The 57671-nt window shown below is 47.0% G+C and carries 48 protein-coding genes and 1 pseudogene (1 of these 49 running past the window's edge); 22 read left to right on the plus strand and 27 right to left on the minus strand.

Features of this window, described 5'->3' with window-relative positions; genetic code table 11:
• Together OA57_RS12275 and OA57_RS08770 are read right to left on the minus strand one after the other, a co-directional pair.
• Positions 1–745 (minus strand): annotated as a pseudogene (locus OA57_RS12275) (hypothetical protein); the annotation flags it as partial.
• Between the two features lie 798 nt (positions 746–1543).
• A complete protein-coding gene (locus OA57_RS08770; RefSeq protein ID WP_161788345.1) occupies positions 1544–4657 on the minus strand; it encodes a UDP-N-acetylmuramoyl-tripeptide--D-alanyl-D-alanine ligase in 3114 nt (1037 codons plus the stop codon).
• Positions 4658–4967: 310 nt separating this feature from the next.
• Here OA57_RS08770 and OA57_RS12925 point away from each other — a divergent pair, with 310 nt between their 5' ends.
• Complete coding sequence (locus tag OA57_RS12925; RefSeq protein WP_034616512.1) at positions 4968–5714, plus strand: CatB-related O-acetyltransferase; 747 nt, start codon at positions 4968–4970, stop codon at positions 5712–5714.
• Positions 5715–5886: 172 nt separating this feature from the next.
• Here OA57_RS12925 and purU read toward each other — a convergent pair whose 3' ends face one another.
• Together purU and OA57_RS08785 are read right to left on the minus strand one after the other, a co-directional pair.
• Positions 5887–6723 carry a formyltetrahydrofolate deformylase gene (gene purU / locus OA57_RS08780; protein ID WP_034616516.1) on the minus strand — a complete coding sequence of 279 codons (837 nt, stop codon included), beginning with the start codon at positions 6721–6723 and terminating at the stop codon, positions 5887–5889.
• Positions 6724–6796: 73 nt separating this feature from the next.
• The gene (locus tag OA57_RS08785; protein ID WP_034616519.1) at positions 6797–7201 is read right to left on the minus strand and encodes an H-NS family histone-like protein; all 405 of its coding nucleotides are present in this window, start codon (positions 7199–7201) and stop codon (positions 6797–6799) included.
• Between the two features lie 411 nt (positions 7202–7612).
• On the opposite strand from OA57_RS08785, the gene OA57_RS08790 reads away from it, so the two are divergent.
• The 6 genes from OA57_RS08790 (at position 7613) to OA57_RS08815 (ending at position 14871) form a co-directional block, all read left to right on the plus strand.
• Complete coding sequence (locus tag OA57_RS08790; RefSeq protein ID WP_034616521.1) at positions 7613–9145, plus strand: Na+/H+ antiporter NhaC family protein; 1533 nt, start codon at positions 7613–7615, stop codon at positions 9143–9145.
• 248 nt (positions 9146–9393) lie between these two features.
• Positions 9394–11112: an acetolactate synthase 3 large subunit gene (locus tag OA57_RS08795; RefSeq protein ID WP_034616522.1), complete on the plus strand. Its 1719-nt coding sequence runs from the start codon at positions 9394–9396 to the stop codon at positions 11110–11112.
• Positions 11112–11603: an acetolactate synthase small subunit gene (ilvN, locus tag OA57_RS08800; RefSeq protein WP_034616524.1), complete on the plus strand. Its 492-nt coding sequence runs from the start codon at positions 11112–11114 to the stop codon at positions 11601–11603. Before OA57_RS08795 ends, ilvN begins: the two co-directional genes overlap by 1 nt.
• A 237-nt stretch (positions 11604–11840) precedes the next feature.
• The gene (gene fumC / locus OA57_RS08805) at positions 11841–13238 is read left to right on the plus strand and encodes a class II fumarate hydratase (RefSeq protein ID WP_034616527.1); all 1398 of its coding nucleotides are present in this window, start codon (positions 11841–11843) and stop codon (positions 13236–13238) included.
• A gap of 133 nt (positions 13239–13371) precedes the next feature.
• A complete protein-coding gene (locus OA57_RS08810) occupies positions 13372–14016 on the plus strand; it encodes a chalcone isomerase family protein (protein WP_152596742.1) in 645 nt (214 codons plus the stop codon).
• A gap of 30 nt (positions 14017–14046) precedes the next feature.
• Positions 14047–14871, plus strand: coding sequence for a CsiV family protein (locus tag OA57_RS08815; RefSeq protein ID WP_034616530.1), 825 nt, complete (start codon positions 14047–14049; stop codon positions 14869–14871).
• 74 nt (positions 14872–14945) lie between these two features.
• Here OA57_RS08815 and secF read toward each other — a convergent pair whose 3' ends face one another.
• The 12 genes from secF to OA57_RS08875 form a co-directional block, all read right to left on the minus strand.
• A complete protein-coding gene (gene secF, locus OA57_RS08820) occupies positions 14946–15914 on the minus strand; it encodes a protein translocase subunit SecF (RefSeq protein ID WP_034617129.1) in 969 nt (322 codons plus the stop codon).
• A 19-nt stretch (positions 15915–15933) separates the two neighbouring features.
• Complete coding sequence (secD, locus tag OA57_RS08825) at positions 15934–17781, minus strand: protein translocase subunit SecD (protein ID WP_084589908.1); 1848 nt, start codon at positions 17779–17781, stop codon at positions 15934–15936.
• A 35-nt stretch (positions 17782–17816) separates the two neighbouring features.
• A complete protein-coding gene (gene yajC / locus OA57_RS08830; RefSeq protein ID WP_034616536.1) occupies positions 17817–18122 on the minus strand; it encodes a preprotein translocase subunit YajC in 306 nt (101 codons plus the stop codon).
• Between the two features lie 128 nt (positions 18123–18250).
• Positions 18251–19411, minus strand: coding sequence for a tRNA guanosine(34) transglycosylase Tgt (gene tgt, locus OA57_RS08835; RefSeq protein WP_034616539.1), 1161 nt, complete (start codon positions 19409–19411; stop codon positions 18251–18253).
• A 76-nt stretch (positions 19412–19487) separates the two neighbouring features.
• On the minus strand, positions 19488–20576 hold the full coding sequence (gene queA, locus OA57_RS08840) for a tRNA preQ1(34) S-adenosylmethionine ribosyltransferase-isomerase QueA (protein ID WP_034616542.1): 1089 nt from the start codon (positions 20574–20576) through the stop codon (positions 19488–19490).
• A 66-nt stretch (positions 20577–20642) separates the two neighbouring features.
• Positions 20643–24014 (minus strand): exodeoxyribonuclease V subunit gamma, encoded by a 3372-nt coding sequence (gene recC, locus OA57_RS08845; protein ID WP_034616545.1) that lies wholly within the window; start codon positions 24012–24014, stop codon positions 20643–20645.
• A 61-nt stretch (positions 24015–24075) separates the two neighbouring features.
• Positions 24076–24405: a DUF5374 domain-containing protein gene (locus tag OA57_RS08850; protein ID WP_034616548.1), complete on the minus strand. Its 330-nt coding sequence runs from the start codon at positions 24403–24405 to the stop codon at positions 24076–24078.
• The gene (locus OA57_RS08855) at positions 24386–25045 is read right to left on the minus strand and encodes a DUF2572 family protein (RefSeq protein ID WP_161788346.1); all 660 of its coding nucleotides are present in this window, start codon (positions 25043–25045) and stop codon (positions 24386–24388) included. Before OA57_RS08855 ends, OA57_RS08850 begins: the two co-directional genes overlap by 20 nt.
• Before the next feature lie 8 nt (positions 25046–25053).
• Complete coding sequence (locus tag OA57_RS08860) at positions 25054–25830, minus strand: hypothetical protein (protein WP_052122454.1); 777 nt, start codon at positions 25828–25830, stop codon at positions 25054–25056.
• Complete coding sequence (locus tag OA57_RS08865) at positions 25820–26341, minus strand: prepilin-type N-terminal cleavage/methylation domain-containing protein (protein ID WP_034616552.1); 522 nt, start codon at positions 26339–26341, stop codon at positions 25820–25822. Before OA57_RS08865 ends, OA57_RS08860 begins: the two co-directional genes overlap by 11 nt.
• Positions 26342–26494: 153 nt before the next feature.
• On the minus strand, positions 26495–27406 hold the full coding sequence (gene murQ / locus OA57_RS08870; protein ID WP_034616556.1) for an N-acetylmuramic acid 6-phosphate etherase: 912 nt from the start codon (positions 27404–27406) through the stop codon (positions 26495–26497).
• A gap of 211 nt (positions 27407–27617) precedes the next feature.
• The gene (locus OA57_RS08875) at positions 27618–28460 is read right to left on the minus strand and encodes a cysteine hydrolase (RefSeq protein WP_034616559.1); all 843 of its coding nucleotides are present in this window, start codon (positions 28458–28460) and stop codon (positions 27618–27620) included.
• Positions 28461–28618: 158 nt separating this feature from the next.
• On the opposite strand from OA57_RS08875, the gene OA57_RS08880 reads away from it, so the two are divergent.
• The 3 genes from OA57_RS08880 (at position 28619) to OA57_RS08890 (ending at position 31456) form a co-directional block, all read left to right on the plus strand.
• Entirely contained in the window at positions 28619–29443 is an 825-nt protein-coding gene (locus OA57_RS08880) for a helix-turn-helix domain-containing protein (RefSeq protein ID WP_034616562.1), read from the plus strand.
• 9 nt (positions 29444–29452) lie between these two features.
• Positions 29453–29959 (plus strand): protein disulfide oxidoreductase, encoded by a 507-nt coding sequence (locus OA57_RS08885; protein ID WP_034616564.1) that lies wholly within the window; start codon positions 29453–29455, stop codon positions 29957–29959.
• A gap of 147 nt (positions 29960–30106) precedes the next feature.
• Positions 30107–31456, plus strand: a complete 1350-nt coding sequence (locus OA57_RS08890; protein WP_034616567.1) for a GntP family permease — start codon at positions 30107–30109, stop codon at positions 31454–31456.
• Positions 31457–31503: 47 nt separating this feature from the next.
• On the opposite strand, the gene OA57_RS08895 is transcribed toward OA57_RS08890, so the two are convergent.
• Positions 31504–32055: a DUF924 family protein gene (locus OA57_RS08895; RefSeq protein WP_034616569.1), complete on the minus strand. Its 552-nt coding sequence runs from the start codon at positions 32053–32055 to the stop codon at positions 31504–31506.
• A 115-nt stretch (positions 32056–32170) separates the two neighbouring features.
• Here OA57_RS08895 and OA57_RS08900 point away from each other — a divergent pair, with 115 nt between their 5' ends.
• Positions 32171–33949 carry a monovalent cation:proton antiporter-2 (CPA2) family protein gene (locus OA57_RS08900; protein ID WP_052122455.1) on the plus strand — a complete coding sequence of 593 codons (1779 nt, stop codon included), beginning with the start codon at positions 32171–32173 and terminating at the stop codon, positions 33947–33949.
• Positions 33950–34001: 52 nt separating this feature from the next.
• On the opposite strand, the gene mepM is transcribed toward OA57_RS08900, so the two are convergent.
• Entirely contained in the window at positions 34002–35525 is a 1524-nt protein-coding gene (gene mepM / locus OA57_RS08905) for a murein DD-endopeptidase MepM (RefSeq protein ID WP_034616571.1), read from the minus strand.
• Between the two features lie 387 nt (positions 35526–35912).
• Between mepM and znuC the strand changes: the two genes are divergently transcribed.
• The 7 genes from znuC to OA57_RS08940 all read left to right on the plus strand — a co-directional run bounded on the left by znuC (position 35913) and on the right by OA57_RS08940 (position 42943).
• Complete coding sequence (gene znuC, locus OA57_RS08910) at positions 35913–36719, plus strand: zinc ABC transporter ATP-binding protein ZnuC (protein WP_034617139.1); 807 nt, start codon at positions 35913–35915, stop codon at positions 36717–36719.
• A gap of 11 nt (positions 36720–36730) precedes the next feature.
• Complete coding sequence (gene znuB, locus OA57_RS08915; protein WP_034616574.1) at positions 36731–37516, plus strand: zinc ABC transporter permease subunit ZnuB; 786 nt, start codon at positions 36731–36733, stop codon at positions 37514–37516.
• Between the two features lie 266 nt (positions 37517–37782).
• Positions 37783–38535, plus strand: coding sequence for an SDR family NAD(P)-dependent oxidoreductase (locus tag OA57_RS08920; protein WP_034616577.1), 753 nt, complete (start codon positions 37783–37785; stop codon positions 38533–38535).
• Positions 38536–38561: 26 nt separating this feature from the next.
• Positions 38562–39395 (plus strand): transketolase, encoded by an 834-nt coding sequence (locus tag OA57_RS08925; protein WP_034616580.1) that lies wholly within the window; start codon positions 38562–38564, stop codon positions 39393–39395.
• Positions 39396–39406: 11 nt separating this feature from the next.
• Positions 39407–40402: a transketolase family protein gene (locus tag OA57_RS08930; RefSeq protein WP_200883618.1), complete on the plus strand. Its 996-nt coding sequence runs from the start codon at positions 39407–39409 to the stop codon at positions 40400–40402.
• A 160-nt stretch (positions 40403–40562) separates the two neighbouring features.
• A complete protein-coding gene (locus OA57_RS08935) occupies positions 40563–41912 on the plus strand; it encodes an MFS transporter (RefSeq protein ID WP_034616584.1) in 1350 nt (449 codons plus the stop codon).
• Positions 41913–42034: 122 nt separating this feature from the next.
• On the plus strand, positions 42035–42943 hold the full coding sequence (locus tag OA57_RS08940; RefSeq protein ID WP_200883619.1) for a LysR substrate-binding domain-containing protein: 909 nt from the start codon (positions 42035–42037) through the stop codon (positions 42941–42943).
• 38 nt (positions 42944–42981) lie between these two features.
• On the opposite strand, the gene OA57_RS08945 is transcribed toward OA57_RS08940, so the two are convergent.
• From OA57_RS08945 to proQ, 3 genes are all read right to left on the minus strand, one after another.
• Positions 42982–43338 (minus strand): MmcQ/YjbR family DNA-binding protein, encoded by a 357-nt coding sequence (locus OA57_RS08945; protein ID WP_034616589.1) that lies wholly within the window; start codon positions 43336–43338, stop codon positions 42982–42984.
• Between the two features lie 50 nt (positions 43339–43388).
• Positions 43389–45419, minus strand: a complete 2031-nt coding sequence (gene prc / locus OA57_RS08950) for a carboxy terminal-processing peptidase (protein WP_034616594.1) — start codon at positions 45417–45419, stop codon at positions 43389–43391.
• Between the two features lie 108 nt (positions 45420–45527).
• Positions 45528–46214: an RNA chaperone ProQ gene (gene proQ, locus OA57_RS08955; protein ID WP_034616597.1), complete on the minus strand. Its 687-nt coding sequence runs from the start codon at positions 46212–46214 to the stop codon at positions 45528–45530.
• A 259-nt stretch (positions 46215–46473) separates the two neighbouring features.
• On the opposite strand from proQ, the gene OA57_RS08960 reads away from it, so the two are divergent.
• Together OA57_RS08960 and OA57_RS08965 are read left to right on the plus strand one after the other, a co-directional pair.
• Positions 46474–47730: a paraquat-inducible protein A gene (locus OA57_RS08960; protein WP_034617145.1), complete on the plus strand. Its 1257-nt coding sequence runs from the start codon at positions 46474–46476 to the stop codon at positions 47728–47730.
• Positions 47711–50374 carry an MlaD family protein gene (locus OA57_RS08965; protein ID WP_052122456.1) on the plus strand — a complete coding sequence of 888 codons (2664 nt, stop codon included), beginning with the start codon at positions 47711–47713 and terminating at the stop codon, positions 50372–50374. Before OA57_RS08960 ends, OA57_RS08965 begins: the two co-directional genes overlap by 20 nt.
• 31 nt (positions 50375–50405) lie before the next feature.
• On the opposite strand, the gene OA57_RS08970 is transcribed toward OA57_RS08965, so the two are convergent.
• Both OA57_RS08970 and pepT read right to left on the minus strand, forming a co-directional pair.
• Entirely contained in the window at positions 50406–51539 is a 1134-nt protein-coding gene (locus OA57_RS08970; RefSeq protein ID WP_034616600.1) for an anhydro-N-acetylmuramic acid kinase, read from the minus strand.
• Positions 51540–51566: 27 nt separating this feature from the next.
• Entirely contained in the window at positions 51567–52820 is a 1254-nt protein-coding gene (gene pepT / locus OA57_RS08975) for a peptidase T (protein ID WP_052122457.1), read from the minus strand.
• Positions 52821–53057: 237 nt separating this feature from the next.
• Here pepT and adk point away from each other — a divergent pair, with 237 nt between their 5' ends.
• Positions 53058–53702, plus strand: coding sequence for an adenylate kinase (gene adk, locus OA57_RS08980; protein ID WP_034616603.1), 645 nt, complete (start codon positions 53058–53060; stop codon positions 53700–53702).
• A 67-nt stretch (positions 53703–53769) separates the two neighbouring features.
• Here adk and OA57_RS08985 read toward each other — a convergent pair whose 3' ends face one another.
• From OA57_RS08985 to OA57_RS09000, 4 genes are read right to left on the minus strand one after another with little or no spacing between them, the layout of a single operon-like run.
• Positions 53770–54678 (minus strand): siderophore ABC transporter substrate-binding protein, encoded by a 909-nt coding sequence (locus OA57_RS08985; RefSeq protein ID WP_034616605.1) that lies wholly within the window; start codon positions 54676–54678, stop codon positions 53770–53772.
• 40 nt (positions 54679–54718) lie between these two features.
• The gene (locus tag OA57_RS08990) at positions 54719–55483 is read right to left on the minus strand and encodes an iron ABC transporter ATP-binding protein (RefSeq protein ID WP_034616607.1); all 765 of its coding nucleotides are present in this window, start codon (positions 55481–55483) and stop codon (positions 54719–54721) included.
• A 37-nt stretch (positions 55484–55520) separates the two neighbouring features.
• Positions 55521–56465 (minus strand): iron chelate uptake ABC transporter family permease subunit, encoded by a 945-nt coding sequence (locus OA57_RS08995; RefSeq protein WP_034616610.1) that lies wholly within the window; start codon positions 56463–56465, stop codon positions 55521–55523.
• Positions 56458–57411 carry an ABC transporter permease gene (locus OA57_RS09000; protein ID WP_034616613.1) on the minus strand — a complete coding sequence of 318 codons (954 nt, stop codon included), beginning with the start codon at positions 57409–57411 and terminating at the stop codon, positions 56458–56460. The genes OA57_RS08995 and OA57_RS09000 overlap by 8 nt, the downstream gene beginning before the upstream one ends.
• Positions 57412–57575: 164 nt before the next feature.
• Here OA57_RS09000 and rarD point away from each other — a divergent pair, with 164 nt between their 5' ends.
• On the plus strand, positions 57576–57671 hold the 5' portion of the coding sequence (gene rarD, locus OA57_RS09005) for an EamA family transporter RarD (RefSeq protein ID WP_034616616.1). Its footprint extends 771 nt past the window's final position; only the first 96 of its 867 coding nucleotides appear in the window; the start codon lies at positions 57576–57578; the stop codon falls past the right edge of the window.

Below are 57671 nucleotides of genomic sequence, written 5' to 3' on the forward strand. Positions count from 1 at the left end.
CCGTCATCGTCTTTTTCCGCAGCAATCGTGCCTTGACTTCCACTTGTTCGGTGTCTTCGTCTGCCGGTGGGGTGATGGTGACCGAGCCGTCCTCTTGCGCCACGACATCCGGTGGATTCGGTGCAGTCACATCTTTGGCGGTATCGCTGTCCGGTTTGCTTTCGTTACCCGCTTCATCGGTGGCGGTCGCCGTTACTTCACTGCCGTCTTTGACTTGATCTGCCGGAATGGTAATGACGCCGGTATCCGGATCGATAGTCACATCCGGATTGGTCGTTGTCCATTTACCGTCATCGTCTTTTTCCGCAACAATCGTGCCTTGAGTACCGTCCGGTTTGGTGTAAACCACTTCCACTTGTTCGGTGTCTTCGTCTGCCGGTGGGGTAATAATAACGGATCCGTTGTCTTGAGCTTCAACCGTTGGTGAGTTTGGGGCTATTGTATCCACTTCGGCAGGATTTGCATTTTTGCCGTCACTATTGCCGGCGGCAATGGCTACGGCTGCTAATGGAACCAACGCTAACAACCACCACGGACTAAATACCCACAATCCACTGATTTCGTCTCCTCCCAGTGCTTGTGGAGCAGACATTTGCTCTGCAAGCATACTAACCGCATCAGGAGTTTGCCCGGACTCCGGTACATAGGCATAAATATTGCCATTTTCATGTTGACCAACAACTAAATTGGTTGTACCTGCCGCATCTTCACCATAATAATCTTCAATGGTAATATCTGTCGCCATATCACCATTTTCTAACAAAATATGTAGATCATTACCCATACGTTTAGCAATGATATTTTGTGGTCCAAACCCGGTTGAATCATCAATTAATTGATAATTTACTTGATCTTGTGCTTTGATGATCAATGTTTCGGTATCAGTAATTTTGTAATTTGCAATTTCAGTTTTTGCATTCAAAACTTTTAAAGTTGTTGGCATATTTTTTATCCTAAATTAAAAATTAACAGTAATAAATTTAGAGAATTCGCCAAAATACGATTACGCGGCAAACACTCTTTTATGTCAGTTATGTAAGTTTATTGTTTGTAGTTTGTAGTTTGTAGTTTGTAAATATAATTCAGCGTGCGTTTATATCACAAACTTTGTGCGAGCTCAAGATAAAAATTTAAATTAATTGACAATTAAAGGTAAAATGATAACAAATGTCAAGCCGCCGACACTAACTGTCATAATTCACAACTAAACTTTCAATTTTTTGTTGGTCTTGTGTTTGATGTTCAGATTGCAGATAGCAATTAACCGAGGTGGGAGAAATAGTTCATGAAACGGTGCGTGTCATTTCGCTTGTTAGCGTTGACAAGCCGCGCGTTATTTGTAACTCAATTTTCAAAAAATTTTGTGGTTCTTGCGCTTGATGCTCAGATGGTTGGTACTGAGTGGCAGTACGCTTTAATACCCGCCAAATATCACGGTCGAATTGAGGATCTTTTTGCTTTACTTCCGCCCAAACATCCTCAGCCCATCCTTGTCTATTAATGAATGAATTATATCTTTAAAATATTGCAAAATTTGGAGTCACTACAGACGTAAATAACTTACAACACGGTGCAATCCGGTACCATTTGACGATTTCAATAACACCCGACTCGAGTCATTCAATATAATCGTGTTATTTTCAAACAGCTTGATGACGGCTTCAGCATCCGGTACCCAATACAAGTGCGGTATACGCTTTAACGGTTGTAATGCTTGATACAATGACCGCATCTCCGCACCACACAAAATCACCATACTTGCTTGCGTTTGCAGCACCTCATCCTGTAATTCCAAATGGTGTTTCTGACTTTCCGCCCCTAATTCCAACATATCGCCCAATATCAATATCCGCTGTTCAGGCAGGCTTGTATCATCTGCAAATGCCTGTAAAGCCGCTTTCATAGAAAACGGGTTGGCATTGTAGGCTTCATTAATCACCGTAATCGTTTTGTTTGCATAAACACGTTGAGACACATCACCACGCCCTTCCACCGGTTGAAATTGCTCAAGTGCGGTCAGAATAGCGGGCAAATCCAAATCTTGCTGAGATGCGATGGTGATAACCGCTAAGGCATTCAGCATGAGATGCTTACCTTGCGCAGCTAATTTCACCGTCATTTCTTGACCGAACAACGATACTTTTGCGATGCCCTGCCGATAACTCAACAAGCGAACATCCGCATGCGGATGTTCGCCATAGCTTACCAGAACGAGCTGTTGCCGCTGTGCAGCAACAGCAATTAATTCAAACTGAGCAATATCACGACATACTACCGCCAAACTTTTTGGCGGCATAGCATCAAAAATACGTGATTTTTTGAGTGCTACGGTATCTAAATCATTATGATATTCCAAGTGCGCTGCCGCAATATTGGTGATCACGGCAACATCAGGTTTCACCAATTGGCTGTTAAGCGCCATATTGCCAATCGCCATTTCCAATACCCAATGTGCAGCAGTTTGCGACATACAGGCTATATTCCATGCAATACCAATCGGCAAATTCGCACTGCCTTGCGTTTGAGCAGTCGGCGCAATGGCGGATAGTGCTTGGCTCAACATGGCAACCGTGGTGGTTTTACCGGCACTGCCTGTAATGCCGTAGGTTTTACCGCGATAAGTCGAACGTGCCAAATACGCTAAATCCAATGTTGCCTTCCGCACATCATTCACTATTAACAACGGCACACCAAGCCCGGCATAAGCTTCAGGATCATCGCAGATAACCGCCGATGCTCCTTTGAGTACAAAGGATTTCACCGCAGGAAGCGGCAAATAACCTGTTTGCATATTTTTCCCACGAGCAACGATGATATGCCCCTTTTGGAAACTTTTGGGAAAAATGCTCACCCCCGTCGGTTGCCAGTTTTCAGGCGCAGGCGTATGCCATTTTCCTTTGGTTGCCACTTCCACATTAACCGCATTAAAGGCGGTATTTTGTTTGTTTTTTTGTTGCTGCAAACTCTTCGGATAATTGCCGTTTTTTAACAATTCATAGTAATGCACAAAGCCTGACAAATAGTGTTCCACATCATCAATCCGCACACGGAAAGCGTGATGACGGATAAAAAAACCGTGTAGAATTTTATTCGGGTTGGCAAAGTGCATGGCATTCTCAGGAAAGAAGAAGCCGTTGACCAAATAATTTGCACGGGTATGCAGAGCGGTATAAAACGCTGCCACATCAAAACCATCGAGTACATCTTGATATTCAGGAAATTCGTCTAATTTAAGCAGCATTTTATGAAATGCCATACACAATTCCAATAATGTTGGAAACGTGGTCAATCGGTTCTGAATAAAATTCAGATAGCCTTTCACGTTATCAACCGCAAATTGGAAATAACGCCGCTCAGGCTTGTAACGCACCAATTCGTTTGAGCAGTAAGACAACCAATGGTCGTGCGCTTTTTCATGGTGATTAGCAATAAAAAAATCAAATGCCCGTTCCACACAAGCCAGCCATCGGGGATCCTGCGTCACCCCATATAAACGCATTAAACCAAATGCCGCTTCACCATCATAATAAATGGTACGGGTTTTCTCCATAACCGCCAATGTTTGCCCGTCTAAAATATGCACGAAACCGCCATTTTCTTCCTGCATGGCAACAATGCCGACAGCCAGGTTTTCACATATCTTCAGCAACTGCCAAGCGCGGTCATTTTCGGGGAACATTTGTGCGTATTTTACAAACGCCAAAATCGCCACCGCATTGGCACCAAGCTTGATTTCATTGTTCACCTCCAACACATACGCTTTGCCATCAGCATAACGGCAGATATTATGCGTAACAAAATAATCAATTGCCGCTTCTATGCGTGTTCGTACTGTTTGTAATTCATCTGTCTTAAGAATATGCGGGCTGATTTCGGTCGCCACGTTAGCTTTAGTCGCCACTAATTGCCCGCACAATTCTAACCCCTCCAGCAAGGCATAAGTGCTGGAGGCATGGCGCAGCGTGTTATAAGTTGGAATGGGCTTGTCAAAACAGGGGAAATTTCCATACTGAAACAAACCGCTCTCTTCAATTTGGCGACTTAAATATTGAGTGCTTAAATGCACTAATTCGCTCGTTGTTTCAGGATCTAAGGCAAAAAACGTCCGGCGCCCGTGTTGGCGTGGCAAGGCTGAAAGAATGTGTAGTTGTTGCGTATCGGCATCTAAAAATACGCCCGCCGTCACAAAGGTAATCACAGGCATATCCGCTTTAAAATCAGGCATTTGTTTGGAAGAAAAACGTCCTTTCAGATAGCGTTCCAAGTTTGCCTGATTGATGCCGGCTAAGGGTTTATCCGCCCCTAAATAAAGCGCAGCATGGGCATTGAGTTCCATTTCTGTTGCCATCAGCCAAGGGGAAGTCATCCCTTTGAATGCAATACCTGAACGGAAATAATTCCGTTTGTATTTCTGCAATTCCTGCTGTAATGCCGCCCAGCTCATTGCCGATTCAGCAATCACCCATTCCACCTTCAACCATTTAACAGGCTGCGCAAAATGCTTAGCAAGCGCATTGATTTTATCCTCGATTTTGGCTTGCACGCACGCCCAGTCGCTATTTGCCAATTCATATTTATTAAAAAACAGGCTGGCACACTTGGCACGTTTTTCACCACTACTGAGTGAAATGATTAAAGTATCTGCCAACTCACCCATGCTATGCTGTTGTTTATAACATGAATAGATTTGTGGCAGCCGGTTGGTGAATAAAGTCAATAATGAAGTCATAATAGCGCAGTAATCAGTAAATTAATGGTAAAATAGTAATTATTAATTATAACTAATCGGCTAGTAAAAATCCGCAAAATCAAGAAAAAGAAAGGTTTTTTATTTTAAACGCAAACTTAAGTAAATTCCGAAAATAAATCGTTTTAAGCATCAGATAATATGGCAGGCAACAGCGCACAAAAGAGAATACAATCCGCAGCCGATTCAATTGAAATCATTCAGATAGGAGGTACATCTCATGGTAAACAGCACACCATTTGGTGAACTAAAAGAAAAATTTAAAGCCCATAATATCTTTTTTCGCTTCCGCACCGATGAACCGCGACATAAAGATACCGATTTGATTCGTTATGAGTCCGGCAGAATAATTGAACCCTATACCGCTTTTGTGGAAGGAAGCAATGTTTTTACCATGGGCAGCTTCTCTTATTCTTGCACCGCAGGCTTACCGGTAAACACCGAAGTCGGGCGTTACTGTTCGATTGCCGGTGGTTTAAAAGTACTCGGGGTCAGACACCCTTATGAATGGCTAACAACCAGCAGCAGCACTTACGACCGCTTTTCGCTATTTTTCAAACAATATTGTTTAGACAATAATATAGAAGCCAAATATTATCGTCGCCCGACCAATGAAAGTATCAGCGGGCGTAAAGACGGCATTATCATCGACCATGATGTGTGGATTGGTGCCAATGTCGTATTAAAAAGCAACATTCATATTGGAACTGGCGCCGTCATTGCTGCAAATGCCGTGGTCACAAAAGATGTACCGCCTTACGCCATAGTAGGCGGTAATCCGGCCAAATTAATTAAATACAGATTTAACAATGTACAGATTGAACGGCTGTTGGAAAGCCAGTGGTGGCGTTACGCCTTTCCGGATATACAGCAGCTGGATATTACCGATATAGAACGGTTTTTAAGTGAATTTGGCGATAAACAACATGAGTTAGCCGCATTTGAGCCGAAACCACTGATTTTATAAATCACGTCTTAATCTTGCAAAAGCCGTCTGAAATATGATCTTTCCGACGGCTTTTATTCTGCCGATAGGATAATATGTATGCCGGCGAAGATTTCAGTCGAAAAAAACAAAAATCCCCGTAATGGCTGACATTAGGGGACTAAGAGAATGTAATACTTAAGTCAGTCTTGCCTTACAACACAATCGTTTTATTTTCATAAACAAAAATACGGTCATTCAACGCTAAATCCAATGCTCGGGTCAGTACGCTTTTCTCAACATCACGTCCGGCGCGCATCATGGCGTACGCATCATAAGTGTGATCGACATTAATCACATCTTGCATGATAATCGGGCCTTGATCCAATTCATTATTAATGAAATGGGCGGTTGCGCCGATAATTTTCACGCCGCGCTCATAAGCCTGCTGATAAGGTTTTGCGCCGATGAAGGCAGGCAAAAACGAATGATGAATATTGATCACCCGGTTCGGGTAGCGTTCGACAAATTTAGGGTTCAGCACCCGCATGTATTTTGCCAGCACGATCAAGTCGGGGCGATAAATATCAATTTGCTCCGCCAATAAGTGATCATGTTGATCGCGGGTTAGATTTTCATGACAGACATAGTGAAACGGAATATCAAACCGATCGACAAGGCTGCGTAAAGTATCGTGATTGCCGATGACGGCGGCAATTTCAACATCCAAACCGCCATAATAATTTTTCATTAAAATATCGCCCAGGCAATGCGCTTCTTTAGTCACCAAAATAACGATGCGCTTTTTCTGACGCGTGATAATACTGTGCTTTGCGCCGGTCGGTAATGCCAGATCTAATTCGGTAGACAATATCTCGTCATTAAAGATACCTTGTAATTCGGTACGCATAAAAAAACGTTTACTACTGTTATCGACAAATTCACTATTATGGGTAATATTCAGTTGGTGCTTGTAACAAATATTCGTTATTTTGGCAACCAGCCCTTTATCATCCGGACATTCCGTCAGTAAAATTTTATTTTCAATCATATAATTTATTTTAAATATGAAAAAAATAAACCCTTACGGGTTTATTTTAACAGGTTGAAATTGAAGCGTGGATTTAGATTGTAAAATCGTCCAACGACTTTCCGCTGTCTAATGCATCTTGAATAACTTTCGGCGTTCTGCCTTGTCCTGTCCAGGTTTTTAGCCGACCATTATCGGCATATTGGTATTTTGCAGGGCGAGGAGCACGTTTCTTACGCTCTGTTGCAGCCGGATTATCCAATAATAATGTCGCCAGTTCTTCTTTGCTCAGACCGCTCTTTTCCAATTGCGCCTTTAATGCCGCCACTTTTTCTTTGCGTTCTGCTTCCTGCTGTTCAATTTTCAGCAGTTCTTCTTTTTTTTCATCAATAACGATAACAAACTTTGCCGCAATATCTTCCAGTTGTTCCAAAGACAGATCTTTGGCCAATCCGCGAACACTGCGTAAATTAGATAACTTCTTAATCAAATCATTCATAATCAATCCTATAAAAATTTCATGAGTAAAAATCGGTGAATATTTAGCTAGAAATATAAAGGAAAAAAAACGGATAATCAAACGATTTATAATATGTCTTATTATATTTTCGTGAAATTTTATTAAAATCGGAGCCATTGATTTAATTTAACTTGGTTTTTTTGGGTTCTTATTGTAGTCTTTTGTCTGCCGTTATCCTGAACACCGTGGGTCTGCACCGCACTTCAGGAAACCAATCCTTTCATTCCAATATAGTAGAACCTGCGTTAATCGAATTTTGTAATGGATATGGTGTACGTAATACAAGAAGATTACGTGTTAAATTTTAGCTTGCATGGTCTGACGGGCGATCATGTTTTATTGATAAAATCACTTATTGCAGTGATTTGTCTTCTGTGATGGAACTTTTTTATGGATTTTGTTGATTTTTCTCATTCATTTTGGTCAGTTATTCCGCCGCTATTGGCGCTCTCATTGGCAATGATTACGCGTAAAGTTCTGCTTTCGTTAAGTGCGGGTATTATCATTGGCGCCTTAATGCTGAGCGGCGGCAATGTGCTAAACGCCGCCCGATATGTCTTTTCCAGTGTTTTATCGCTGGTTTATACCGATGGCGGGCTGAATGCCGATTACACCAATATTATTATTTTTCTGCTTTTATTAGGCATATTGACCTCGTTACTGACGATTTCCGGCAGCAATAGGGCATTTGTCAATTGGGCGCAAAAACATATCAAACAAAAACGCGGCGCAAAATTATTAACCGTTTTTCTCGGGGTGTTTATTTTTATCGATGACTACTTCAACAGTCTGGCGGTCGGCGCCATTGCCCGTCCGGTCACCGATAAATATAAAATTTCCCGTGCCAAATTGGCTTATCTGCTGGATTCAACCGCAGCGCCGATGTGTGTCATTATGCCGATTTCCAGCTGGGGCGCCTATATTATTACCTTGGTCGGCGGTTTACTGGCAACACATGCCATAACCGAATACTCACCGATAGGCGCATTTGTGGCGATGATCGGCATGAATTTCTATGCGATTTTCGCCTTGGTGCTTGTGTTTATCGTGGCTATTTTCTCCTTTGATATCGGCCCTATGGCGCATTTTGAACGCAATGCAGAAAATGCCGCGGCAATCGAAGAAGATGCGCAAGACGGCAAATTGGGACGTGTGCGCGATCTGGTCTTTCCTATTTTGGCACTGATTGCGGCAACCGTAAGCATGATGATCTACACCGGTGCGCAAGCGCTGGCCGCTGATCAACTGCCGTTTTCCGTTCTCGGCGCATTTGAAAATACCACGGTAGGCACATCATTGGTGGTCGGCGGCGGCGTTTCGTTAATCATCGCCACTCTCTGTGCATTAAGCTCAAAACAAATTTCATTAAAAGAATATGCTATTGCATACGGCTTAGGGGCAAAATCGATGATCGGTGCGATTTTAGTCCTGTTCTTTGCTTGGACGATTAATACGATTGTCAGCGATATGCAAACCGGAAAATACCTATCGAGTTTAATCGGTGATTCCGTATCCATTGGTTTCTTGCCGGTATTACTGTTCATCTTGTCGGCAGTTATGGCATTTTCAACCGGTACCAGCTGGGGCACATTCGGCATTATGCTGCCGATAGCCGCATCAATTGCCGTGCACGCCGAACCTTCATTATTGTTGCCTTGCCTTTCTGCCGTCATGGCGGGGGCGGTATGCGGCGATCACTGTTCACCGATTTCCGATACGACAATCCTCTCCTCTACCGGCGCAAGCTGTAACCATATCGACCATGTAACAACCCAATTACCTTACGCCTTGCTGGTTGCCGCTGCGTCTGCCGCCGGTTATGTGGTATTGGGCTTTACACTCTCCGGCGGGCTGGGATTTTTGACAACGGCTGTCGTCATGATAGGGTTGATTTTGCTGTTAAAAAAACGTACTACTGGTTAAACCGCACTTTCGGCAATAAGCAGATAATTTTTTGAATTTTATAAAATGCGATACATTATCGCATTTTTTTATTTTTTGATGCCTTTATTTTTATAAAATATCGAAAATAAATTAATTAAAGCATTTTATACTTTAAAAATCCCGAAACAAACCTATTTTTACATAAAAAAAGAGTAGACAAAGCCAAGAACTTATCGTAAAAATAATCCATCTTTGAACATACCAAGAGATTAATTCAGGAGTGATTGATGAAAAAACTATCGGGCGCTGAAATTATTGTACAGGCTATCCGTGACCAAGGCGTAAAATTTGTCTTCGGCTATCCTGGCGGATCCGTACTGGATATTTACGATGCCATTCAAACACACGGCGGAATCGAACATGTCTTGGTACGCCATGAACAGGCGGCGGTTCACATGGCGGACGGCTATGCCAGATCAACCGGTGAAGTCGGCTGCGTACTGGTAACCTCCGGCCCCGGCGCAACCAATGCGATTACCGGCATTGCCACCGCTTACATGGATTCCGTACCGCTGGTTGTTTTTTCCGGACAAGTCCGCAGCGCCTTAATCGGTAGCGATGCATTTCAGGAATGCGATATGATCGGCATTTCCCGTCCGGTGGTAAAACACAGTTTTTTAGTAAAACGCGTCGAAGATCTTTCGGAGACGATCAAAAAAGCATTTTATCTTGCCGCCAGCGGTCGTCCGGGGCCGGTCGTCATTGACTTGCCTAAAGATATCGTCAATCCCGCCAATAAAATTCCTTATATCTATCCGGACTCCATCAGCTTACGCTCCTATAATCCGAATATTCACGGCCACAAAGGACAAATTAAAAAAGCGCTGAAAGCCATATTGGTCGCCAAAAAACCGGTTATGTTTGTCGGCGGCGGCATCATCAGCGCCAATTGCGCCGATCAGGCGACCGAGTTTGCCAAAAAATTGAATCTGCCGGTTGTCAGCTCACTGATGGGGTTGGGCGGTTTTCCGGCAACGGACAAACAATTTCTCGGTATGTTGGGTATGCACGGCACTTATGAAGCCAATAATACCATGCATGAAAGCGACTTGATTTTAGCTGTGGGTGTCCGCTTTGACGACCGCACTACCAATAATCTGGAAAAATACTGTCCGAATGCGAAAGTCATTCATATTGATATCGACCCGACGTCTATTTCCAAAAATGTGCATGCCTATATTCCGATTGTCGGCAGCGCGGAGTTGGTACTAGATGAATTCTTATCGTTATTGAGCGACGAAAACACCTTGAAATCACAGGTATCCTTAGAATCTTGGTGGCAGCAAATCGGGCAATGGCGCGATCGGCACTGTCTGACTTATGAACACAGCGATCAAGTCATCAAACCACAGCAAGCCGTAGAGATGATTTACAAAATCACTAAAGGCGAAGCCTATATTGCTTCCGATGTCGGGCAACACCAAATGTTTGCCGCCCTGTATTACCCGTTTGACAAACCGCGCCGCTGGATTAACTCCGGCGGTCTCGGTACGATGGGATTCGGACTACCGGCGGCGATGGGGGTAAAAATGGCACACCCGGATGCTTGTGTGGTCTGTATTACCGGCGACGGCAGCATTCAGATGAATATCCAAGAACTGTCGACCGCACAGCAATACAACATTCCCGTGGTGATTATCAGCCTGAACAACCGTTTTTTAGGCATGGTAAAACAGTGGCAGGACATTATTTATGCCGGACGCCATTCACAGTCCTACATGAATTCATTACCTGATTTTGTCAAGCTGGCGGAAGCCTATGGCCATGTCGGGATCCAAATCGACAATCCCGCCGAATTGGAAGCGAAACTGGAATATGCATTTTCCCTCAAGGATAAGTTGGTCTTTGTCGATATTCTGGTTGATGAAACCGAACACGTTTACCCGATGCAAATTGCCGGCGGCGCCATGAACGAGATGATTTTAAGTAAAACGGAGAGAACATAATGCGCAGAATTATTTCAGTCTTATTAGAAAACGAATCCGGCGCATTGTCGCGCGTTATCGCCCTATTTTCGCAACGTGCCTTCAACATTGAAAGCCTGACCGTCGCACCGACCGACGATCCGACATTATCGCGGATGACCATCGAAGCGTTCGGGGAAGAGAAAGTCCTTGAACAGATTGAAAAGCAGCTGCATAAATTAGTCGATGTATTTAAAGTCATCAACTTGAGCGACTGCGAACATGTCGAGCGTGAAGTCATGTTGCTGAAAGTCCGAGCGCAAGGTAACACCCGTGATGAGATCAAACGTCTGTCGGATATCTATCGCGGACAAATCATCGACGTTACCCCGAAAAGCTATACCATTCAATTAGCCGGAACCAAAGACAAGCTCAATGCATTTATGGCGTCGGTAAAACAGGAAAGCGAGATTATCGAAGTCGTCCGCTCCGGCCTCATCAGCCTTTCACGCGGTGAAAAAAACTGCTTATAACAGTGATCGGGCGGTTTCACAACCGCACTTTTATCCTCTGCCGGACATCGTATTCGTGGGTGTCCGGCGTAAAATGTCGCGAAGTCGCATCATCACTTCCTTATCGCCTTACCACGTGATTTCACTCACAAAACTTCGTTTGCAATGATTTAGATCATGTCTGTCCATTCCACTTAAGAGGCAGTAATGTTAAAATTTTCCCGTTACCGATTATTCTATTAACAGAGGACATTAACTATGACATTTCGTATTGAAAAAGACACTATGGGTGAAGTTCAGGTTCCGGCGGACAAATATTGGGGAGCACAAACCGAACGTTCACGCAATAATTTTAAAATCGGTCCTGCCGCTTCTATGCCGCATGAAATTATCGAAGCGTTCGGCTATTTGAAAAAAGCCGCCGCCTATGCCAACACCGATTTAGGCGTGCTGCCGACAGAAAAACGTGATTTAATCGCTCAAGCCTGTGATGAAATTCTGGACGGTCAACTGGATGAGCAGTTCCCGCTGGTGATCTGGCAAACCGGCTCCGGTACCCAGTCCAATATGAATGTCAATGAAGTCGTTTCCAATCGTGCCCATGTTTTGAACGGCGGAAAACTGGGCGAAAAAAGTATTATCCACCCGAATGACGACGTCAATAAATCGCAATCGTCCAATGATACCTACCCGACCGCCATGCATATTGCGGCTTATAAAAAAGTGGTCGAAACCACAATTCCTTGTGTCGAGCGCCTACAAAAAACATTCGCCGAAAAGGCGGCTGCATTTAACGATGTAGTCAAAATCGGCCGTACTCACTTAATGGATGCAACGCCGTTGACACTTGGTCAGGAATTTTCCGCCTATGCGGCACAATTGGCATTCGGACTCAAAGCGCTAAAAAATACGCTACCGCACTTGGCAGAGTTGGCATTAGGCGGTACAGCCGTCGGTACCGGGCTAAACACGCCGCAAGGCTATGATGTGAAAGTGGCGGAATATATTGCTAAATTTACCGGTTTACCGTTTGTCACCGCACAAAACAAATTCGAAGCACTGGCCACCCACGATGCCATCGTTGAAACACACGGCGCACTGAAGCAGTTGGCGGTCTCCCTGTATAAAATCGCAAACGATATCCGCCTGTTGGCTTCCGGCCCTCGCTCCGGTATCGGTGAAATTCTGATCCCTGAAAATGAGCCGGGTTCTTCCATTATGCCGGGCAAAGTCAACCCGACCCAATGTGAAGCCCTGACCATGGTCTGCGCACAAATTTTGGGAAATGATACCACCATTTCATTTTCCGGCACGCAAGGCCACTTCCAATTAAACGTATTTAAACCGGTAATGGCGGCTAACTTCCTGCAATCCGCCCAATTACTGGCTGATGCCTGTGTTTCTTTCGATGAACATTGCGCCGTCGGAATCGAGCCGAATCATCCGCGTATTCAAATGCAATTGCAAAATTCCTTAATGCTGGTAACCGCACTTAATACCCATATCGGTTATGAAAATGCGGCGAAAATTGCCAAAACGGCACATAAAAACGGTACAACCCTGAAAGAGGAAGCCATTAATTTAGGCTTGGTCACCGCTGAACAATTTGACCAGTGGGTACGCCCTGAAGATATGGTCGGCAGTCTGAAAAAATAGACTGTTTGTATTGCTCGAACGGGATCTTCGGATCCCGTTTTTTATTCTAAGGTCAATTAGACCTTATCGGCATTTATGCTATAATCCCGACAATGATATTGTGAGTCGTCGAATGGTATTCACCGGTTATATGATGAAATTATTGAAAACTGCCACTACCCTGTTTGCTTTATTATGTTGTAAATTGGCATCTGCTACTTGGTTGCCGGTCGGCACGGTTGATTATATGTGGGGGCCGTTCCATATTTACACTATTACGTTATACAGTGAAAACGGCAAATACCAGCCGGCACAACGTCCGTTAATGCTTACATTGAATTATGCCAAACCGGTCGAAGGTAAAAACTTTGCTATCACCCTCAAAAAAGAACTCAGCAATATTGCGCCGCAAGCCCCCATCGAGCTGCAAGATCAGTGGGCAAAAAAGCTGGAGCAGACATTGCCCGACTTTCAGCCTAAAGATTTACTGAATTATATTGCCTTGGAAGATACCGGCTATTTTGTGTTGAATGACACAGTGTTGGAGCCTCAATTCAGCAAAGCATTCAATCAAGCATTTTTAGATATCTGGTTATCACCGCAAAGCAGCTTTAAACGGTTACAAAGTCAATTGTTGGGGCAAAATAAGAACGAAGAGGCCACGACTGAGTCTGAATACTCGCCCCCGCAACGTCAACTGGAAAGTGTGCCGGTCGAAGATGAAAGCAAAGATCCGCTGCCTTTGCCGCTTGCACCCGAAATGGCACCGTCCGCACCGGAAAGTGCGGAAGCAAGTTAAATTGATCCGCTTGCCCATGGAGTATTTTTAATGACGTTACCCAAATCTTTTTTAGCCGTTATCGCAAAATCGTTGGCTTTACTGTCAATCGGCGGACAACTTTATGCCGCTGAACAGCAAACAACAAGCAATGGCAATACCGTTACTGCCAATGAACCGACTATTGAAAGCGCTCCGACCGCAACAGCACAGGATAGCGAATATGCTTCTCAAGCAAATGTCGAAATTATTCTGTTTCAACGTTTATTCGAAAACGACGGTTTAAATCAAAAATTCCCCGAGCTGACCTCAACCATTCCGGTAGCAAACGCCGTCGTGCCTGCTGAGAATCAAATTTATGCCCATATTCTGTCTGCCAATGAAATGCAATTGAATGATATTTATACCAAGTTTCAACAGCATGATGCCTATATTCCGTTTTACCATCAAGCTTGGGTACAACCGCTGACATCACAACCGTTGGCAGTGCCGGTTCGTATTCAATCCGATGCTTCTTCAATACCGACTATCGACGGAAGATTACTTATTTGGCAGGATAACAATATTGAGTTGAATTTTAACTTGGCTTTCAGTTATCACTCAGTGCAAAAATCGTCGGATTTTCCTGACAACCTAAATCAGGATATCGCCACTGTACCGGATATTGATGCGACAGATGCCGCTGATCCAGCGCTTACAGATAACAATGCGATCGCTATGACGACTCACACCATTCAATATCAAAGCCAAAGCAGTTATGTCGACAATCAAATGATGTATTTCGACCATCCGTTATTCGGTATTTTAGTATTGATCAACAGTGCCGACGGCAAGCCGTTAAAAGGCGTGAGCAATAGCAACAATATGTTGCAATAACTACCGACTAAATATCAAAATAAAAGCCATGCAAATGATGATCTGCATGGCTTTTTTATGCCGGTCAATTCGAATTATGGCAGAATTGCTTCTTGATCCTGACCTTCTTTTTCAATTTTCGGCGGTAACATATGCTCTCGATCCAGTCCTAAATCCAGTGCAAGTGTAGTTGCGATATAAATCGAAGAGTAAGTACCAAAACCAATCCCGATTAAAAGTGCCAACGAGAAATTGTGAATACTCGGCCCGCCCCAAATATATAGTGCCAGAACCACAACCAACGTTGTCGCAGAGGTCATCAAAGTTCTTGCTAATGTCTGAGTCAACGAAATATCCAAAATTTCTTTTGCCGCAGTGCGACGGATTTTACGGAAATTCTCACGAATACGGTCAAAAACCACAATACTGTCGTTTAAGGAGTAGCCGATTACGGAAAGAATAGCCGCCACAAACGTCAAATCAATTTCAATCTGTAAAGCGGCAAACACCCCCAACGTGACAATGACATCGTGCGCCAATGCCAGAATTCCGCCGGCGCCCAAACGCCATTCAAAACGTAAACCGACATACAGCAACAGCATAATCAGAGTTGCCAATGTGGCGTAAATCGCCGCTTCGGTCAGCTCTTTTCCGACATTCGGTCCGACAAACTCAATACTATTTACCGTTGACTTTGCATCAATGCTGTGCAGAATATTGACGATTTTAGGGCCGATAGTAGTATCGCCGTCCTCGGACGGCAGCCGAATCATCACATCACGCGTACCACCGGAAGCCTGTACCACCGCACTGCCAAATTCATTTTCCGCCAACACCGACCGCACTTTAGGCAAATCCGCCGGCTGTGAGAAAGAGGCTTCAATCACGGTTCCGCCGGTAAAATCCAGCCCCCAGTTAAAGCCTTTGGTGATCACAAAAAAGAGGCTGATCGCCACCACTGTAAGCGAGAAAATATATCCCGGAATGCGGTATTTCATAAACGGCACAACTCTGCGTGCCAATTTCACGCCGCTTTCCGTTTCAATAACCTGTTTTGCTTTTATATTCACGTTAAATCCTCATCTAAATCGACAACTTGTCAATACGCTTGCCGCCATACAGGAAATTTACAATGGCACGTGTTCCGGTGATCGCCGTAAACATTGAGATTGCAACGCCTAACGATAAAGTAATGGCAAAGCCCTTAACCGGGCCGGTACCGACCGAATATAAAATAATCGCCGTTAAAATCGTGGTCAGGTTAGCGTCAAAAATACTGGAAAATGCGCCGTTATAACCTTCACTGATAGCTTGCTGTATGCTTCGCCCGTTACGCAGCTCTTCTTTTATCCGCTCAAAGATCAACACGTTGGCATCGACCGACATTCCGACCGCCAAAACAATCCCGGCAATTCCCGGCATAGTCAGCGTCGCCCCCGGCAATAGCGATAACACCCCGATTAACAATACGATATTTAACACCAACGCAATGTTGGCGATAATACCGAATTTGCGGTAAACCACGATCATAAACAGAATCGTAAAGCCTAAACCGTACAGACTGGCTTCCATACCTTGTTCGATATTCTGTGCCCCCAATGACGGACCGATCGTCCGCTCTTCCACAATTTGAATCGGTGCAATCAAAGCCCCGGCACGCAATAATACCGACAAATTCAGCGCTTCCGCTGGGCTGTCGATGCCGCTGATACGGAAGCGACTACCCAACCGATCATTGATGGTGGCAACATTAATCACTTCTTCGTGTTTTTCCAGAATCGGCGTACCTTTATCATCAACCCGACCGCTCTCTTTATACTCACTGTAAAGCGTCGCCATCGGCTTTCCGATTGCATCACGGGTTGCGGCCGCCATCAGATTACCGCCTTCACTGTCGAGTGTAATGTTCACCTCCGGACGACCGGTAGTGTGATCACTGCCGGAGGTCGCCCCGGTAATATGCTCGCCGCCGAGAATCACTCGACGATACAGCACCACCGGATTGCCTTCCCGATCATTTTTAATCTCGGAATCGGACGGTACCAATCCGCGCGCCGCCGAATCAGGATTGGCATCGGTATTTAACAAACGAAACTCCAGTGTTGCGGTCGCACCCAAAATTTCTTTGGCACGTGCCGTATCCTGTACCCCCGGCAATTCAATGACGATCCGCTCTGCGCCCTGACGCTGTACGACCGGCTCTGCTACCCCCAGTTCGTTCACCCGCTTACGCAAAATTGTCAGATTTTGCTCAATCGCATGTTCACGTACCTGTGCCAATTCGGCATCCGACATCGCAACCGTAACAATATTGTTATTCGCGGTTTGCTCTAACGTCGGATCCAGACGTCGAATCAGGCTTTGCGCTTCGGAAAGTGATGCCTGCTCCCCAAGGGTCACGACTGTGGAATAATTATCGCCCTGACGGATATTGGTATAAGGAATTCTGGCTTTACGCAATTCTGTCCGCAAATTGTCCTGACGTTGGGTTTGTAATTTCTCAAGTGCGGTATTCATATCCACCTGCATCAAGAAACGCACCCCGCCGCGTAAATCCAGCCCCAGCTTCATTGGGCTGCCGCCAATCGCCTCCAGCCATGCCGGTGTTGCCGGCGCCAGATTCAGCGCAACCGAATAACCGCTGCCCAAATTTTCCGCCAGCTTATCTTTGGCAAGCAATTGATCATCGGTATTGGTAAATTTTGCCAAAATCGAACCGTTTTCCAACTGTAACGATTTCACCGGCAATTGATTTTGTTGTAGAACTTGTTGAACACGTTGATAAGTGGTGTTGTCTGCCTGCTGTCCGCGCGTGCCGGAAACTTGTACCGCAGGATCTTCACCGTAAAGATTCGGAAGAGCATATAAAATGCCGATGGCGACCAAAATGATCACCATCAGATTCTTCCATAAAGGGAAACGATTTAACACAATTAATGCCCCTTGTTAGCAGGAAGATAAGAAAATTAGAGAGATTTCAACGAACCTTTCGGCAGAACGGCAACCACGAAGTCTCTTTTAATTGTCACTTCCGTGCTATCGTTTAACGCAATCACGATATACTCGTTTTCCGCAGATACTTTGGTGATTTTCCCAATCAAACCGCCGCTGGTCAGCACTTCTTCGCCTTTTGCCAGCGAGGCCATCAGATTACGGTGTTCTTTGGTACGTTTTGCTTGCGGGCGGTAGATCATGAAATAAAAAATCAGGGCGAAAATCACCAAAATAAAGATCATTTGCATTCCGCCGCCTTGTCCTTGTTGCACGTCCATTTTTTTATCCTTTTAAGTCAGTTATTAAATTGATGAATCAAACAAGGCGAGCCAAATCGCCCTGTTCGGAAAGATGTTAAAAATAGCACAAAAACCATTTAAAGTGAAAATCTTCTTAACGCGCTTGGTTATTTTGTTTGGTCAAAAGCGTGATATTCGTTCAATGGCGGCACTGGCTTGCCGATTCGGGCATAAAAGCGGGCGACAAACTGTTCCAGCTCTCCGTTCTCGATTGCCGTGCGCAACTGTGCCATTAAGCGTTGGTAATAACGTAAATTGTGAATGGTATTCAGGCGAGCGCCCAAAATTTCACCGCACTTGTCCAAATGGTACAGATACGATTTGGTATATTTTTTACAAGTATAACAATCGCATTCCGCTTCCAGCGGCGAAGTGTCGTCACGGTATTTGGCATTGCGGATTTTAATAACGCCGTCGGCGGTAAACAAATGCCCGTTACGTGCATTGCGGGTCGGCATCACACAATCGAACATATCAATGCCGCGACGCACGCCTTCCACCAAATCTTCCGGTTTACCGACCCCCATCAAATAGCGCGGTTTATCTTGCGGAATTTGCGGGCAAACATATTCCAGAATACGGTGCATATCTTCTTTCGGCTCGCCGACCGCCAAGCCGCCGACCGCATAACCGTCAAAACCGATATCGACCAGTCCTTCGACCGAGACTTTCCGTAATTCTTCATACACACCGCCCTGAATAATGCCGAACAATGCGTTTTTGTTGCCCAATGCATCAAAGCGCTCACGGCTGCGCTTCGCCCAACGCAGCGACATTTCCATTGAGTTTTTGGCATAATCGAACTCCGCCGGATACGGCGTGCATTCGTCAAAGATCATGACGATATCGGACCCCAAATCATATTGGATCTCCATTGATTTTTCCGGCGATAGGAAAATCTTTTCGCCGTTAATCGGATTACGGAAATGTACGCCTTCTTCTTTAATTTTGCGGATATCCCCCAGACTGAACACCTGAAAACCGCCGGAATCGGTCAGAATAGGCCCGTGCCACTGCATAAAATCATGCAAATCGCCGTGTTTGCGCATCACTTCCTGCCCCGGACGCAGCCAAAGGTGAAAGGTATTGCCCAACAGAATTTGTGCGCCGCTGGCCTGCACCTCTTCCGGCGTCATGCCTTTCACCGTACCGTAAGTGCCGACCGGCATAAACGCCGGCGTCTCCACATGGTATTCGCCGTGCGGACGTTGGAAAGTCAGACGCCCGCGGCGGGCACGTCCATCAGTTTTTTGTAGCTCATATTTCATTTTTACTCCTCAACGGAAAAACAGTCCGAAGATTAACGGTTAAAAGTGCGGTGATCCGCACTTTCGCTTAATAAAATCAATCCAGTCCCTTTACATCGGGATTTTTAGTGATAAACATCGCATCGCCGTAACTGAAAAACCGGTATTTTTCTGTCACCGCACGTTGATATGCCTGCATGGTATTGCGATAACCGGCAAAGGCGGAAACCAACATCACCAGTGTCGATTCCGGTAAATGGAAATTGGTAATCAGGGCGTCGATCACCCGAAACGGTTTGCCCGGGTATAAAAAGATTGCCGTATCGGAAAAATACGGCGCCAACAAATTTGCCGCCCGAGTTTGTGCCGCCGCCAACGCCGCACTTTCCACCGAGCGCACCGACGTCGTCCCCACCGCAATCACCCGTTTTCCGGCGGCTTTGGTCGCCAAAATCGCTTGTACGGTTTGTTCGTCCACTTCAACATATTCGGCGTGCATATGGTGATCTTCCACCTTTTCCACCCGCACCGGCTGGAAAGTACCAGCCCCGACATGCAAAGTGACAAATGCGAAATTCACCCCTTTTTGCTGCAGTTTTGCCAATAACGCCTGATCAAAATGCAAACCGGCGGTCGGCGCCGCAACCGCACCAGGCACTTGATTGTAAACGGTTTGGTAACGCTCCTGATCCATCTCTTCATCGGGACGGTCAATATACGGCGGCAACGGGATATGTCCGATTTGCTGTAAGCAGTCCAATAGCGGCACATCGTCCGCCGTTTCCAACTCGAACAACGCGCCGTGACGGGCTTTCATCACCATTTGAATGCCGTTGCCCTCGCCCAATTTGTCTTCGCCGAGAATCAATAATGCCCCCGATTGCGGCGCTTTTGACGCCCGAACATGCGCCAAGCAGCTTTTTTCACTCAACACCCGCTCTACCAGCACTTCCAGCTTGCCGCCACTGCTTTTGCGACCAAACATTCTCGCCGGAATCACTCGCGTGTTGTTAAAAACCAACAAGTCGCCCTCGTCGACCAGCTCCGTCACATCGCTAAAGCGGCGGTGGCAAAGCTCGCCGTTTGTGCCGTCCAGACACAACAGGCGGCTGCTCGTCCGCTCGGCTTTCGGATAACGTGCTATCAATTCGTCCGGCAACTCAAAGTAAAAATCTGAAACCTGCATTCTCTCTCACCACCGATTAAAATAAGCGTGCTAGTTTATTGATTGTTGTGAGCCTGTGCAAGAAAATCATGCGTTATTCTCTTTTCCGTCAAGCAAAGATTGCGCCATCAAGCCGAACCACTGCTGCATTTTCGCCGTAATCACCGCCAAATTCAGGGATTGATGCTGGCTTAACAGTCGCTGCCAGTAGGGATCGGCACTTTGGTAAGGGGTTTCTTCGGCTAATTTCCAGATCTCATTGAGCAGCTCTTCCGCTGTTTTGGCGCTATCACCGCAAAACAGCGGGTAAAGTGCGGTCGGCAAGACAAGCAATTGCCGTTCAGATTCGACAAAATCGGCAATATAGTGCGCCAGTTGCCGCTCCGCGTCTTCCAGACTCATGTCGTTAAAACGGCAACATTGCACCGTCTCCCCGTCCAGTCCGTAAAAGTGCGGTGTCGGTGCAGTTTGGCGTAACTGTGCGGTTTGTACCAAGTAATACAGCCAAGTTTCAATTTGGTGGTTTGGTTTGACGGCACCGCTGCGCCACTCAATCCGCCGCCCCTGATAGAGGCGGTCGATTTCACCTTGCAACCGATAGGTTTGCTGCCCGCACACAATATCCTGCGCAATCGGCATACTTTCCGCTGTTTGTGATAAATAAGGGGCAATCACCTTGCTGAGCGATTGCAAACGCTCACTGATTTCATGTTGCGAAATGGTTGCAAAATGGGCGCGCGGCAGTTCGCCTTTCAATTTGAAAAACTCGAATTGCTGCGACCAATCCGTCACAGGCTGCCGCAACAAGGCATCACTCAGCTGATAACGCGCCAACGGCGAAATTTGAAACACTTCGCTGTCTTCGATTTCATCGTTGTGTTGGCGCAGATAAACACCCAATTGTTTTTCAAAAAAATAGCGCACCGGATCGACCACAAAACGGCGCAAACTGTCAAATTCAATCACCGGCCGGCTGAACGGCTCGCCGCCCAGCGGTTGGATAAAATCAGAAACCGCACTTTGCCCTGTTGCCGCCACCAGCCATTCACGGGCAAAAGAGCGGTTCGGATTGCGATACTCAAAATTGTCACGGCTGAACACGGTCATCGGATATTGCCGAACCAGTTGTTGCCGGACATCACCGCCGTCTGTCGTTCGGCTTTGATCCGCCAGATAATCCAGTAACTGACTGACCAGCACCGACGGCTGCAACTGTTGGTTATCCGTCAGCGAACGCCCGACATAGCTGATGTATAATGTTTGTTGAGCCGATAAAATCGCTTCCAAAAACAGATAGCGGTCATCGTCACGACGCACCCGATCGCCTTTCTGTACACTGTATTGCATTAAATCAAAGCTGTTCGGCGCTTGCTGACGCGGATAATCGCCTTCGTTCATGCCCAGCAGCGCCACCACCTTAAACGGTATCGCCCGCATCGGCAACAAGGTGCAAAAACTCAGTTTGCCGTTCAGAAAATGAATGCCGCCGTCTTCCTCCGATAAATGGCCGTTAAGCCATTCAAATACCACATTACTGTTCAGTTTACCGTCAAATTCGGTCTCCAAAGCAAGACGGCAAACATCATCAATCCGCTGCGACAGGAACAGCAAGGCATAACGGCTCTGTTCACTTTCGGCAAAAAAGTGTGCCAACACCCAATGCAAATGCTGCTGCCACTGCGCCACATCGTGCGACTGCTGTAAAATCCGCTGCCAATCTTGCAACCGTTGTAAAAATTCGCCCAGTTTACCGACAATTTGCGCATTTAAGCCGTAACTGGAATCAAACGCCACCGTCTGTTGCCAGATACCGTCCGCCTGCCGCATAGCGCTGCCGAGCAACATACGTTCCAGCCCGCTCTGCCAAGCATTATAATTCGGTTCGATGTCGTTTTCATCGCGGCTCAAGCCGTAACGGATACCGTTTTCCGCCACCCAGTTTTTCAAGATTGCCGATTCATTCAAGTCCAGAGCAAAACAGGCGCGCAATTCCGGCACGTCAAGTAAGCCCAAAACCGATTCGGCGCTGAAGGTACTCTCTTTCAACTGTAATAGATTCAAAAACGTCGAAATAATAACATCGCTGTGGGTATGTTTGCGATCGGTAATTTCATACGGGATAAAACGCGGATCCTGATAATCATATTGTGCGAAAACAGCGTGAATATAAGGCACGTATTTATCAACGTCCGCCACCATCACGACAATGTCTTTCGGGGTTAAATCGGCTTGCCGCTCAAATAGATGCAACAACTGATCATGCAGCACCTCCACTTCCCGCATCGGGCTGTGGCAGGCATGAATCCTAATGCTGTCATCATCAGTGTGCAGCAAAAACGGAGCTTGCGGCTGTGCGGGCTGCAAATCCAAAATCGCATTCTGTAGCTGCGCCAGCAGACTCTGCCCCGAGACATCGGCATACGCATCAATTTCATTCGCTTCACTCTGGCTCAATAAATACAAAAAATCCCGCCCCATTTTGCCCCATGCCGCTAATAACGGATTGCCGCTTTGCAATGACGCTGACCGCCCATCGTCAGGGAATGCCGCCTGTTGCCGCTCGTTCAACCAAGAACCGACACCGCCTTGTTGATGCTTCAGCCGTTGCCGCAGCTGTAATTTTCGCAAAAATGCGTTGTCGACAATATCGCCCCAGTAATAACGGCAAGGATTGTTGAAAAAAAGGTGCACCTCACAATGTTGCGCTATCGCCTGAAATGTTTGCAAATAGACCGCCGGCAAAGCGGAAATACCGAAAATAAACAGCCGTTGCGGCAGATGATGCGGTTTATGCGCTGCCAGCTTTTGCAGATATTCATGATGCAGTGCCGCCCGATGCCGGCAAATCGATCCCCGTTGTCCGGCTTGTCGTTCAATTCGGGCATATACTGCACGCCACAATTTCCCCTGCCAAGCAACCGCACCTTGCAATTCCTGATGCAATAAATCGGACATATCTTGTTGTTTGCCGTCAAACAACGATTGCAGCACCGCCTGTTCGTTTTGCTGCTGCCAGGCTTGAATCCAGTCGGGACGATACACCAAATACTGATCGAACAGATCGGCGATTTTGCCTGCAAGTTGATATAGTTTCTCTTGCGACGGCGGTTCGCCCAAATATTTTTTCAGCGGCGCAAAATCCGCCTGTGTCAGCAAGGTGGGAATCAACGCCGTCAAATGCCATTGCAGCGCTTCTTTTTGAAATGCATTCTGTTCCGGCACATCGCTCAACGTGCGGTGGTACTGCTGCCAAATAAAACCGGCCGGCAAAGGAAAATCGATATTGGCGGCGACACCGCACTTTTCGGCGATTTGCAATTTTAACCACTGTGCCATGCCCTGACTTTGCACCAAAACCTGTTCGCTGTGAAACGGATCCGCCAACGGGCTTTGCAGCATCAGGCTGATTAAAATCTCTTTTTGAATCTCTAAATGGTTGGAATAATACAGATGCAGCACAATCGCCCTCCTTTGCAAACTGCCCCATTGTCGGCAAGAGCGGCAACGATTGCAAGCAGGTTTACCGCTTTTCTGCGCTGAGGATCACTTCCCCCCATACAAACCGCACTTTCACCTGTTTACCGTGACAATCAATCTGAAAAACAAGCTGATTTTGCCTGTATTGCGTTTCACATTCCAACCCTAATCGTTGGCGTGCCAACTGATTTTGCGCCAATAACAGCGCTTGATAGCGTTGATAACTCTGTACGCCGTCCCGTTGTTGTGCGCTCAACCAACGGGAAAGTCCCGACAACATTATGCTGAACAGCATCAAAGTGAAAAGCACCGCCACCAGCCCCGCGCCTTTCCGATAATGACAGCCATTGCGTTTATAACGGATCAAAATCATGCCAACTTCCCGCTTGATAGCGCCATTGTTGATGCTCGGCAGCGATTTTTTCGAGCAAGTGCGGTTGAAAAACCAAGCGGTTCCGTTCCCCCAACAGCACTTTGCCATTATGAATCACCGCCCCGAAAATCGTGCCTTCACCGCGGATTTGCAAATCGGCTTCCGCCAGCACAATGCCGTAAAAATCCGCCTCCATCACCCACTCGCTGTCCGTTTTTAACCATAAAACCGCACGTTGGGCATAATCCGCTTTACTCAGCGGCAACGTTAACGGCTGCCAGCTTTCAGGATTTTGTACAAAATCCGCCACGCCCTGCTGTAACGCCTGTTGCGGCAACCGTTTGAACAGCGAATGCCGACGGCAAAGCAGATAGTGCCGCTGAGAGGCGTTTGCAGGCAAAACAAATTCGATCCGAAATGACGAGACCGCACTTTGCCCTGCCGCCGCCTGTCGGCATAGCTCATCGCTATCGGGCATGATACTTTGTGTCAGTAACGGCTCACGTTGCTGCAAATAGCGCCACCGTTCGCCCATATTCGCCCGTTGTAATGCCAAAATCTCACCGTCCCGCCATAAAAACAGACATAGCACCGACGCTAAAATCAGCAGACTCCACAACGTTACCAGCCCTTTTTTCATGCGGATCATCACTCCTCCGATAATAAACGATTATTTGATAAACGGTTGTTTAATAAACGGTTGTGTAATGCAATCACGACCACACTTTGATAACGGATTTGCGGATATTTTTTATAGGCGGCTTCGATTTCGACCGAAACGCCGTGCCGCTGTGCCAACCAAGAAAATTGCAGACGATCAACCCGATAAACCTCACTGTCAAGCAGATCCGCCCAACCTCGGGTATCGCAACCGTTTTCCGCAAGATAGGCATGACATTGCGCCTGTTCGCACTGTTGCACCGTGCCGCTCTTATACATCACTCGCGTTTCCACCATTTTGCTTTTCAAGCGATAACCAAACAGCTCTTTTTGAATTTCACCGGTCGCATTCACTTGATTCTCCCGACACTGTGCGCCGTGGTTGCTGCCGAGACAACCGCTGTGATCCAAGTCATACCAAAACAGCAGACAGCTGTTCGCCGCTTCACGGTTTGCCGCCGTGATGGTGGTCGAACCGCCGTCCGCATGGTTAAACAGCGCCTGATTGGATTGCTCTATCCGTCCGTCAAAATAAGCGAAACCGCTGCGGCTAATGTCTTTTTCCAGTAACTGCAACACCTTATGCACTTCCTGCTGGAGCTGCAAACGCAGCAATAATTCTCGATTTGCCGTTGCCGCCTGCGTAAAAAAAGTGATGATCACCAACAACAAAAACGCACCGATTGTACCGGCCGCCATGACTTCAAACAGGCTGACCCCTGCTTTATACGGCTGTTTAAACCGCACTTGAGATTTAATTGTCATTAACGCAGGCACTGGCGGCTTGATCATCTTTCACCCTTAAACTGCCGACATTGAACAGTGAGAAAATCGACCGCACTTTGCCTGCCTGCAACACAAAACAGGCGGCGGAAAAGGTGTCGCGCACCCCGCTCAAGCGGCTGATTTCCGACGGATAATATTTTTTACTGATGATTTGGGTTTGCGGTGCGAATGCCGGATAGTAAAAATGCGCCCGCAGGCGTGACGGACAGCTGTGTGGAATAAAGCAGTCGCAAATCAGGCTGTCTTTCAGCTGGGCGCCGACACACCACTGCTGTTTTTGCCGATCGCGCTGAATCGACAAAAACCAGATGTCGCCCGAATTTTCCGCCCGTAATTGCACATGTCGCAAAAATGCGAACAACTTGCGCTGCTCTTTCTGCAAGACTTGATAATCCGACAGTGTCTGCCATTGCGGCATCGCCACTGTCGCCAACAAACTCAAAATCAATACCGCCAACAACACTTCCGGCAAAGTAAACCCGTTACGCATTCGCCCTCCTTTTTCGGCGAGTCTAACGCAACGGACAGGAAGGCGAAGTGCGGGGCGATTTTTTTGCGATCCGGATCGCAAAAGCGGTAAATTGTGAGCCTGTTTATCGTTTAATTGATAAACATCTGGGTTAATTCAATGTCTTAAATGCCGTTATTGCCGAAAATGGGCATTTAGCGCATTGCGAATAAAACCGTGATGTGCGCGCAACAGCTGTTTTGCCTGTGGTGCGGAAAGTTGTGCCAGAATCATCAAAATTGCGGTTTTACAGTGCTGTCCGCTCTCTTGCAGCGCCTTTTCCGCCTCTTCCCGTGTGCAATCGGTTGCCTGCATCACTATGTTTTTTTGGCGTTCAATCAATTTATGATTGGTCGCCTGTACGTCCACCATCAAATTGCCGTAAACCTTGCCACAGCGAATCATTGCCGCCGTGGTCAGCATATTCAGCACCAGTTTTTGTGCCGTGCCGGCTTTCATACGCGACGAACCGCTGACAATTTCAGCGCCGACGGCAACACAAACCGGTATTTGTGCGGCCTGTAACAACGGCGAATCGGGATTGCAGGCGATGCCCGCGGTGACACAACCGAGCCGGTCGGCATAATCCACGCCGCCAAGTACATACGGCGTTCTGCCGCTGGCGGCAATGCCGACCACAATATCCTTTGCCGTCAATTGAATCTGTTTTAAATCATCGATTGCCGCTTCCCGATTGTCTTCCGCATTTTCCACCGCACTGAATACCGCACGTTGACCGCCTGCAATCAGCCCGACGACTTGCTGCGGATCGGTGCCGTAAGTCGGCGGGCACTCGCTGGCGTCCAAAATGCCCAAACGCCCCGAGGTGCCTGCGCCCAAATATAACAATCGCCCGCCGTGTTGAAACGCCTCGACAATCCGTTCTACCGCTTGCGCAATCATCGGAATTTGTGTGGCGACAATCGGCGCTACTTTTTGATCTTCCTCGTTAATAATCCGTAAAACCTCAGCGGTCGTTAACCGATCAATTTCCGCAGAACGGGGATTACGACTTTCGGTCACTAAGTGGTGTAAAGCTTTTTGCATCGGCGTTTCCTTGCTTGAAATAACAATTTACAATCAATGTAATCCAAAAATAAAAATATTCCAGATTTTTTGCCGTTTCAGGCGATAATCGGCTGAATATTATTTGATAATGCTGAAAACAACGCAAATTACCGTCGATAAAAAAACCGCACTTTATCGATAAAACAGCTTAATTCATCGGTAAAGTGCGGTTTGCCGGGGGGCGGTTAACTTAAATTTTAACGCCTAATTCTTTTACGGTTTGGGCGGTGGTCCACAAATCGTTTGCGATTAAACGGAAATTGATCAATGCCGCCAGATAGCCGTCGCCTTCAGGAATTTTCGGCCCCGCGGTGGCATCTTTCACCACGGTAACTTCGAAACCTTGTTCGATAAACTCGCGCAAATGGGATTCGATACACAAATTTGCCGCCATGCCCGCCAGAATAACTTGATCGACACCCTGCTTACGCAGTTGCAGCACGACATCATTGGTCTCGGGGCCGAAAACTTTATGCGGATTGGCGATAATGGTTTTACCGTCATAAATATACGGTTTGTACTCTTCCATAAAATCGGCGCCCGACCCTTCAAAGCCTTCCAGCGTATATTGTCCCTTGCGTGCAAACATACCGCTGTCATGCATAAAATGTTCTCCGGGGCCGCCGAATTTCCAGCTGTGATCTTGCGGATAATAATAGTGCGGGGAAACAATCACCGGAATATCCGCCGCTTTTGCTGCTTTGAACAGGCTTTCAATGTTCGGTACTGTGTTGTTCCGAGTGATACTTTCGCCCATTACGCCCCAACTGATGCCTTTCGGGCTTAAGAAATCGACTTGCGGATCGACCACAACCAACGCAACCCGCTTTTTATCCAGTTTCATGCCGTGACGCGGCATACCGTATTGCGCCGGTTCCGCATACGGATCCGTTGTTTTTTTATCCTGTGCCGACACGGCTCCGCTTAATCCCATCGCACCCAGTGCGGTTGCCGCCAGCGCAATTTGCGATCCTTTGCCCAATGCCTGACGACGTGCAGTATCTATTTGTTGTGCTTTATGCTCATTACTCATCTTAATCGTTCCTTTTTGTTGACTCTTCAACATTAACCTTTGAGAATACCGGCAATCTGTTGCTGAAATTCCCGCCGTTTGTTTGCTACGGCGTCAGTATAAGAACAACGGTGTACGGTCGGTTGACGGATCGTCCGAATTTTTTAACCGAGGAACCTATGGATGCGCTAACTGAATTTTTTGCCCGTTTTAACTTCCGCAGCGATCTGTTTTTTAGTGATTTGCTTTGTCGACTCGGGGAATTTAACGAGCCGAATAAAAGCTATTTGCATATTGTACATGCCGGTGCTTTTGAATTGATATTCAGTAACCATCAACGCAAACGCATAACCGAACCCTGTGTGATTTTCTGCCCGAACAGCACATTGCACCGCCTTAATCCATTAGACGAAAACGGGATTACCGTTTCCTGCATCAGTTTTGATTTCGGCGAAGGGGTGAAGAACCCGCTCAATCAAGCGCTGGCGGAGTGCGTGCTGATGCCGCTCGACAACTGCCCGGAATTATTGGCGGTCGGTGCGGCGGTTTATCAGGAATATCAGGCTGAGAAAGCGGGCAAACCGATTGCCGTCCACCATTTATGCAGCTATTTTTTAATTCGAATCATTCGCTACGGGTTGGAAAAACAGCAATTAACCGCCGGATTTTTAAACGGGTTGAGCGACAATAAATTAAGCAAACTGCTGACCGCACTTCATCAACATCCGGCGCACCCGTGGCAGCTGGAAAACATGGCGGAATTAGCTGCGATGTCCCGCTCAAACTTCTCGGCTTACTTTAAAAAAGTATTGGGCATTTCCGCTTTGGATTACCTGACGCAATGGCGCCTGACGATAGCCCAGCGCAAAATGCGGTCCGGCACCCCGATTGCCATTGTCGCCGAAGAGGTCGGCTATCAGTATGCCAGCGCCTTCACCCGTGTTTTCACCGCCAAAATCGGCATGTCGCCGTTAAAATGGCTGGCAAAATATCAAGGAAATTAACCGTACCCCATGAAACTCAACATCCGAAAACTTGCAAAAAACGCGCTTGCCCTGTTTTTAACCGTCATCGTGATGAGTGTGATTGTCGATTGGCTGCGCAAACCGCAAGTACCGAATCATGCCGATACCACCGCACTTTATGATCTGCACAACCAACCGTTTTTTTTGGCGCAACTCGGCTATGATCGCCCCGCCATCCTCTATTTTTGGGGAAGCTGGTGCGGTTATTGCCGCTATACTTCGCCGGCTATCGATAGCCTCGCCGCCGACGGCGTAGCGGTTGTCAGCATTGCCCTGCGTTCGGGCGATCGGCAGACCGTACAGGCTTATTTGGACGAACACGGCTACCGCTTTACCACCGTTAATGATCCCGATGGCGAAATCGCCAAGCAATGGCAGGTTTCCGTCACGCCGACGATTATCATCTTTGATCAGGGAAAAATGGCATTCTCCACCAGTGGTTTAAGCACCTATTGGGGATTAAAAGTGCGGTTATGGCTCGCCGAGTGGTTTTAAGCAAAGAATTTGAAGCCTATCGCAATTCCGGCAACAAATCCTATTCAAAAAATCCGCCTCTTGCTATGTTAATCGGTGTAATCCGCTGCCAAACGGGGTTACGGGATCATCAAATGCATTCCCCATAAACTGACGGGAGGTTTTCTTATGAGTGGTTTCGGTCTGGTCATTCTTTTGATTGCGGGGATTTTATTTATCGTTATCTCCACCGCAAAATACAAGCTACACCCTTTCATTGCGCTATTGCTCACCGCCTACGCCATTGCCCTGTTCTCCGGCCTGCCGATTGCCGACACGGTCAAAACCATCACCACCGGCTTTGGCGGTATTTTGGCTTATATCGGCATCGTTATCGTTCTGGGAACGATTATCGGCACGATTCTGGAAAAAACCGGCGCGGCAATTGCTATGGCGGATTTTGTTCTGAGCAAAATCGGGCGGCAGCGTCCGGTGCTTGCTATGAGTATTATCGGCTATATTGTCTCCATTCCGGTTTTTTGTGATTCGGGATTCGTGATTTTGTCTTCGCTGAAGAAATCGCTGATCCGCCAAACCGGTAAATCGGCGGTTGCCATGTCTGTTGCGCTGGCAACCGGTTTGTACGCCACCCACACCTTAGTGCCGCCGACACCGGGGCCGATTGCGGCCGCCGGCAATTTGCACGTGGAAAATTTAGGATTAGTGATCCTGTTCGGACTGGTCATCGCCCTGTTTGCCGCCGCTGCCGGCTATTTATACGCCGAATGGGCGGGCAAGCGCTATCGCTGTGCGCAAGACGACTTGCCGAAGCTGGCGGACGATGAAGAGATTCAGACGCTCTACAAACATATTCCGTCAACCTTGAATGCCTTTTTACCGATTATCGTGCCGATTGCGTTGATCGCCTTTGCCTCGCTGCTGAAGTTGCTGTTCGCCGGTGCTGATAATCCGCTGTTAACCTATGTCTATTTCTTCGGCGAACCGGTCACGGCACTGCTTATCGGGCTGTTTTTCTCCGCCCGCCTATTGCCCGAATGGAGCAAAACCACGTTGAACGACTGGATTGGGCAGGCTGTACGCGATTCCGGCAGTATTCTGATTATCACCGCAGCCGGCGGTGCATTAGGCGGTGTTTTAAAAGCCAGCGGCATCGGTGATTATTTGGGGTCGGTGTTACAAGGCATGAGCTTGGGCATTCTGGTGCCGTTTATTATCGCCGCCGCCTTAAAAACCGCACAAGGCTCTTCCACGACCGCACTTGTGGTTACCTCCACTATCATTTATCCGCTGCTGCAACCGCTCGGGCTGGACAGCGCAATCGGTTCGGTATTGGCAATTATGGCGATCGGTGCCGGCGCCATGACGGTTTCCCACGCCAACGACAGCTTTTTCTGGGTTGTGGCCGAATTCAGTGAAATGGATGTGGCAACCGCCTATAAATCCCAAACGATTGCAACCTTAGTGCAAGGGCTGGTGACCATTGTCATCGTCGCCATTCTGGCTTGGATTTTACTGTAAGTCGAACGGCATACCGCACTTTTAGCCGAAAAGTGCGGTTTTGCACGTCAAAAAGACGACCTCGCCTGAGTCAGAAAGTCGATTTCTGCCGGCGTTGAAATACGGTCTAAAACGGCATTGCGATGCGGATAACGACCGAAGCGATCAATAATCGCTTTGTGTCGCCATTCAAAATCCAGTGTCTCGGCATCGTTCAATGCCTCAAACAGCGGAATCGCCTGTTGATGGATCACCTTGGATTCACTGTGCATATACGGCATCAGAACAAATTTTCGCTGCAACGGGGCAAGTGCGGTATAGTCGGGTTGTTTTACCGCCTCTTGCGCCAATGCCAGCGCCATCGCATCCTGACTGAATGCACGCGGCGTGTTGCGAAACAGATTACGCGAGAGCTGATCCAGCACGATAATTTCGGCTAAACGCCCCGCCATCGTCTCACGCCAGCCTGCACATTCCCCCATAACGGCTGCCGTCAGCGTATTTTCAAACGATTTACAGCGGCGATCAAAGGCATCACTTTTGACAAACCAACACGGCATGACTGCGTCACTGAACCAAAAATCCAACACCTGTTGTGCGCTTTGATGCGTTTCTTGCATATTATTCCTCCATGTCGGTTAAAACGTTCTGTATTATTTAAAAAAATTTCAATATTTTTGTCAAAATAATGCTTAAATAGAAGAGCGTTATTTTACTGTTTAAAAAGGACAAGATATGGCTGTTGAACATGCGTCAAGCCCGTTATTGCCGGTCGTCATTCTCCTGACGGCCGGTGTTTTGGCAGTACCGATTTTCAAACGTCTGGGATTGGGCGCGGTATTGGGTTATTTTTGTGCCGGCATTTTGATTGGGCCGCACGTTTTCAGTTTTTTTGACGATCCCGAACAAATTTTACATCTCGCCGAATTGGGCGTGGTAATGTTTCTGTTTATTATCGGGCTCGAAATGCGGCCGAGCAAGCTGTGGCAAATGCGAAGTCAAATTTTCGGACTGGGCGCCGCCCAAGTGGTGGTGTGTACCGCACTGTTGACATTAATTGGCGTTTTAGTATTGGATTTGCGTCAAGAAATTGCATTTGTCGGTGCTGCCGGATTTGTTTTGTCGTCGACGGCGGTTGTGATGCAAATGCTGGCGGAGCGGGGGGAAGCCAATACCCCCGGCGGACAGCAGGCGCTGTCGATTTTGTTACTGGAAGATTTGGCGATTGTGCCGATGTTGGCAGTCGTTGCCTTTCTCAGCCCGAATCATAGTGCCGAGAGCGGTGTGAATTGGGGCAGTATCTGTCTTGCCGTGACCGCACTTTCAATTTTGATTGCCGCCGGAAAATGGCTGCTGAATCCGTTATTTGCCATTCTCGCAGCGGCAAAAGCACGGGAAGTGATGACCGCTGCCGCCCTGCTGGTCGTACTCGGTTCGGCATTTTTGATGGAAATCAGCGGCCTATCGATGGCGATGGGGGCATTTTTAGCCGGCGTGCTATTGTCCGAATCCAGTTATCGCCATCAAATTGAAGCCGATATTGAGCCGTTTAAAGGGATTTTGCTCGGGCTGTTTTTCCTTGCCGTCGGTATGTCGCTGAACCTCAATCTCATTGCCGAAAGCTGGGGCATGGTAGCGTTGGCTGTGATTGCTTTTATGCTGACCAAAGCCGTCGGGATCTATGCTATAGCCCGTCTGTTTAAATCCTGCCACCGTCAGGCTTTACTACGTACCGCTATGTTCGCACAAGGCGGCGAATTCGCCTTTGTACTGTATGCCGCCGCCGTCACCAGCGGGTTAATGGATTCCCAATCCAACGCCCTGCTGTCGGCTGCGGTCATTTTGTCAATGGCCTTAACGCCGTTGGTCATGCTCGCCGTGGATCGTTTTCTGCCGGAAGAAACCATTTCACTCGATGGTTTGCAACGGCCTGAAAACTTGAGTGATGAAGTGTTGGTGATCGGTTTCGGCCGTTTCGGACAAATCGCCAGTCAGGCGCTGTTAAGTCGCGGCATGGCGCTGGCCATTATTGACAATGATCCGCTGAGAATCAGAGAAGCGCGTAAATTCGGCCGTCATATTTACTTCGGTGACGGCACGCATTTGGATATTCTGCACTCGTCCGGAGCGGCTGATGCGCATGCGATCATGGTTTGTATTGATGACAAACACGCTACCGATCATATTGTAGATTTGGTACAAAGCAGTTTTCCGAATACCAAACTGATTGTGCGGGCATGGGATCGTCGCCATTATATCGAACTGATTAACAAGGGTGTAGACAATGTGGTGCGCGAAAGTGCGGCGGCAGCCTTTGAACTCGGTGAGAAAACGTTATTGGCACTGGGCGTGGAAAAAGAAGAAGCGGAGCGGATCACGCGTGATATGCGCCTGCGTGATGACGATTTATTGTGTGAACAGGTTTCGGGCAGAATCGATATGCGCCACTATACCCCAGAACCACAACCGTTAACCGAACATAAAGTTGAGGCGGTCGATGCGCCGCTAAGCTGATGCGTTCGATCTCTTCCCGTGTATAAGCGTACACGGGAACCAGACCGCACTTTTATAACTTCAGCTTTCTGACCACTTGTTTCGATTTTGCCAGAAACGCCTTGCGCTCTTTCGCCGGCAATCCGGTATTACTGCCCGGCAGTTTCACCGTCATCGGATTGACCGGACGGTCATTGATGTGAAATTCATAATGCAAGTGCGGTCCGGTCGAGCGGCCTGTGTTGCCGGAGAGCGCAATTCTTGCACCGCGTTTGACTTGCTGCCCCGGTTTGACCAAGGCTCTGCTCAGGTGCATATAAACCGTTTTATAATTACGTCCGTGCCGCAACACAATATAACGCCCGGCGCCGTTAGCCTGATACGCCACTTTGATCACTTCCCCGTCTGACGGTGCGATAATCGGCGTGCCGACCGGAATCGAGAAATCTACCCCTTTATGCGGCGCAATCCGCCTTGTAACCGGATGACGACGCGCCGGATTAAAATGCGATGAAATTTTCGGTTGTCTGGTTAACGGATAGCGGGCAAAACCACGCCCCAAGGTTTCCCCGTTGACATTAAAATATGCCCCGTTTGCCGCTTGGATAGCATAATAACTCTTGCCAGCATGGACAATGTGAATCGCATCGACCCTCGCCTGTCCCGTCAGTTTGTCGCCCAGATATTCGCGATCCATCAGAATGGCAAACTTGTCGCCTTTGCGTAGTTTTTTCATGCTGACTTGCCACTGCAACGCTGTCGCCAGTTGATTGATCTGCCGTGCCGAAATGCCGTGGCGGCTCAAGCTGTTGGAAAACGATCCTTGAATTTGCCCCTTAATCACTTCGGTTTTCCAAACACTTTGTTTTTTCAACACCTGTCTTTTATAGCTGCCGTCCGACTGACGTTCATAAATTCGCTCTTCCTTATCGGAAACCAGCCAATTCATATACTGCAATTGATCATTTTTATTTAGAATCCAATAAAACTGCTGTCCTGCCTTTAATGTTTTTAATTCGGGAAAGGCGCTGATCAACTCGCTGCTGACCGTCGGTTCCAAACCTGACTGATCCAAAATATCTTTTAATTGCTGGCCGCCGACCACCGTTTCGCTAAACTGATTATGGATCCGCCATGCTTCATCGGCAGCATCAAGCAGAATATCAAGTGCGCTTTGCGCCGCTTCGGGCAAATATTCGGTATCCGTCCCCAAGCCGCTTTCGTCAACGGAGCCGGGTTCCACTTCATCATCTTGATGGGACAGTTCGTCATCATAAGACGTGGCGCTCGGATCTTCTTCCTCTCTGTTTGCAGAAGCCGTGCCGACCGCACTTTCAGTCGGAGCCGTCTGCATGCCGCCACTTTCCTGAGCTGGCACTGCCGTAACTGAGGGATCGGATTGAATCGGTTGATACGCCGATTCCTCACCTTGCTGGCGCTGCAGATATTCCGTGGACGGATCTTGTGTAACACGGCTATCGTTCGGCAACAGAAAATACAAGGCGATGCCCCACAGCAACACGAACAGTGCCAAAAACACTATTTTTCGGTTACGGGCACGCCTCTTTCTGTCTCTGGCTAAAATAACACTTTTCACTATGGCCGATTCTTACACTCTTGTTTTATTGGTCGGTATTTTAACCTGTGGGCGATGAATTTCCGTGCAACAACCCTCACTCATGGCGATAAACACGGAAGCATGGTTGTGAGACAGTAAAAAGATTCAAAAAGTTCGCACCGCTTTGGTTGTTTGCCGATTAAAACAGCAATCATAATACGTATCCTTTTAATCTCGTTGCTTAGGGGCTGGTCTGTTCACATTTCGTGAAATCTTGTGGACGCGTTGAATTCCTTTTCAATCCCATAAAGCGGCTTTTTGTCTACATATTGCCGTGTGACGAATTGTGAACAGCCCCTATTGTACCCATCGGAAAAATCAGATATTCTGCTACTCTTTGGCTTACGCTTGTTATTAAAGGCAATCATTGTGCTTGATACTCAGCAACAACCCCTGATCGAATTACAAAATATCTGCGTCAGTTTCGATTCGAAAATCGTCTTGGACAATATCAGCCTGCGTCTCTATCCCAACTCCGTCACGACGATTGTCGGCCCTAACGGCGGTGGAAAGTCAACGCTGTTGAAGGTCTTATTAAAGCTGATCCGCCCGAATAGCGGCACGGTGAAATCGAAAGCCAAATTGCGGATCGGCTATGTACCGCAAAAAATTCACCTCGATCAAGCTTTACCGTTGACGGTAGCCAAATTTTTATCCTTAAAACAGCACCTGAAATCGCAGCAGCTTGCGGAGATTCTGCAACGGCTGTCAATTCAGCGTCTGGCGCAGCAAAGTATGCATAAATTATCCGGCGGCGAAATGCAGCGTGTACTGTTGGCAAGGGCATTACTGAACCGTCCGGAATTACTGGTTCTGGACGAACCGGTACAGGGAGTCGATATTGCCGGACAGGCAGAACTTTACCAGCTTATCCGTGAAAGCAAAAACCGGATTGACTGTGCCGTGCTGATGGTCTCCCATGATTTGCATCTGGTCATGGCAAATACCGATCAGGTTCTGTGTATCAATCAACACCTCTGTTGCGCCGGCACACCGGAAACTGTATCGGAGCACCCTGATTTTATTCAATATTTTGGGGATCAATTTGCACAAAACTTTGCACTTTACACCCATCACCATAATCATAAGCACAATTTGCACGGTGAGGTATGTTGCAGTTCGGCGTCGGTTTCGGCTCAGTGCCATCACGAGCATTCACATGATCATCAGTAAGAGGTTGTCTCATGCTTGAAATTCTTCTGCCCGCTTGGATCTGCGGCATGGTTCTTTCCTTGATCAGTGCGCCGCTCGGTGCTTTCGTTGTTTGGCGTAAAATGTCGTATTTCGGCGATACGCTCTCGCACGCTTCCTTGCTGGGTGTGGCGCTCGGGTTATTACTGGAGATCAATCCCTACTTTGCGATCATCGCTATGGTTTTGTTACTTGCCTGCCTGTTAGTCTGGTTGGAAAATTACACGACGTTCTCCGCCGATACACTGCTTGGCATTATCGCACATAGCTCTCTTTCCTTGGGCGTTGTTGCCATTGCCCTGATGGACAATGTTCGGGTTGATCTGATTTCCTATCTGTTCGGTGATATTTTGGCCGTCGATTATCATGATCTCTATTGGATTATTGCCGGGGCGGCGATCGTATTGCTGGTGTTAATCCGTTTTTGGAAACCGTTACTCTCAACCACCGTCAGCGCCGAACTGGCACAAATAGAAGGCATCAACACCCGCAAAATGCAAATTATCTTGATGCTGATAACCGCACTTACTATCGCCCTCAGTATGAAATTTGTCGGGGCGTTGATCATCACTTCACTACTCATCATTCCGGCCGCCACCGCCCGACGTTTTGCCAAAACGCCCGAACAAATGGTCGTTATCGGCTATTTTGTCAGCTGTCTGGCCATTAGTCTGGGATTAGGGTTATCCGCACTTTACGATACCCCCGCCGGCCCGTCGGTGGTCATTGCCGCTTCAGGCTTATTTATGCTGTCGCTGTTCAAATCAGAACAAAAATAACATTCTTCTAACCCACATTAATTATTTAAAAACCCTGTACGCCCGCTCTATGCAAGGTTGGTAAAAAGACGCTCTTCTGTCTTTTTTCAATCGTTGCGTTCTCCGTTTATTCCTGGTTATGCAATAAGTCGCCGACTTTTTTGTTATACCTGTCACGCTTTCAATTTTTCTCAACCATGCCTGAGGGTTTGTGTATTTCTCGTGATTGCCGATTCCGCTATTTTAAGTTCAGGCAAACAAACAGAATCAATCAACAGGAGAGACTTATGTTATTAAAAGACAAAGTGGTGATTATCACCGGTGCAGCTTCAGAACGCGGTTTAGGCAGAGCTACCGCCAAGCTGTTTGCAGAAAACGGCGCAAAAATCGTTATTGCGGATCTCAACGAGCAGGCTTCGGTTAATGCGGCAAATGCGTTGCCGGGTGAGGGGCATATGGGCGTTGCGGTTAATGTTGCGGACGAACAACAAGTGCAAGCCGCAAAAGAGAAAATTCTGGCCAAATACGGGCGAATCGATTCGCTGGTCAATTATGCAGGCATTACCCAACCATTAAAAGTCATGGATATCAAGGCTGAAAATTATGATGCGGTCTTAAACGTCAGTTTGAGAGGGACATTGTTGATGTCACAAGCCGTGATTCCGACAATGCGGCAACAAAAATCAGGCAGCATCATTTGTATTTCTTCCGTTTCGGCACAACGCGGCGGCGGTATTTTCGGCGGACCGCACTACAGCGCCGCCAAAGCCGGTGTGCTGGGGCTCGCTCGCGCAATGGCTCGCGAATTAGGTGCGGATAATATTCGGGTGAATGCCATTACCCCCGGTTTAATCCAAACCGATATTACGCAAGGCAAGCTCAGCGACGAACAGACCGCACAGATTATTGCCGGCATTCCGTTAGCCCGTCTCGGCAATGCCATTGATATTGCCGGCGCCGCATTATTTCTGGCGAGCGATCTCTCCTCCTATTCCACCGGTATCACACTGGATGTCAATGGCGGCATGTTGATCCACTAATCCAATACATCCGAACGGGAGTACTTATGACAAAGCAAGATTTATCAAAATTGGCAACCCATGCCTATAACATTAGACGCTACGCCTTACAAATGGGCGAGGTTCAAGGACAAGGCTATATCGGACAGGCATTGGGATATGCCGATGTATTGGCAACAGCCTACTGCCATGCCTTGAATTTTAAAGCCGGGGATCCCGAATGGGAAGATCGCGATTATTTTTTACTGTCGCACGGTCATTATGCCATTGCATTTTATGCCGCATTAATCGAAGCAAAAATTATCCCTGTCAGCGAGCTGGAAACGTACGGCAGCGATGAAAGCCGTCTACCGATGTCCGGCATGGCCACTTATACCCCCGGAATGGAAATGTCCGGCGGTTCATTGGGGCAAGGGCTGCCTATTGCGGTCGGTATTGCCTTGGGGCTTCGTTATCAAAACAAAAAATCTTTTGTGTATAACTCGATGTCCGACGGCGAACTGGATGAAGGTTCGACATGGGAAGCGGCGATGTCTGCGGCACACCATAAATTGGGTAATCTGATCAATCTGATAGATGTTAACCGCCAGCAAGCCGACGGCAAATCAACCGATATGCTGAATTTTGAACCTTTAAGCGATAAATGGCAGGCATTCGGCTGGTACGTCCAACGTGTTGACGGTAATGATTTGGCTGCCGTCGTACAGGCTTTTGACAAAGCAAGAAACCATGAGGGCGATCAACCGCGCGTCATTATCTTCGATACCCTGATGGGCAAAGGCGTTCCATTCCTAGAACAACGGGAAAAAAATCATTTTATTCGCGTCGATGCAGACGAATGGCAAAAAGCCATTGCTGTATTGGACGAAAGCCAGAAATAGGGGATATAACGATGACGAAGAAAAAACTCACCACATCAGCAATGATTGCCTCCATTGCAGAAGAAGGACAAGAAACGATTTCCGCACCATTTGGACATGCCTTGAGCGAACTGGCCAAAACAAGAGCGGAAATTGTAGGCATGACGGCGGATCTGTCTAAATATACTGATTTGCATATTTTCGCACAGCAATATCCCGAACGCTTTTTCCAAATGGGAATGGCCGAACAACTTTTAATGGGCGCTGCCGGCGGAATGGCTAAATCGGGCCTAATCCCGTTTGTCACGACTTATGCCGTATTCGCAACCCGCCGCGCATTTGATTTTATTCACCAAGTGATTGCAGAAGAAAATTTAAATGTCAAAATCGCCGTCGCCCTTCCCGGTTTAACCACCGGTTACGGTCCAAGCCATCAAGCGACCGAGGATATTGCCATGATGCGCGGCATTCCCAATATGACAATCATTGATCCGTGTGACGCTTATGAAATTGAACAGGTTGTTCCGGCAATTGCCGATCACCAAGGCCCTGTTTATATGCGGTTACTGCGCGGAAAAGTCCCCGTCGTACTCAAAGACTACGATTATAAATTTGAAATCGGCAAGGCAAAATTACTGGAAGACGGCAATGACGTGCTGATTATTTCGACCGGTCTGTTAACCATGAGAGCCATTGAAGTCGCCAAAATATTGAAAAAAGACAATATCAATGTTGCAGTGCTTCATTGCGCCACCATAAAACCGCTGGATACCGAAACCATCATCAAGCAGGTCACTCAGTCCGACCGGCTGATCATTACGGCTGAAAACCATACGATCATGGGCGGATTGGGCGAAGCCGTTGCCAGTCTGTTAATGAGCCGCAATATTCAAGCGAATTTAAAACAGATTGCTTTACCGGATCAGTTCCTGCACGCAGGCGCTCTACCTACCCTGCATGATCAATACGGGATTTCCTCGTCTGTGATATCAACCAATATCAAAAAATGGCTCGCCGAATCCAGCTAGTCAGACCGCACTTCTGCATTGGGGCCGCCCAATGCAGATAACGCCTGAATTATCCGAAAGATAACCGGTAAATATTTTACACAGGTATCTCGACAATGCGCCGAATAATGCCGATACCACACCAAATCAATCCAACGATTGAATAACAGGAGAAAATAATATGAATACTTATCCTATTCTCGAATTAGAACGCAATACCGTGCGAAAGGTGACTCGTCGATTAATTCCGTTTTTATTTATCTGCTTTTTTATCTCTATTCTTGATCGAGTGAACATCAGTTTTGCCGCCTTACAAATGAATAGCGATTTAGGTTTCTCCAATGCCGTTTTCGGATTTGGTGCCGGCATTTTCTTCTTGGGCTATTTTTTATTGGAAGTGCCGGGCAGCGCAATGATGACAAAAGTCGGCGCAAGCAAATGGATTTGCCGCATTATGGTAAGCTGGGGCGTTTTAGCGATCTTAATGGCGTTTATTGAAAAGCCATGGCAATTTTATACCGTGCGCTTTCTGCTCGGTGTGGCTGAAGCCAGTTTTTATCCTTGCATGGTGCATTATTTAAGCAGTTTCTACCAAGGCAAACACCATGCCAAAGCGATTGCGGCATTTATGTTGGCTATTCCGGGGGCAAACGCATTAGGCGCACCACTCTCAACCTATTTACTCGGTTTAAGCGGTTTCGGCTTATCCGGTTGGCAGTGGATGTTTGTTATTGAAGCGATTCCGGCTATTATTCTGGGAATTATCGCCTATTTTTATCTGACCGATTACATAAAAGACGCCGACTGGCTAAAACCGGAAGAAAGAACATGGCTGATGCAAACGCTCGAAGCCGAACAAAAAGCCAAACAAGCCGTAAAACATTACACCTTCATGCAGGCACTTAAAGATAAATCCGTTTTATTACTTTCCGTCGGCTATTTTTTCTGGATGATGGGCTACTACGGCATTAATATGTTTCTGCCTAAAATCTCTAAAACCATCACAGAAACAACAACGCTAAGTTTACAGAATTTAGGTTGGATTCTAGGCTTGCTCTACTTTATCGCCATGATTGTGATGATCTGGGTTGGCAGCCATTCCGATAAATATCACGAACGCCGTTGGCACGTTGCGACTTGCTTAACTGTCAGCGCCGTCGGCTTGGTATTGGCAACACAAGTTGCAGAAACAAACGTCTGGCTATCATTCATCTTTTTGGCCGTGGCATTATGCGGTGCCTTCGGCGCATTTTCACCGTTCTGGGCAATTCCGCCTTCGTTCCTGACCGGCGCCGCCGCCGGCGGAGCCATCGCCCTCATCAACAGTATCGGCAATCTGGGCGGATTCTTTGGTCCTTATATTGTCGGCACACTCAGCGACATGACCGGATCGTTTCAAAGTGCGATAACGTTCCTTGGGGGCAGTATGGTTATCAGTGCGCTTATTATTGTGATCAGCACCAGAAAAGTCGATACCACAATTGCCAAAACGCCTGAAACAACCGTTTTAGAGCGGCGTTTATCACAGTAATCTCAAATTAGCGTGCAAATATAGCCACTTTTGCACGCTGAATTTTATCTTTGGCAGCACAACGAAATATTATAGTATGGAGCACTAAAAAATCATTATTCCCTCTCATATAGGATATGAATATGAGTAACATCAAAAAAGTCGCTATTCCGCCGATTAAATCGATTCAGGCTTTTGAGCAGGCGGCGCAACTCGGAAGTATCGTCAAAGCAGCGGAAAGCCTGAGTATCACCCCTTCAGCCGTCAGCCATCAAATCGCCGGTCTGGAAAGCTTTTTAAATAAAAAACTGTTTTATCGAACCGGCAGAGGAATGATTCTTACGGGAACGGGCGAAAAATATTTAGACGCCATATCCGGCGCACTACACACCATCAATGCCGCCACCAGTAATATTATTGAAAAACAAGAGAAAGAAATATTAAGCATTCACACCTCCCCCAGTTTCGGCTTGCTTTATTTATTGCCGAGAATTGAAAAATTCAAGAAGCAATATAATGAATTACAAATTAATCTCACCTGTTCCTATGAAAATATTCAATTTAATCTGGATCAGGTTGATATCGACATTCGGCACGGCCATTTTTCATGGAAGAATCTTAGTGTTCTACCGATAAAAAACGAATATGTAACGGTATTGGCACACCCTTCGTTTCTGGCTAAAAATAAGATTAAGTCTCCGGAAGATTTGTTAAAAAACAATCTTATTTTATCACAAAGTGCGCTCATTCAATGGCCGCAATGGTTCGCACATCACAATATCAATATATCACAAGGGCTGACATATGCTTTTAGTTTCGACCGCTCTTATATGAGTTGTGAAGCGGCAAAACAAGGGTTGGGACTGATTATTGAAAGTAATTTATTGACCAATTCCTATCTCAAGTCGGGCGATCTGATTCCCGTCTTTGATGAAACATTCAATATCCCGATTAATGCGCATTATATTACCTTTCCCCATTCACACAAAAAATACACAAAAGTCCAATATTTCATTGATTGGTTGAATACCGAATTAAATGCACAGCAATAAAATGAAAGTGCGGATCACTCCGATATGATGATTCTGTTTTATTGCGTCAATCGGAAACTGATGTCAAGCAGCTCAAAAATCTCTGAATAAGGAACGGAACCGTCTAAAACAATAGACAGCCAATGTGTCTTATTCATATGATATGCCGGTAAAAAGCCTTTTGCCTGCCGCAGTGAATCAATTAATTCGGGCGGACATTTCAAATTCAGCAGATCTATTTTGCCATCGCCATTCAAACCAATTTTTTGTTTATCCACATCGGCAATCAGGCAAAACCATTTTCTGCTTCCGAGATGTCTGAACACCGCATAACGGGGGAATTTTTTCCATGGATATTCGGCTTCAACGGCATAATTTGAGGCGATATATTCCAATAAAGCGGTTCGGCTCAACATTTTCTCTCCGATAAAAAAGCCCGTTAACTTTTTAACGGGCTTTTTTGCTATTATTTGTTTTCACCTAAAAAATCCACATAATCGGCAGCAACGTGCTCGGCTTCGCGCAAAAAGAAATCCGGAGCTTCGTAATCTTTAGCCAGATCATCAATATTTTTTAACGGTTTTTTACCCTCGGCTTTAAACCTTTCATTCAGGGCTTTCAAACGGCGGGCTTCGTCACTACGGTTTTCATCCTGTCGATTTTTTAAGTTAAGCGACAGGAATTTGCGTTCAGACCGCTCTTTTTGAATTTCCAGCTCTTTTTCCAAAGCGATAAACTCACGTTCTTGCGCAATCCGTTTTTGATGTAATGGCGTTAAATAACGGATAGCCGCGTTCAGCGTCGGCATGACCGTGTAATTTGCCGCCGGCACTTTATCCCACGGCAATGCGTTATCTTCACTGCTTTCTCCCACTTTCTCGCCATCAATCAATGACGGGAATGTAATATCGGGATCAACCCCTTTAATTTGGGTACTGCCGCCGTTAATGCGATAGAATTTTTGAATCGTGTATTGGATAAAACCTAACGGAGACTGATCCAAATCATACACAAAATTCAATGGCCGGCTTTGCTGAACCGTCCCTTTGCCGAAGGTTTGCTGACCTAAAACAATCGCTCGTTGATAGTCCTGCATCGCTGCGGCAAAAATTTCCGAGGCGGAGGCGCTATAACGGTTGATCATCACCAGCAACGGACCTTGGTAGACTTGTGCACTGTCCGGATCTTGATGAATGCGAATACGGTTATACGCATCACGAACTTGCACAACCGGCCCGTCGGAAATAAACAATCCGCTCAGAGATACCGCTTCACTCAAGGCACCGCCACCATTTTCACGCAAATCGATAATCAATGCCTGTACGTTTTTTTCTGCTGCCTGAGCCAGTAATTTGCGCACATCATCAGTCAGCCCTAAATAAAAGCTTGGGATTTTAATCACGCCGATATTACGGTTTTCAACTTTATTCACTTCCAGCTTCGCCGCATTGTCCTCGATCCGCACTTTATCACGTACCAAGCTGATAATTCTGGTCTTGCCGCCTTTGGCGGGCTCGATTTCCAAACGGACGGTCGATCCTTTTTTCCCTTTGATTTTGTCAACGACATCGTCCAACCGCCAACCGACAATATCTTCGATTTCGCCTTTTTCACCTTGTCCGACACCGACGATTTTATCGCCGGCAGCCAGTTTTTTACTGCGTTCCGCCGGTGCACCCGGCACCAACGAACGAATCACGGTTTCGTCGTCTTCCGATTGCAGGGTTGCGCCGATTCCCTCCAATGACAAATTCATATCTTCGGTAAAACTTTTGGCACTGCGCGGCGACAGATAACTGGTATGCGGATCGATTTCACGGGCAAACGCATTGAGGAATAACTGCGAAACATCGTCCGCTTTGGTTTGATTCAAACGCAAAATAGCCAAATTATAACGTTTGCGCAATTTTTTCTTGATATCCGACCATTTACTGTTTTTCAAACGTTCGGTAATCACATCATTTTTAAAACGCTGCAACCAGAGTTTGTCTAACTCCGCCGTATCCGTCGGCCAAGTCGTCATTTTGGAGCGATCAATCTCAATTTGATCGTCCTCCCCCAAATTCGGTTCCTTGTCCAATAGGGAGAGCAGATAGACATAACGCTCGTAGCGGCGTTTACTCATCAGATCGTAAGCTTTGAATGCCAACGTCAAATCGCCGGAATACAACCCCTGCTGTAAGTCTTTATTCGCTTGGCTTCGCAATTCATCTACATCGCTTTGTAAAAAAGTATTGTGGTTATAATCCAGAAAATTCAGATAGCGGGTGAACATCTTCTCCAGAAATGCCTGATCTAATGCAAATTTGCTGTAGTGTGTCTGCGTTAAACGTGCCGTGACGCGTTTGGTCGCCGTCGCCTGCACTTCGCCCGGTTGCGGCAAACGAATCTCTTCATACTTAAGATCCGGTTTTACCGCAACAACGGATTGCGCTGTCAATGTCAAGGAAGCAAACAACACGGCAAATAAACCATATTGCAATTTTTTTACTTTCATCCTCAATCCCTAAAATATCCTGATTTTTAACATAAGCCGAAAATAAACAAAACACCGCACTTTAACCAAATGCGATGCTTCGAAACTCAGCAAATAAGTGATAACGCCTTATTCTGCATTATATAAATGTTCAAAGGCGACATTCAGCAACATGCCGCTTTGCAACTGAACCCTGGCAGAATCTTTCATGATATCCAGAATTGTCGCTCGGTTGGCTTTTTCTGCCAGTTTGACGTTAACCGATTGTCCTTTTTGCAAGGCGTCCGCATTGACCGGTGTCAATTTCGGCATTTCCTTGTGCGGTTTGTTTTCCGCTTTCACCGCACTTTGTTGTTTTCCGACCGATTTCACCGGACGCACCGATTTTTTAAACTCGGCCGGTTTTTTATCCGCTTTATCTTTGTCGGCTTGTTTGGCTTTGGCAGCAGCACGCAGTTGCGCTTTGCGTTGCGCCACTCTGGCTTTTGCCTGCTGCAATTGTTCGGCGGCATGATCGGCGTGCTCTTGTTCCAACACGCCGCAACGGTTTCCCGCCAGATCGACACGCTCCGCACCGGCTTTGCAACCATGCAAATAACGCCAGTTGGAGGTGTATTGCCGCAATGCATGGCGCAATTGGGTTTTACTGACTTTTTCGTCATCTTCAAGTGCGGCGGCAAGATCTTGAAAAATACCGATTTTAAGTGGCTTGGTTTCCCCTTCCAAACTGAAGCAGAGCGGAAACTTTTGTGCAAGATAAGCAATAATCTCTTTACTATTGCTGAGTTTTTGTTGTTCTGACTGTTGTTCTGACATGAAATTATAAATTCCCGAATCGTATTATCAAATTCTTGTATCCACAAGAAACCAATGCCACAAGAAACTAAAATGATAGGGGCATAGTCTAGCGTAATTTTTGATTGCTTGACAACATAAACCGCACTTTTCTCACACAATCGCCCCTGTCAAAGCGCAATGCGGCGTGAAAAGGTGTATTTGGCACGAAAATTTAGTCTATAGCCATCAATTCGCCTTTATATTATACTTAGCCAAATTTTTTACAGGAAAAACCGCCATTAAAATCTTATCCCGAGTCAGTACACAACACCTTCTGCGCTGCGATGAATGCGACACGCTGGTCAATGTGCCGCGTTTGCACGCCCGCCAGGTTGCCCGCTGTCCGCAATGTCATGCGGAATTGCGTTCCGGCAGTCGCTGGAGCTTGCGCCGTTGTGCCATTATTGCGATCTCGATCCTGATTTTAATGCCCTTTGCTTTTACTTTTCCACTGCTCAGCATTGATCTACTCGGCGTGCCGGTCTACGCTTCCGTCTGGGAAGGCGCTTGGAAAATCGCCACTAACAATGATATTTACACCGGTTTTATGGTGTTACTGTGCGCCATCATCATGCCGCTCTGTTTTGCCGCTTTGGTGCTGTTTTTATGGATTGCCAAACATTTTCACCACCGTCCGCGCAATCTGTTACTGATGTTGGGTTATATCAAACCTTGGGTTATGCTCGATGTCTATCTGGTCAGTCTCGGCGTGGCTGCTTTTAAAGTGCGGGAATATGCGACTCTGACCGTCGATATCTATTTTATCGCCTTTGTTTTTACCGCACTTTTAACCACGTTGTTGTTTATCAAAATCAATCCTATGGCGCTGTGGAATGAATTCTACCCGCAATTCAGCTACCCGACACCCGATGAAACTAAAGCACGGTTGAAGCACTGCCATTGCTGTAACTACACCTTTGTAGAACAGCAATCCGCCCTCGACAGCCGTGGCCGCCAATATTGTCCCCGTTGCCAGTCGCTGCTCGATATCGATGACGGCGCCAAACTACAGCGCACTTGGGCGGCATTGATTGCCGGCATTATCATGCTGATTCCCGCCAATTTGCTGCCGATTTCTTATATCTATCTCAACGGCGTTGCCAGCGGCGATACGCTGATTTCCGGGGTGATCACGTTTATCGGCATGGGAAGCTACTTTGTTGCGTTTGTGGTCTTTGTCGCCAGTGTCTTCGTGCCGTTAAGCAAAATTTTGGCCATGATTTATTTACTGATCAGTGTACACCGTAAAAAAGTCGGCGATATTCATAAAAAAATGAAACTGCTGCATTTAGTTCATTTTGTCGGACGCTGGTCAATGTTAGACTTATTCGTGTTGTCGCTGATGATGTCGCTGGTAACACGCGGACAATTGATCAATTTTTCTGTCGGCCCGGCAGCCTTCTATTTCGGCGCCGCCGTTTTTCTCACCATGATTGCCGCCGAGCAATTTGACAGTCGTTTACTCTGGAAATACTATGACAAGCAACACACCTAATCACGAACCGATTCGCACAATACCGCAAGAGCGGGTACAAAACGCGACGATTCGGCGTTTGAAAAGCATTTCGCCTTTTTGGTTATTGCCGATCGTTGCATTGATTATCGGCTTGACGCTTTTCGCCCGTATTTTAGACGAACAAGGTGAAACCATTACCATTTACTTTACCAATGGCGCCGGCATTTCTGCCGATAAAACGCCGGTGCGTTACCAAGGGCTACAAATCGGGGTGGTCAGAAAAGTCCAGTTTACCGAAGATCTAAAACAGATTCGCGTCACAGCCAGTATCAATCCGGAAGCTAAAGCCGTCCTGCGGGAACACACCAAATTCTGGCTGGTACAACCGAGCGCCTCGCTGGCGGGGATTTCCGGTCTGGATGCGTTGGTATCGGGCAACTACATCACCTTATTACCGGGTGACGGTGAAAGTGCCGACGAATTTATTGCCGAATCCGAAGGGCCGATGGCACAAATGGACGACGGTGATATTCTGGTTCATTTGCTGGCGGATAATCTCGGTTCAATCTCGGCCGGCGCTTCCGTGACTTACCGTAAAATTCCGGTCGGCTCCATTTCCGATTACCGCTTTTTACCGGATCAACAAAAAGTCGAAATTGATCTCGTCATTCACAAACCTTACAGCCATTTGGTTAAAAAAGACTCTCGTTTTTGGAACAGCAGCGGCCTGCAAACCGATATCAGTCTGAGTGGAATTTCAGTCGATATGGAAAGCATTACGTCATTGATTATCGGCGGTGTCTCCTTTGATTCCCCCGATGACAGTCCAAGTGCGGTCAGCGGAGAAAGCTACACCTTATACCAAGACGAAAAGTCGGCGCAGCGCGGTATTGAAGTCGACATCAAACTGCCGAATATTCGCGGGCTCAAAGTCAATACTACACCGGTTTATTATCAGAATTTTAAAATAGGCTCACTGTCGGCACTGGATGCCAATCTGGAAGGCGAAGTCAGCAACACGGTTCACGGCAAGCTGTTGATTAATGAAAATATGCGCAATCTGCTGCGCAGCGGCAGCCAAGTCGTCATTAATGAAAACAGTCTGGATGCAGATAACTTAAATAATCTGGAAAAATTATTGGCAGGACCATTTTTTAATCTGATTGCCGGCAACGGCGAGCCGCAAACGGAATTTACCGTACTGACTCAATCTGAATTACTGCTGAGCCAGCCGAATACGCTGCGTATTAAGTTGTCGGCACCTGAAACCTATAATGTCAACGTCGGGCAAGGTGTGTTTTATAACGGTATCCGCATCGGTGAAATCGCACAGCGCGAGGTGTCGGTTGAGGGTGTAGAATTTAATATTGCTATTGCCGGCGAATATCGCCACCTGATTTACGCCAATACTCAATTTGTCGCCGCTTCGAATCTGAACGTCAATATCGGCATAGACGGAATTCAGTTTGAAGCCGCTGCGCCGGAAAAATGGCTGCAAGGCGGCATTCGAGTTGCAGTTAACAAAAACGGGCAAGGCGAGCCGCTGGCGCAATATCCGCTCTATCAGGATCTGAGCAGTGCCGCAGCCGGTATCACCGGCGCCGCCCTGCAACCGAACATCACGTTAACCTCAGCCAGTTTGCCGGGGGTTGAGCGCGGTTCTCTGGTACTGTACAAACAATACCCTGTCGGGCAAATCATTGCGGTGCGTCCGACCGATAAAGCGTTCCAAATCGATGTTTTTATTAATAATCAATATCGTAATTTATTGACCGCCAGAAGCAAATTCTGGAGCGAAAGTGCGGCACAAGTCGATATCAGTCCGAAAGGTGTAACTATTCAAGCGGCGCCTATCATGCGCACCTTGAAAGGCGCTATCAGTTTCGACAATTTTGGTGCGGCCTCCGCTGCTAAACAGCTCTACCCTTCCGAAATTGCCGCCCGCTCGGCAGGAAATGAAATTATCCTGACCTCAAGCGACGCACGGGAATTGAGCAAAGGTATGCCGATCCGTTATATGGGAATCACCATCGGCGAAGTGGTTTCAATCGCGATTGATCAGAAAAATAACCGCATCACCAGTAAAGCACTGATCCAACCGAATTACTATGCCCTTATCAGCAAAAAAGGCAGTACGTTCAAATTGATTTCACCACAAATTTCCGCCGGTGCAATCGCCAATATCGACAGCCTGTTGCAACCTTACATTGATGTAGAGGCCGGCAAAGGAGAAAGCGCCAAAACCTTCCGTTTAATCAAAGAAATCAGTAACACCACCAAATTTGCCAACGGTATGCCGCTGGTTCTGGAAACCTCCAGCGCATTTAACCTGAGCGAAGGTTCGCCTGTGCAATATCGCGGCATCGAAGTCGGGTTGGTGCAAAGAATGCGACTGAATGAATTGGGCGATCGCGTGTTGGTAGACATTGTCATCAGTGATAAATACAAACATCTGGTGCGCCAAAATTCGCAATTCTGGATTACCTCCGGCTACAGCTTCGGATTCGGTCTGCAAGGATTTGAATTTGAAACCGGCAGCGTGCAACAATTCCTGAAAGGCGGCATTACGTTCGGCACGCCGTCAGGGGAAGTGGTTCAGCCTGCCGCCAAAGCCAAGCAACGCTTCCTGCTGCAACAGCAACTGCCGCCGGAATCCAAATTCTGGAATCAAGGCGCCTATTAATACCGTCAGCGGTGCTTTAGCACCGCTTTCGTCAGATATTCCCTGCCGGTTCCGCCGGATAAATCGCACCGAGTGATACCGCACTTTGCGCCCCGGTCACACTTGGCAAATTGGCGGATAAGCCGTGCATACGCCGATATGCCAACCAAGCAAAGGCTGCGGCTTCGACAGAATCGCCATCCAACCCGCAATCCGTGGTGGTCTGCACCGTCCATTCCGGCAAAAGTGCGGTCAGCCGTTGCATCATCAATCGATTTTTTGCACCGCCGCCGCAAACCAATAGCCGACAAGGCAACCCGCTTTGTGCGGCTATCGGCTGTAGTTGCCCTACGATACTCTGTACACTGAATTCAAGCAGTGTCGCCTGCACATCACTTGCGGAAAGTGTGCCGACATTCTGCATTTTCTGTGTCAGCCATGCCAGATTGAATAATTCCCGTCCGGTACTTTTCGGCGGTTTCAGCGAGAAAAAAGGCTCATCCAGCAGTGCCGATAACAGCGCTGGGCTAACTCGACCGCACTTTGCCCAAGCGCCGTCCTGATCATAACGTTTACCCTGATGACGTTCAATCCACGCATCCAACAGCGTATTGCCCGGGCCGGTATCGTAACCGATCACAGCCTGTTGCGGCGCCAACACCGAAATATTGCTGATTCCGCCGATATTCAGAACCACATTGACCCGCTCGGTTTCGCTGAACACCGCGTGATGAAATGCCGGAACCAACGGTGCGCCCTGTCCGCCGAACGCCATGTCTTTGCGGCGGAAATCCGCCACGACATCGATACCGGTTTTCGCGGCGAGCAGGTTGGCGTCGCCGATTTGCATACTAAATGGAAAACGCCCGTTCGGCGAATGCCATATCGTTTGCCCGTGACAGCCGATCGCCCTAATCCATTGCGGATTGAGTTGTCGGGATTGCAAAAAACGATTGACGATATCAACATATAACAGCGCCAAACGGTGATCCAATTCACCTAACAATTGCAATGACGTATTGCCGCTGTTGCACAATGCCGACAGTTGTGTTCTCAACGCTTCCGGCATCGGCATAAAATCGGTTGCCGCCAGTTTTGGGCTGCCTCGACTGAAATCCATCAATGCTAAATCTACGCCGTCCAGACTGGTGCCCGACATCAAGCCGATATAATAATTTTGCTGCATAGCCCGTTCTCCTCAGGACATAATGTGTTATACGCCCTGAGCGATTGCCGCAATATTGACAATCACATCAACCGCACTTTGCATGCTCTGTACGCTCGCCAGCTCATATTTACTGTGGAAATTATAACCGCCGGTGAAGATATTCGGGCAGGCAATGCCCATTTCCGCCAATTTTGCGCCGTCCGTTCCGCCGCGAATCGGTTTTTCCAACGGCGTGATATGGCAGGCCTGCATCGCACTTTTGGCCAATTCCAGCGCTTGCGGCATACAACGGATAACCTCGTACATATTGTGATAATTATCACTGATATTGCAGTGGAGCTGTTGCTGCAAGCCATGTTCATTTCGGAACGCTTCCACCCATTGATGAAACTGCTGCTTACGCTGCTTAAAGCGCTCTGCATCAAATTCACGGATTAAATAGTGCATTCTCACCTGCTCGACACTGCCTTCCAACATATCCAAATGAAAGAACCCTTCCTTCAATTCGGATTGCTCCGGCACGTCCTCTTTCGGCAAGTATTGATGAAAATCGCAAGCCAATGCCAATGCGTTTACCAGTTTGCCCTTGGCTTCACCGGGGTGAGTGGAATGCCCTTGAATCAAAATATCCGCCGACGCGGCATTAAAATTTTCCACTTGCAACTCGCCCAACTCGCCGCCGTCAATGGTATATGCCCAATCACAAGCAAAATCCGCCAAAGGGAAAAACGCCATGCCCAAGCCGATCTCTTCATCGGGAGTAAATGCCACCCGAATATTGGCATGTGGAATTTTGCTGTGAATCAGTTGCTCAAGTGCGGTCATGATTTCCGCAATGCCGGCTTTATTGTCTGCCCCCAACAAGGTGTTGCCGTCGGTTACAATCAATGAATGCCCGACCAACTGGTGCAGAAAGGGATAATCCACCGGACTGATATAGTCGTCCCCCTTACCCAAGGCAATATCACCGCCGCGATATTCCCCAATCAGCTCGGCCTTAACGTTTTTCCCACTCATTTGCGGTGACGTATCCAGATGCGCAATAAAACCGATCGTTCTTTCACTGCCGCAATTAGACGGCAAAAGTGCGGTCACCACACTATGGCGGCTCAGTTTTATCTCACTTAACCCCAATACTTCCAGCTCTTCAACCAACTTTTCCGCCAAGCGAAGCTGCCCGATAGAACTTGGCGAGCGCTGGGCGTCCGGTTTTGATTGCGTATCAAAGGCAAGATAATTAAAAAAGCGGTCAAGCAATTTTTCCCGCTGCGGAAACGACTGTTCAAATAATCCGGACATTTTTTATCCCCCTGACAACTGAAACGACTATTTTGTATACCTGTTTATTCTATGCTGATTTTGCCCGCAAAATCATGATCGATAACAATTATTCTTAATTTTTATGCCCGTGTCGACAGCAAACCGCCGCCGTCTGTGATTAATTTGCCGTCAAACTCACATTCCGACGAATCAAAACTTGAGTTTCTGCCGCCGGAAAGGTATGTTATGGCGTTTGTTTTATTTAAGAGGTCTATTATGAAAATTATTTTATTAGGGGCGCCCGGCGCCGGCAAAGGAACGCAAGCCCAATTCATCATGAACAAATACCATATTCCGCAAATCTCCACCGGCGATATGCTGCGGGCGGCGATTAAAGCAGGAAGCGAGTTGGGCAAACAAGCCAAACAGTTGATGGATGAAGGCAAGCTGGTACCCGACGAACTGATCATTGCACTGGTGAAAGAGCGGGTTGCACAGCCCGATGCTGCCAACGGCTTCCTGCTGGACGGTTTCCCGCGAACGCTTCCGCAAGCCGATGCATTAAAAGAGGCCGAAATCGGCATTGATTTCGTATTGGAATTCGATGTGCCCGACGAAGTGATTGTCGAGCGCATGAGCGGCCGCCGCGTCCATCCGGCTTCCGGCCGTGTTTATCACGTGGTTTATAATCCGCCGAAAGAAGACGGCAAAGACGACATCACCGGCGAAGCGCTGATTATCCGAGCCGACGACAAACCGGAAACCGTGCTTGATCGCCTGAGTATCTACCACAACACCACCAAACCGTTGGTCGATTACTATCAAGCGGAAGCCGACAACGGCAACACCCGCTATTTCCGTCTGGACGGCACGCAAGCGGTCGAAGCCGTGAGTGAGAAATTGGCGCAGATTTTGGGGTAATCGTTCCAACCGCACTTTGCACAAAAAAACCATGCCTAGGCATGGTTTTTTCGTATAACGGCAGCAGTTACTCCACTGCTTTCAACATTTCCTGATTCATGGCTTTCATTGATTGCAGACCGCCCATCACCAGATACCAGTTCACCGAATCCAAAAAGACGATTTTGCCGTCTTTATAGGCTTTAGCGCCTTTAATCAGCTCATTTTCAAACACCTGCTGCGCATTGCCGGTTTTTTTGGTGATTGCCGCGGTACGGTCGATAACAAAGATGTAATCCGGATTTTTATCCAAAACATACTCAAATGAGACTTTCATACCGTGACGGGATTCGGCAATATTCGGATCCGCCTGAGTGAAACCATAATCCTGATAAATCATACCGTAACGCGAATTCGGGCCGAATGCGCTGATATTGCTTTCGTTGGCAAGCAAGACAAGTGCGGTTTTGCCTTTCGCTTTCTCCGCTATGTTGCTCAAATCTTTATCAATCGCCTTTAACGCTTCTTCGGCTTGTGCCTCTTTGCCGATAATTTTGGCAATATTACGCACATTTTGCTGGAAAGACGTGTAGAACTCCAGATATTTGATATCGCTGAAATAAATCGGTGAAATTTCTTTAAAACGATCCACCAGCTTGTTTTGACGGGCGGAAATAATCGTTAAATCAGGCTCCGCTTCGTTCAAGCGCTCAAAATTAGGCTCCATCAGGCTGCCGACATCCACATACCGTTTATCTTCGTATTTTTTCAGATAAATCGGTAACGGCAGCGATTTCGGAACCGCCACCACGTTTTCATTCCCCAGCGTATCCAAAATGTCCAGTGCCGGAAAATCAAAAATAGCAATCCGTTTCGGATGTTGCGGGACATCCAGTTCGCCGATTGTCGAAGACAATTTAATATTGTCCGCCTGTGCGATACCGACGGTTAACGTTGCCAACAAAGTAACGGCTAAATTACGAAAGATTTTACGCATGGTTTCTCCTTGTGCGATGATTTTGTGGTGTGATTGTGGTTCAATTTCTAAAAAAAACGGCAATTTTGTGTTCATCAATGGTATGAATCGGAATATGCATACCATAAATTTTATTCAGTGCATCTGTCTGCATAATTTGTTCGACATTGCCTTGCATTACCAAACTGCCGTTTTTCAAGGCAACAATATAATCGGAATAACAGGAGGCAAAATTAATGTCGTGGATCACAATTACCACGGTTTTCCCCAGCTCGTCAGTCAATCGGCGCAATACTTTCATGATCTGCACCGAATGTTTCATATCCAGATTATTCAACGGCTCGTCCAATAAAATATAATCGGTATCCTGCGCCAATGTCATCGCAATGTAAGCGCGTTGCCGCTGTCCGCCGCTCAATTCATTGATGAACACGCTGCGCATTTTTTGCAGCCCCATATAATCCAACGCTTGTTCGATATATATCCGATCCGCCGCCGTCAACCGCCCTTTACTGTAGGGAAAACGCCCGAATGCCACCAAATCTTGGACTGTCAGCCGCAGATCCAGATGGTTGCTCTGTTTCAAAATCGAAAGTTGTTGGGCAATCTGCTGATTGGGAATCTGTCCGATTTCACGTCCGTTCAACTCTACCGTACCGCTGTCTGCCTTCAACAAACGGCTGATAATCGCCAACAATGTGCTTTTTCCCGCCCCGTTCGGCCCGATAAACGAGGTTATTTTGCCTTGCGGAATCGTCAGCGAAATATCATTCAAAATGACTTTTTCGCCGTATTTTTTACTGATATGTTTAATTTTAAGACTCATTTCCGATTTCCAATTCCCTGCCTGTCCGCATCAGCGACTATTTGCTGCGCTGCAGCAAAAGATAAATAAAGTAAATACCGCCGATAAAGTTAATAATCACACTGAGCGTGGTGTTAAAATTCAACAGTTGCGACACCACAAACTGTCCGCCGACCAACGTGATCACCGCGATCAAAATCGCCGCCGGAATCAATACCCGATAGCGGTGACTTCTGACAAATTCAAACGCCAGATTCATCACCAATAAGCCCAAAAACGTAATCGGACCGACAAGTGCGGTGGCAATCGAAGTTAATATCGCCACAATAATCAACAAGCGCTTACTCAATATACGATAATCCAACCCGAGATTAATCGCCTGATCTCGCCCCAACGCCAAGACATCGAGCCGATTCAAATCCCGCCATGCATAAACCAACACGAGCAACAATATGCCGAACGCCCACCATAAAATATCTCCGTTCACTTTATTAAAACTGGCGTAGCTGGCATCTTGCACAATTTGAAACTCATTCGGATCAATCAGAACTTCCATAAAAGTACCGGCACTCTGGAAAAATATTCCAAAAATAATCCCGACCAACAGCAGAAAAAGCAAATTTTCCTGTTCCCGTTTAAACAGAAAATGGTAAAACAGCAATGAAAACAGTGTCATAATGCTTGCCGACAATAAAAAATTCAGGCGCGGATCAAGCTGTGTCAAGGTGCTAGCGCCGAACAGAAAAATTATCGTCAACTGAATCAGCACATATAAATAATCCAACCCTAAAATACTCGGCGTTAAAATCCGATTATTGACCAACGCTTGAAAAATCAGGCTGGAAACGGCAATCGCCACCGCAGTCAGCACGATCGCCGCCAATGAAACCATGCGGTAATCAAGTGCATAGCGCCAACGATTCGGCAGGTTGTATCCCAAAAACAGTACGATAAAAACCGCACTTAGCATCATCAGCAATAACATTTTGACTCGATTAGACATGACGGAACCGCTTAAACAACAAAATCAGAAAAATACCGCTGCCAATCACGCCGACGATCAGGTTAATCGCAATTTCATAGGGATAAATCACAATTCGTCCGATAATATCGCACGCCAGCACAAACAGCGCCCCCAAAAGTGCGGTATGCGACAAAATATTTTTTAAATTATCACCCAAATACAGCGTCACGATATTCGGCACAATCAACCCTAAAAACGGAATCACACCGACAGAAACGATAACTATCGAAGTAACCACCGCCACAATCGCCAAACCGAGATATTGCACTTGTTTAAAATTCAAGCCCAAATTGGCGGCGAACGATTCACCCATGCCGACAATGGCGAAACGATTGGCAAAAAAATAGACTAATATCAGCGCAGGAATACTGAAATACAATATTTCATAGCGCCCGCTCATCACCAGTGAAAAATCACCTTGCAGCCAACCGGAAAGGTTCTGCAATAAGTCCTCTTTCAACGCCAGAAAAAGGGTGACGGCACTGATAATGTTGCCAAACATAATGCCGACCAGCGGCACAAAAATCACGTCTTTAAATTTCAATCTGGACAAAATCGTAATAAAAATCAACGTCCCCAAAAAAGCGGTGACAATGGCAATTGCCGTTTTGCCCAACATCGAGGCGCTAGGAAAAAGAATAATGGCGATTAAAATGCCCAAACGGGCGGAATCCATCGTGCCGGCAGTTGTCGGCGAAACAAAACGGTTGCGTGTGAGCTGCTGCATCACCAGTCCGCACACCGACAGGCTGGCACCTGCAATCAGAATACTGATTAAACGGGGAACCCGGCTAAGGCTGAAAACCTGCCACTGCTCCAGCTCGAAACGCCACAATCCGTTCAAGGTCAAGCTGCTTGCACCGATAAACAACGAAAGCGACGATAAAATAAGCAGCAGGATCAGCAGATAACGTCTTTTAATCATGGATGGCAATAAAGTATCTTAAAAATCAAATGAGAATGATTTTTTATTTTATAGATTAGTACAGAATAGTCAATTCTGTTTTGCTGAATTGATTCGACATTTTACTCAATACGATTTAGCGCTATACTACGCCGATTTATACGCTTCCTGCTCGGAAAATCGTGATGAATAAAGGATTGTGCTGTTCGCTGCTGGCTTCCGCACTGTTCGGCTATCTCTATTATTTTACTACCCTGCTTACGCCGTTAAGCGGCATGGAT

The sequence above is a fragment of the Chelonobacter oris genome, from assembly GCF_000772535.1.
Classification (GTDB): domain Bacteria; phylum Pseudomonadota; class Gammaproteobacteria; order Enterobacterales; family Pasteurellaceae; genus Chelonobacter; species Chelonobacter oris.

What these genes read in the sequence shown, in the direction of transcription:
- OA57_RS08940 (WP_200883619.1), top strand. Translation starts at nt 42,035, where the DNA reads ATGAGTAACATCAAAAAAGTCGCTATTCCGCCGATTAAATCGATTCAG.
- OA57_RS08945 (WP_034616589.1), bottom strand. Translation starts at nt 43,338, where the DNA reads ATGTTGAGCCGAACCGCTTTATTGGAATATATCGCCTCAAATTATGCC.
- OA57_RS08875 (WP_034616559.1), bottom strand. Translation starts at nt 28,460, where the DNA reads ATGAGTAATGAGCATAAAGCACAACAAATAGATACTGCACGTCGTCAG.
- OA57_RS08810 (WP_152596742.1), top strand. Translation starts at nt 13,372, where the DNA reads ATGAAATTATTGAAAACTGCCACTACCCTGTTTGCTTTATTATGTTGT.
- OA57_RS12925 (WP_034616512.1), top strand. Translation starts at nt 4,968, where the DNA reads ATGGTAAACAGCACACCATTTGGTGAACTAAAAGAAAAATTTAAAGCC.
- OA57_RS08970 (WP_034616600.1), bottom strand. Translation starts at nt 51,539, where the DNA reads ATGCAGCAAAATTATTATATCGGCTTGATGTCGGGCACCAGTCTGGAC.
- OA57_RS08865 (WP_034616552.1), bottom strand. Translation starts at nt 26,341, where the DNA reads ATGCGTAACGGGTTTACTTTGCCGGAAGTGTTGTTGGCGGTATTGATT.
- OA57_RS09000 (WP_034616613.1), bottom strand. Translation starts at nt 57,411, where the DNA reads ATGATTAAAAGACGTTATCTGCTGATCCTGCTGCTTATTTTATCGTCG.
- OA57_RS08880 (WP_034616562.1), top strand. Translation starts at nt 28,619, where the DNA reads ATGGATGCGCTAACTGAATTTTTTGCCCGTTTTAACTTCCGCAGCGAT.
- OA57_RS08930 (WP_200883618.1), top strand. Translation starts at nt 39,407, where the DNA reads ATGACGAAGAAAAAACTCACCACATCAGCAATGATTGCCTCCATTGCA.
- fumC (WP_034616527.1), top strand. Translation starts at nt 11,841, where the DNA reads ATGACATTTCGTATTGAAAAAGACACTATGGGTGAAGTTCAGGTTCCG.
- pepT (WP_052122457.1), bottom strand. Translation starts at nt 52,820, where the DNA reads ATGTCCGGATTATTTGAACAGTCGTTTCCGCAGCGGGAAAAATTGCTT.
- purU (WP_034616516.1), bottom strand. Translation starts at nt 6,723, where the DNA reads ATGATTGAAAATAAAATTTTACTGACGGAATGTCCGGATGATAAAGGG.
- OA57_RS08995 (WP_034616610.1), bottom strand. Translation starts at nt 56,465, where the DNA reads ATGTCTAATCGAGTCAAAATGTTATTGCTGATGATGCTAAGTGCGGTT.
- OA57_RS08890 (WP_034616567.1), top strand. Translation starts at nt 30,107, where the DNA reads ATGAGTGGTTTCGGTCTGGTCATTCTTTTGATTGCGGGGATTTTATTT.
- OA57_RS08935 (WP_034616584.1), top strand. Translation starts at nt 40,563, where the DNA reads ATGAATACTTATCCTATTCTCGAATTAGAACGCAATACCGTGCGAAAG.
- OA57_RS08885 (WP_034616564.1), top strand. Translation starts at nt 29,453, where the DNA reads ATGAAACTCAACATCCGAAAACTTGCAAAAAACGCGCTTGCCCTGTTT.
- OA57_RS08990 (WP_034616607.1), bottom strand. Translation starts at nt 55,483, where the DNA reads ATGAGTCTTAAAATTAAACATATCAGTAAAAAATACGGCGAAAAAGTC.
- tgt (WP_034616539.1), bottom strand. Translation starts at nt 19,411, where the DNA reads ATGAAATATGAGCTACAAAAAACTGATGGACGTGCCCGCCGCGGGCGT.
- OA57_RS08785 (WP_034616519.1), bottom strand. Translation starts at nt 7,201, where the DNA reads ATGAATGATTTGATTAAGAAGTTATCTAATTTACGCAGTGTTCGCGGA.
- OA57_RS08855 (WP_161788346.1), bottom strand. Translation starts at nt 25,045, where the DNA reads ATGAAAAAAGGGCTGGTAACGTTGTGGAGTCTGCTGATTTTAGCGTCG.
- adk (WP_034616603.1), top strand. Translation starts at nt 53,058, where the DNA reads ATGAAAATTATTTTATTAGGGGCGCCCGGCGCCGGCAAAGGAACGCAA.
- OA57_RS08895 (WP_034616569.1), bottom strand. Translation starts at nt 32,055, where the DNA reads ATGCAAGAAACGCATCAAAGCGCACAACAGGTGTTGGATTTTTGGTTC.
- OA57_RS08985 (WP_034616605.1), bottom strand. Translation starts at nt 54,678, where the DNA reads ATGCGTAAAATCTTTCGTAATTTAGCCGTTACTTTGTTGGCAACGTTA.
- OA57_RS08790 (WP_034616521.1), top strand. Translation starts at nt 7,613, where the DNA reads ATGGATTTTGTTGATTTTTCTCATTCATTTTGGTCAGTTATTCCGCCG.
- queA (WP_034616542.1), bottom strand. Translation starts at nt 20,576, where the DNA reads ATGCAGGTTTCAGATTTTTACTTTGAGTTGCCGGACGAATTGATAGCA.
- ilvN (WP_034616524.1), top strand. Translation starts at nt 11,112, where the DNA reads ATGCGCAGAATTATTTCAGTCTTATTAGAAAACGAATCCGGCGCATTG.
- OA57_RS08795 (WP_034616522.1), top strand. Translation starts at nt 9,394, where the DNA reads ATGAAAAAACTATCGGGCGCTGAAATTATTGTACAGGCTATCCGTGAC.
- OA57_RS08850 (WP_034616548.1), bottom strand. Translation starts at nt 24,405, where the DNA reads ATGATTTTGATCCGTTATAAACGCAATGGCTGTCATTATCGGAAAGGC.
- yajC (WP_034616536.1), bottom strand. Translation starts at nt 18,122, where the DNA reads ATGGACGTGCAACAAGGACAAGGCGGCGGAATGCAAATGATCTTTATT.
- OA57_RS08965 (WP_052122456.1), top strand. Translation starts at nt 47,711, where the DNA reads ATGACAAGCAACACACCTAATCACGAACCGATTCGCACAATACCGCAA.
- znuB (WP_034616574.1), top strand. Translation starts at nt 36,731, where the DNA reads ATGCTTGAAATTCTTCTGCCCGCTTGGATCTGCGGCATGGTTCTTTCC.
- OA57_RS08925 (WP_034616580.1), top strand. Translation starts at nt 38,562, where the DNA reads ATGACAAAGCAAGATTTATCAAAATTGGCAACCCATGCCTATAACATT.
- prc (WP_034616594.1), bottom strand. Translation starts at nt 45,419, where the DNA reads ATGAAAGTAAAAAAATTGCAATATGGTTTATTTGCCGTGTTGTTTGCT.
- OA57_RS08770 (WP_161788345.1), bottom strand. Translation starts at nt 4,657, where the DNA reads ATGGGTGAGTTGGCAGATACTTTAATCATTTCACTCAGTAGTGGTGAA.
- OA57_RS08920 (WP_034616577.1), top strand. Translation starts at nt 37,783, where the DNA reads ATGTTATTAAAAGACAAAGTGGTGATTATCACCGGTGCAGCTTCAGAA.
- OA57_RS08860 (WP_052122454.1), bottom strand. Translation starts at nt 25,830, where the DNA reads ATGACAATTAAATCTCAAGTGCGGTTTAAACAGCCGTATAAAGCAGGG.
- OA57_RS08900 (WP_052122455.1), top strand. Translation starts at nt 32,171, where the DNA reads ATGGCTGTTGAACATGCGTCAAGCCCGTTATTGCCGGTCGTCATTCTC.
- murQ (WP_034616556.1), bottom strand. Translation starts at nt 27,406, where the DNA reads ATGCAAAAAGCTTTACACCACTTAGTGACCGAAAGTCGTAATCCCCGT.
- OA57_RS08815 (WP_034616530.1), top strand. Translation starts at nt 14,047, where the DNA reads ATGACGTTACCCAAATCTTTTTTAGCCGTTATCGCAAAATCGTTGGCT.
- proQ (WP_034616597.1), bottom strand. Translation starts at nt 46,214, where the DNA reads ATGTCAGAACAACAGTCAGAACAACAAAAACTCAGCAATAGTAAAGAG.